Source organism: Oceanobacillus jordanicus (assembly GCF_022095695.1).
Lineage (GTDB): Bacteria > Bacillota > Bacilli > Bacillales > Amphibacillaceae > Oceanobacillus_B > Oceanobacillus_B jordanicus.
This window is the reverse complement of sequence record NZ_JAIFZM010000002.1, coordinates 288,186-345,469: the sequence shown is the minus strand read 5'-3', so window position 1 is coordinate 345,469 and position 57,284 is coordinate 288,186. Positions and strand designations below refer to the sequence as shown.

General features: G+C 36.7%; 63 protein-coding genes, 3 pseudogenes and 1 riboswitch (1 of these 67 only partly in view). Of the genes and pseudogenes, 24 read left to right on the top strand and 42 right to left on the bottom strand.

The window, feature by feature from the left end; translation table 11 throughout:
• The 5 genes from K3T81_RS03765 to K3T81_RS03745 form a co-directional block, all read right to left on the bottom strand.
• Positions 1-576, bottom strand: partial view of a TRAP transporter large permease gene (locus K3T81_RS03765; RefSeq protein ID WP_106897729.1) — the beginning only. The gene continues 699 nt to the left of window position 1, outside the view; only the first 576 of its 1,275 coding nucleotides appear in the window; it begins with the start codon at positions 574-576; the stop codon falls past the left edge of the window.
• Positions 576-1,058, bottom strand: coding sequence for a TRAP transporter small permease (locus K3T81_RS03760; protein WP_238018338.1), 483 nt, complete (start codon positions 1,056-1,058; stop codon positions 576-578). The genes K3T81_RS03765 and K3T81_RS03760 overlap by 1 nt, the downstream gene beginning before the upstream one ends.
• A 144-nt stretch (positions 1,059-1,202) precedes the next feature.
• A complete protein-coding gene (locus K3T81_RS03755; RefSeq protein ID WP_238018337.1) occupies positions 1,203-2,195 on the bottom strand; it encodes a TRAP transporter substrate-binding protein in 993 nt (330 codons plus the stop codon).
• 19 nt (positions 2,196-2,214) lie between these two features.
• Positions 2,215-3,225 (bottom strand): ureidoglycolate dehydrogenase, encoded by a 1,011-nt coding sequence (gene allD / locus K3T81_RS03750; RefSeq protein WP_106897731.1) that lies wholly within the window; start codon positions 3,223-3,225, stop codon positions 2,215-2,217.
• Positions 3,226-3,342: 117 nt separating this feature from the next.
• Positions 3,343-4,356: a substrate-binding domain-containing protein gene (locus K3T81_RS03745; protein WP_238018336.1), complete on the bottom strand. Its 1,014-nt coding sequence runs from the start codon at positions 4,354-4,356 to the stop codon at positions 3,343-3,345.
• A gap of 269 nt (positions 4,357-4,625) precedes the next feature.
• Between K3T81_RS03745 and K3T81_RS03740 the strand changes: the two genes are divergently transcribed.
• The 5 genes from K3T81_RS03740 (at position 4,626) to K3T81_RS03720 (ending at position 9,077) form a co-directional block, all read left to right on the top strand.
• A complete protein-coding gene (locus tag K3T81_RS03740; protein WP_238018406.1) occupies positions 4,626-5,588 on the top strand; it encodes a TRM11 family SAM-dependent methyltransferase in 963 nt (320 codons plus the stop codon).
• A 165-nt stretch (positions 5,589-5,753) separates the two neighbouring features.
• Positions 5,754-6,455: a response regulator transcription factor gene (locus K3T81_RS03735; RefSeq protein ID WP_275949815.1), complete on the top strand. Its 702-nt coding sequence runs from the start codon at positions 5,754-5,756 to the stop codon at positions 6,453-6,455.
• Positions 6,452-7,378 carry a sensor histidine kinase gene (locus tag K3T81_RS03730; RefSeq protein ID WP_238018334.1) on the top strand — a complete coding sequence of 309 codons (927 nt, stop codon included), beginning with the start codon at positions 6,452-6,454 and terminating at the stop codon, positions 7,376-7,378. Before K3T81_RS03735 ends, K3T81_RS03730 begins: the two co-directional genes overlap by 4 nt.
• Positions 7,379-7,462: 84 nt before the next feature.
• The gene (locus tag K3T81_RS03725) at positions 7,463-8,389 is read left to right on the top strand and encodes an ABC transporter ATP-binding protein (RefSeq protein ID WP_238018331.1); all 927 of its coding nucleotides are present in this window, start codon (positions 7,463-7,465) and stop codon (positions 8,387-8,389) included.
• On the top strand, positions 8,382-9,077 hold the full coding sequence (locus K3T81_RS03720) for an ABC transporter permease (protein WP_238018329.1): 696 nt from the start codon (positions 8,382-8,384) through the stop codon (positions 9,075-9,077). Before K3T81_RS03725 ends, K3T81_RS03720 begins: the two co-directional genes overlap by 8 nt.
• Positions 9,078-9,305: 228 nt before the next feature.
• Here K3T81_RS03720 and K3T81_RS03715 read toward each other — a convergent pair whose 3' ends face one another.
• The 10 genes from K3T81_RS03715 to K3T81_RS03670 form a co-directional block, all read right to left on the bottom strand.
• Positions 9,306-10,034 carry an SIS domain-containing protein gene (locus K3T81_RS03715; protein ID WP_238018328.1) on the bottom strand — a complete coding sequence of 243 codons (729 nt, stop codon included), beginning with the start codon at positions 10,032-10,034 and terminating at the stop codon, positions 9,306-9,308.
• Positions 10,034-10,750: a KDGP aldolase gene (locus K3T81_RS03710; protein WP_238018327.1), complete on the bottom strand. Its 717-nt coding sequence runs from the start codon at positions 10,748-10,750 to the stop codon at positions 10,034-10,036. Before K3T81_RS03710 ends, K3T81_RS03715 begins: the two co-directional genes overlap by 1 nt.
• Before the next feature lie 50 nt (positions 10,751-10,800).
• On the bottom strand, positions 10,801-11,520 hold the full coding sequence (locus K3T81_RS03705) for a creatininase family protein (protein WP_238018326.1): 720 nt from the start codon (positions 11,518-11,520) through the stop codon (positions 10,801-10,803).
• 69 nt (positions 11,521-11,589) lie between these two features.
• Entirely contained in the window at positions 11,590-12,582 is a 993-nt protein-coding gene (locus K3T81_RS03700) for a phosphotriesterase family protein (RefSeq protein WP_238018325.1), read from the bottom strand.
• 71 nt (positions 12,583-12,653) lie between these two features.
• Positions 12,654-13,949, bottom strand: a complete 1,296-nt coding sequence (locus K3T81_RS03695) for a PTS ascorbate transporter subunit IIC (RefSeq protein ID WP_036575836.1) — start codon at positions 13,947-13,949, stop codon at positions 12,654-12,656.
• A 22-nt stretch (positions 13,950-13,971) separates the two neighbouring features.
• Entirely contained in the window at positions 13,972-14,241 is a 270-nt protein-coding gene (locus K3T81_RS03690) for a PTS sugar transporter subunit IIB (RefSeq protein WP_036576616.1), read from the bottom strand.
• A gap of 6 nt (positions 14,242-14,247) precedes the next feature.
• The gene (locus K3T81_RS03685) at positions 14,248-14,688 is read right to left on the bottom strand and encodes a PTS sugar transporter subunit IIA (RefSeq protein WP_106897739.1); all 441 of its coding nucleotides are present in this window, start codon (positions 14,686-14,688) and stop codon (positions 14,248-14,250) included.
• A gap of 27 nt (positions 14,689-14,715) precedes the next feature.
• Positions 14,716-16,836 (bottom strand): BglG family transcription antiterminator, encoded by a 2,121-nt coding sequence (locus tag K3T81_RS03680; protein ID WP_238018324.1) that lies wholly within the window; start codon positions 16,834-16,836, stop codon positions 14,716-14,718.
• A gap of 553 nt (positions 16,837-17,389) precedes the next feature.
• A complete protein-coding gene (locus K3T81_RS03675) occupies positions 17,390-18,217 on the bottom strand; it encodes an alpha/beta fold hydrolase (RefSeq protein WP_238018323.1) in 828 nt (275 codons plus the stop codon).
• A gap of 156 nt (positions 18,218-18,373) precedes the next feature.
• Positions 18,374-18,736, bottom strand: a complete 363-nt coding sequence (locus tag K3T81_RS03670; protein WP_238018322.1) for a hypothetical protein — start codon at positions 18,734-18,736, stop codon at positions 18,374-18,376.
• Positions 18,737-18,867: 131 nt separating this feature from the next.
• Between K3T81_RS03670 and K3T81_RS03665 the strand changes: the two genes are divergently transcribed.
• Positions 18,868-19,335, top strand: coding sequence for a VanZ family protein (locus tag K3T81_RS03665; protein ID WP_238018321.1), 468 nt, complete (start codon positions 18,868-18,870; stop codon positions 19,333-19,335).
• A 42-nt stretch (positions 19,336-19,377) separates the two neighbouring features.
• Here the strand turns inward: K3T81_RS03665 and K3T81_RS03660 are convergent, their stop codons facing one another.
• From K3T81_RS03660 to K3T81_RS03650, 3 genes are all read right to left on the bottom strand, one after another.
• Positions 19,378-19,848, bottom strand: a complete 471-nt coding sequence (locus K3T81_RS03660) for an SRPBCC family protein (protein ID WP_238018320.1) — start codon at positions 19,846-19,848, stop codon at positions 19,378-19,380.
• 359 nt (positions 19,849-20,207) lie between these two features.
• Positions 20,208-21,902 (bottom strand): DUF262 domain-containing protein, encoded by a 1,695-nt coding sequence (locus K3T81_RS03655; protein ID WP_238018318.1) that lies wholly within the window; start codon positions 21,900-21,902, stop codon positions 20,208-20,210.
• A 259-nt stretch (positions 21,903-22,161) separates the two neighbouring features.
• A complete protein-coding gene (locus K3T81_RS03650) occupies positions 22,162-23,658 on the bottom strand; it encodes a hypothetical protein (protein ID WP_238018316.1) in 1,497 nt (498 codons plus the stop codon).
• 254 nt (positions 23,659-23,912) lie between these two features.
• On the opposite strand from K3T81_RS03650, the gene K3T81_RS03645 reads away from it, so the two are divergent.
• On the top strand, positions 23,913-24,536 hold the full coding sequence (locus K3T81_RS03645; RefSeq protein WP_238018314.1) for a DUF4352 domain-containing protein: 624 nt from the start codon (positions 23,913-23,915) through the stop codon (positions 24,534-24,536).
• Between the two features lie 217 nt (positions 24,537-24,753).
• Here K3T81_RS03645 and K3T81_RS03640 read toward each other — a convergent pair whose 3' ends face one another.
• A complete protein-coding gene (locus K3T81_RS03640; protein WP_238018312.1) occupies positions 24,754-25,011 on the bottom strand; it encodes a hypothetical protein in 258 nt (85 codons plus the stop codon).
• A 335-nt stretch (positions 25,012-25,346) separates the two neighbouring features.
• Positions 25,347-25,673, bottom strand: a complete 327-nt coding sequence (locus tag K3T81_RS03635; protein WP_238018310.1) for a hypothetical protein — start codon at positions 25,671-25,673, stop codon at positions 25,347-25,349.
• Positions 25,674-26,167: 494 nt separating this feature from the next.
• Here K3T81_RS03635 and K3T81_RS03630 point away from each other — a divergent pair, with 494 nt between their 5' ends.
• Complete coding sequence (locus K3T81_RS03630) at positions 26,168-27,031, top strand: AraC family transcriptional regulator (protein WP_238018309.1); 864 nt, start codon at positions 26,168-26,170, stop codon at positions 27,029-27,031.
• 403 nt (positions 27,032-27,434) lie between these two features.
• Here K3T81_RS03630 and K3T81_RS03625 read toward each other — a convergent pair whose 3' ends face one another.
• Positions 27,435-28,397, bottom strand: coding sequence for a ParB/Srx family N-terminal domain-containing protein (locus tag K3T81_RS03625; protein WP_238018307.1), 963 nt, complete (start codon positions 28,395-28,397; stop codon positions 27,435-27,437).
• A 201-nt stretch (positions 28,398-28,598) separates the two neighbouring features.
• A riboswitch (SAM riboswitch) is annotated at positions 28,599-28,700 on the top strand.
• Positions 28,701-28,819: 119 nt separating this feature from the next.
• On the opposite strand from K3T81_RS03625, the gene K3T81_RS03620 reads away from it, so the two are divergent.
• The 4 genes from K3T81_RS03620 (at position 28,820) to K3T81_RS03605 (ending at position 32,144) form a co-directional block, all read left to right on the top strand.
• Positions 28,820-29,584 carry an SDR family NAD(P)-dependent oxidoreductase gene (locus K3T81_RS03620; RefSeq protein WP_238018304.1) on the top strand — a complete coding sequence of 255 codons (765 nt, stop codon included), beginning with the start codon at positions 28,820-28,822 and terminating at the stop codon, positions 29,582-29,584.
• 57 nt (positions 29,585-29,641) lie between these two features.
• A complete protein-coding gene (locus K3T81_RS03615; protein ID WP_238018302.1) occupies positions 29,642-30,964 on the top strand; it encodes a Na+/H+ antiporter NhaC family protein in 1,323 nt (440 codons plus the stop codon).
• 63 nt (positions 30,965-31,027) lie between these two features.
• A complete protein-coding gene (locus tag K3T81_RS03610; RefSeq protein ID WP_238018300.1) occupies positions 31,028-31,498 on the top strand; it encodes an S-ribosylhomocysteine lyase in 471 nt (156 codons plus the stop codon).
• A gap of 196 nt (positions 31,499-31,694) precedes the next feature.
• Positions 31,695-32,144 (top strand): hypothetical protein, encoded by a 450-nt coding sequence (locus K3T81_RS03605; protein ID WP_238018298.1) that lies wholly within the window; start codon positions 31,695-31,697, stop codon positions 32,142-32,144.
• 314 nt (positions 32,145-32,458) lie between these two features.
• On the opposite strand, the gene K3T81_RS03600 is transcribed toward K3T81_RS03605, so the two are convergent.
• Complete coding sequence (locus K3T81_RS03600) at positions 32,459-33,481, bottom strand: alpha/beta fold hydrolase (RefSeq protein ID WP_238018297.1); 1,023 nt, start codon at positions 33,479-33,481, stop codon at positions 32,459-32,461.
• A gap of 143 nt (positions 33,482-33,624) precedes the next feature.
• Here K3T81_RS03600 and K3T81_RS03595 point away from each other — a divergent pair, with 143 nt between their 5' ends.
• Positions 33,625-34,533 carry a LysR family transcriptional regulator gene (locus tag K3T81_RS03595; protein WP_238018295.1) on the top strand — a complete coding sequence of 303 codons (909 nt, stop codon included), beginning with the start codon at positions 33,625-33,627 and terminating at the stop codon, positions 34,531-34,533.
• Between the two features lie 49 nt (positions 34,534-34,582).
• Here the strand turns inward: K3T81_RS03595 and K3T81_RS03590 are convergent, their stop codons facing one another.
• From K3T81_RS03590 to K3T81_RS03550, 9 genes and pseudogenes are all read right to left on the bottom strand, one after another.
• Positions 34,583-35,224, bottom strand: coding sequence for a chloramphenicol phosphotransferase CPT family protein (locus tag K3T81_RS03590; RefSeq protein ID WP_238018293.1), 642 nt, complete (start codon positions 35,222-35,224; stop codon positions 34,583-34,585).
• A gap of 55 nt (positions 35,225-35,279) precedes the next feature.
• Positions 35,280-35,801 (bottom strand): NUDIX hydrolase, encoded by a 522-nt coding sequence (locus tag K3T81_RS03585; protein ID WP_238018292.1) that lies wholly within the window; start codon positions 35,799-35,801, stop codon positions 35,280-35,282.
• 117 nt (positions 35,802-35,918) lie between these two features.
• Complete coding sequence (locus K3T81_RS03580) at positions 35,919-36,398, bottom strand: hypothetical protein (RefSeq protein WP_238018290.1); 480 nt, start codon at positions 36,396-36,398, stop codon at positions 35,919-35,921.
• 203 nt (positions 36,399-36,601) lie between these two features.
• Positions 36,602-37,396, bottom strand: coding sequence for an SDR family NAD(P)-dependent oxidoreductase (locus tag K3T81_RS03575; protein WP_238018288.1), 795 nt, complete (start codon positions 37,394-37,396; stop codon positions 36,602-36,604).
• Between the two features lie 99 nt (positions 37,397-37,495).
• A complete protein-coding gene (locus K3T81_RS03570) occupies positions 37,496-38,503 on the bottom strand; it encodes an AraC family transcriptional regulator (protein ID WP_238018285.1) in 1,008 nt (335 codons plus the stop codon).
• Positions 38,504-38,888: 385 nt separating this feature from the next.
• Positions 38,889-39,275, bottom strand: a complete 387-nt coding sequence (locus K3T81_RS03565; protein ID WP_238018284.1) for a DUF192 domain-containing protein — start codon at positions 39,273-39,275, stop codon at positions 38,889-38,891.
• A gap of 190 nt (positions 39,276-39,465) precedes the next feature.
• Positions 39,466-39,900, bottom strand: coding sequence for an NUDIX hydrolase (locus K3T81_RS03560; protein ID WP_238018282.1), 435 nt, complete (start codon positions 39,898-39,900; stop codon positions 39,466-39,468).
• 202 nt (positions 39,901-40,102) lie between these two features.
• Positions 40,103-40,770, bottom strand: a pseudogene (locus tag K3T81_RS03555) (DNA alkylation repair protein).
• Positions 40,771-40,940: 170 nt separating this feature from the next.
• Positions 40,941-41,315 (bottom strand): VOC family protein, encoded by a 375-nt coding sequence (locus K3T81_RS03550; protein WP_238018280.1) that lies wholly within the window; start codon positions 41,313-41,315, stop codon positions 40,941-40,943.
• 223 nt (positions 41,316-41,538) lie between these two features.
• Between K3T81_RS03550 and K3T81_RS03545 the strand changes: the two genes are divergently transcribed.
• Complete coding sequence (locus K3T81_RS03545) at positions 41,539-41,856, top strand: PadR family transcriptional regulator (protein ID WP_238018279.1); 318 nt, start codon at positions 41,539-41,541, stop codon at positions 41,854-41,856.
• Positions 41,843-42,409 (top strand): DUF2812 domain-containing protein, encoded by a 567-nt coding sequence (locus tag K3T81_RS03540; RefSeq protein WP_238018278.1) that lies wholly within the window; start codon positions 41,843-41,845, stop codon positions 42,407-42,409. The genes K3T81_RS03545 and K3T81_RS03540 overlap by 14 nt, the downstream gene beginning before the upstream one ends.
• Positions 42,410-42,518: 109 nt before the next feature.
• On the opposite strand, the gene K3T81_RS03535 is transcribed toward K3T81_RS03540, so the two are convergent.
• The 4 genes from K3T81_RS03535 to K3T81_RS03520 all read right to left on the bottom strand — a co-directional run bounded on the left by K3T81_RS03535 (position 42,519) and on the right by K3T81_RS03520 (position 44,316).
• On the bottom strand, positions 42,519-43,061 hold the full coding sequence (locus K3T81_RS03535) for a hypothetical protein (RefSeq protein WP_238018277.1): 543 nt from the start codon (positions 43,059-43,061) through the stop codon (positions 42,519-42,521).
• A 46-nt stretch (positions 43,062-43,107) separates the two neighbouring features.
• Positions 43,108-43,491, bottom strand: a complete 384-nt coding sequence (locus K3T81_RS03530; protein WP_238018276.1) for a VOC family protein — start codon at positions 43,489-43,491, stop codon at positions 43,108-43,110.
• A 39-nt stretch (positions 43,492-43,530) separates the two neighbouring features.
• Positions 43,531-43,809, bottom strand: coding sequence for an ArsR/SmtB family transcription factor (locus K3T81_RS03525; RefSeq protein WP_238018275.1), 279 nt, complete (start codon positions 43,807-43,809; stop codon positions 43,531-43,533).
• 114 nt (positions 43,810-43,923) lie between these two features.
• On the bottom strand, positions 43,924-44,316 hold the full coding sequence (locus K3T81_RS03520) for a YkvA family protein (protein WP_420830777.1): 393 nt from the start codon (positions 44,314-44,316) through the stop codon (positions 43,924-43,926).
• 372 nt (positions 44,317-44,688) lie between these two features.
• Here K3T81_RS03520 and K3T81_RS03515 point away from each other — a divergent pair, with 372 nt between their 5' ends.
• From K3T81_RS03515 to K3T81_RS03490, 6 genes are all read left to right on the top strand, one after another.
• Positions 44,689-45,099 (top strand): RDD family protein, encoded by a 411-nt coding sequence (locus tag K3T81_RS03515; RefSeq protein ID WP_249226049.1) that lies wholly within the window; start codon positions 44,689-44,691, stop codon positions 45,097-45,099.
• A gap of 605 nt (positions 45,100-45,704) precedes the next feature.
• The gene (locus K3T81_RS03510) at positions 45,705-45,890 is read left to right on the top strand and encodes a hypothetical protein (RefSeq protein ID WP_238018273.1); all 186 of its coding nucleotides are present in this window, start codon (positions 45,705-45,707) and stop codon (positions 45,888-45,890) included.
• Between the two features lie 470 nt (positions 45,891-46,360).
• Positions 46,361-46,720 carry a hypothetical protein gene (locus K3T81_RS03505; protein ID WP_238018272.1) on the top strand — a complete coding sequence of 120 codons (360 nt, stop codon included), beginning with the start codon at positions 46,361-46,363 and terminating at the stop codon, positions 46,718-46,720.
• Positions 46,721-46,782: 62 nt separating this feature from the next.
• Positions 46,783-47,082: a DNA-binding protein gene (locus tag K3T81_RS03500; RefSeq protein ID WP_238018270.1), complete on the top strand. Its 300-nt coding sequence runs from the start codon at positions 46,783-46,785 to the stop codon at positions 47,080-47,082.
• A 98-nt stretch (positions 47,083-47,180) separates the two neighbouring features.
• Positions 47,181-48,002, top strand: coding sequence for a hypothetical protein (locus tag K3T81_RS03495; RefSeq protein ID WP_238018268.1), 822 nt, complete (start codon positions 47,181-47,183; stop codon positions 48,000-48,002).
• A gap of 186 nt (positions 48,003-48,188) precedes the next feature.
• Positions 48,189-48,554, top strand: coding sequence for a hypothetical protein (locus K3T81_RS03490; RefSeq protein ID WP_238018267.1), 366 nt, complete (start codon positions 48,189-48,191; stop codon positions 48,552-48,554).
• 116 nt (positions 48,555-48,670) lie between these two features.
• On the opposite strand, the pseudogene K3T81_RS03485 reads toward K3T81_RS03490, so the two are convergent.
• Positions 48,671-49,122, bottom strand: a pseudogene (locus K3T81_RS03485) (GNAT family N-acetyltransferase).
• Between the two features lie 171 nt (positions 49,123-49,293).
• Here K3T81_RS03485 and K3T81_RS03480 point away from each other — a divergent pair.
• On the top strand, positions 49,294-49,956 hold the full coding sequence (locus K3T81_RS03480; protein WP_238018266.1) for an HAD family hydrolase: 663 nt from the start codon (positions 49,294-49,296) through the stop codon (positions 49,954-49,956).
• 1,179 nt (positions 49,957-51,135) lie between these two features.
• On the opposite strand, the pseudogene K3T81_RS03470 reads toward K3T81_RS03480, so the two are convergent.
• Positions 51,136-51,644 (bottom strand): annotated as a pseudogene (locus K3T81_RS03470) (MepB family protein).
• Between the two features lie 440 nt (positions 51,645-52,084).
• Here K3T81_RS03470 and K3T81_RS19620 point away from each other — a divergent pair.
• Both K3T81_RS19620 and erm(A) read left to right on the top strand, forming a co-directional pair.
• Complete coding sequence (locus K3T81_RS19620; RefSeq protein WP_198029988.1) at positions 52,085-52,144, top strand: erythromycin resistance leader peptide; 60 nt, start codon at positions 52,085-52,087, stop codon at positions 52,142-52,144.
• A gap of 58 nt (positions 52,145-52,202) precedes the next feature.
• Positions 52,203-52,937 (top strand): 23S rRNA (adenine(2058)-N(6))-methyltransferase Erm(A), encoded by a 735-nt coding sequence (gene erm(A) / locus K3T81_RS03465; protein ID WP_238018265.1) that lies wholly within the window; start codon positions 52,203-52,205, stop codon positions 52,935-52,937.
• 262 nt (positions 52,938-53,199) lie between these two features.
• Here erm(A) and K3T81_RS03460 read toward each other — a convergent pair whose 3' ends face one another.
• From K3T81_RS03460 to K3T81_RS03440, 5 genes are all read right to left on the bottom strand, one after another.
• Positions 53,200-54,108 carry an Mph(B) family macrolide 2'-phosphotransferase gene (locus K3T81_RS03460; protein WP_238018264.1) on the bottom strand — a complete coding sequence of 303 codons (909 nt, stop codon included), beginning with the start codon at positions 54,106-54,108 and terminating at the stop codon, positions 53,200-53,202.
• A 267-nt stretch (positions 54,109-54,375) separates the two neighbouring features.
• Positions 54,376-55,065 (bottom strand): alpha/beta fold hydrolase, encoded by a 690-nt coding sequence (locus tag K3T81_RS03455; protein WP_238018263.1) that lies wholly within the window; start codon positions 55,063-55,065, stop codon positions 54,376-54,378.
• Positions 55,066-55,231: 166 nt separating this feature from the next.
• Positions 55,232-55,711: a GNAT family N-acetyltransferase gene (locus K3T81_RS03450; RefSeq protein ID WP_238018262.1), complete on the bottom strand. Its 480-nt coding sequence runs from the start codon at positions 55,709-55,711 to the stop codon at positions 55,232-55,234.
• Between the two features lie 52 nt (positions 55,712-55,763).
• Positions 55,764-56,078, bottom strand: coding sequence for a putative quinol monooxygenase (locus tag K3T81_RS03445; protein WP_238018261.1), 315 nt, complete (start codon positions 56,076-56,078; stop codon positions 55,764-55,766).
• Between the two features lie 356 nt (positions 56,079-56,434).
• Positions 56,435-56,929, bottom strand: a complete 495-nt coding sequence (locus K3T81_RS03440) for a DinB family protein (RefSeq protein WP_238018260.1) — start codon at positions 56,927-56,929, stop codon at positions 56,435-56,437.
• Positions 56,930-57,284 lie beyond the last annotated feature (355 nt).

Below are 57,284 nucleotides of genomic sequence, written 5' to 3'. Positions count from 1 at the left end.
GGAGATCAAGTAGGTTGGGATCATCAATCCGAGGCCTAGTAACAGACCTGGTATAATACCTGCTGCAAACAAATCACCAATGGAAAGTGCTGCTAGCGTACCGACCATAATCATCGGTAGAGACGGCGGGATAATGGGACCAACAACGGATGAAGATGCTGTAACCGCCGCAGAGAATCCTGCGCCATACCCTTGCTTTTTCATAGACGGGATCATAACAGAACCAATACTCGCTGTATCAGCTAATGCCGTACCAGAAATCCCGGAAAACCCCATCGATGCCCCAACATTCGCTAGGCCAAGTCCTCCACGAATATGTCCTAATATGCTATTTGCAAAATGTATAATCCTATCCGTAATACCTCCTGCGTTCATTAAATTACCAGCAAGAATAAAGCCTGGTATACAGAGGAGTGTAAAGGAATTTAAACCACCAAACATACGTTGAGGTATAATCGTTAACGGAATATCCCCTATAACTAAATAAAGAAGAGAGGCTAACCCTAAGCTGAAGGCAACAGGGATTCCTAGGAAGATTAAGACTATAAATGATCCAAATAATAATGCTGCCATAATTATTCCTCCTCGTAACCCTGTTCAAAATTATATTGATTCTTTAACAGGCGGATGATTTGAATGGTAGAAAAGTATGCCAAAAACACACCCAAAATGACAAACCCTGCATGTATATACGACATCGGGAAGTTCATCGTGGCAGATAATTGATTTGCACCAATTTCGGTGAATGTGAGGCCTTCCATCACTAAAACCACACTCAAAGCTAAAATAAGTAAATAGATGACAATCTCGTAATATTTACGGATTTTTAGTGGTATTCTTTTTAAAATAACGTCAACGTTTATATATTCCCCTTTTAACAACCCTAGTGGAGCACCAAAGCATATTGTAAAGATGAAGAAATATCGCGTTAATTCTTCTGTCCATACTGCGTTATATGGCAAATATCTAGCCATAATTTGGACAACCACTGCACTAATAACGCCTATAAAACTAACGATTGTTAGAAATCCGAGTAATCGCTCAATAAGCTTGGTCATTTCCTCCTGCACCATCCCTTCATAAAAAAAGCCACCTCTTTTTTATATCCCTTTGTCAATAAAGCAATAAGAGCTGCCCGTCCTACCTTCTCAAGGTAAAGAAGGCCAGCCCTTCATTTTTTGATTGGGTCCGTCTATTAATGTCTACTCAACTTCTAAAATCCGATTATAGAGATCTAGCTGTTCATCTGATAACGATTTTTCTACCGCTGGGATCATAACCTCTCTAAAGGCTTCTTGATCAACGTCAACAAATTCCATGCCATTGTCAGTTAATTCGCCTTCAATCTGTTCGATTTCTTCTTGGTAAAGCTCTTCTCCGATCTTCTGTGCCTCTTCGGCTGCCTCAAGAACTGCATCTCGTTGTTCATCATTCAACGCTTCAAGCTGCTCATTTCCTACTAATACATAAATCCATGAATGAACATGCTCCGTTCTATTTACATATTGCTGTACTTCATAAAGTCCACCGCTTTGGATTAAATCAACAGGGTTCTCTTGACCATCAATAACCCCTTGCTGAATTCCTGTGAAAACTTCATTAAAGTCCATTACTTGAGGGTTCGCTCCTGCAGCTTCCCATGTATCTAAAAATAATGGAACGTTTGGTACACGCATACTAAAGCCACTTAAGTCTGCAGGAGATTTAATTGGTTCTTTAGAAGTTAGGTTTCTCGGTGCACGTGTATGATAGTAAAGTGGAGTCAGCCCTGCTTCTTCTTTAATCTGATCTTCAATTTCCTGCCCAATCTCCCCTTCTACCACGGAAGTAACGTGATCTAAATCTCTAAAAGCATACGGTGCTGCCAATAGCGCGGCTTTTGGTGCCCAGTTTTGTAGAGTTTCCCCTGAGATAACTAAATCTGCTGTGCCCGCCTGAATGGAATTAATCGTATCTGTTTCGCCACCTAATGAATTATTCGGATAAATCTCTATTTCAATCTCACCACTGGTCTTTTCGTTTACTAGACTTGCAAATTCTTCGGCTGTTTTATGCCAAATATGGTTTTCATCAGATAAATGGCCTAATTTCCACTCGATGGTATCCCCATTTCCACCACTAGCCTCATCTGACCCACATGCTGCCAGAAACAATACAATTGCAGATAATATGATCGTTAATTTCATCTTCTTCATGATAACTCTCTCCCCTTTTTTAATTTGCTAGATACTCATAAACAGATGCAGCAATCGTAACCCCTTCTTTTCGATTCTTTTCCTCATTAAGCTGTTCAATTTCTCCTGGGATAAGAACCTTATCAAATCCTTCTGCAGGACTTGCGTTATGCAGTTCATCAATCATTTGGTCCATATTTTCTAGAAAACTATCTTTATCCGTAAAATAGGATGGATTGATCACACAGAAATAATGCCCTAAATGTCGGTACTTATCTAAATCCCCGTACATTTTATTAACGTGTGGACCAAAAGCAGCACCCGCTAATAATCCAGAAAATATATCAACAATTAAGGAAAGGCCATAGCCTTTAGGCCCACCAAATGGGCTTAGTGCTTCTACTTTAGAAGGATCTGTGACAGTATTCCCCTCAGCATCAACACCCCAGCCTGCCGGAATATCTTTGCCTTCTTCTTTAAATTGTAAAATCTTCCCTAGCGCTACTGTAGAAGTTGCCATATCTAGTATGAACGGCTTTTTCTTTTTTGCTGGAACTCCATAGGCTATTGGGTTTGTACCTAAGAAAGGCTTCTTCCCACCAAATGGAACAACAATTTTATCGGTATGTGTCATCGCAATCCCAATCAACTGTTCTTCAGCTGCCCTGTTTACAAAATAGCTTAAGGCCCCGCAATGGCTACTGTTCATTGCTGTAACCATTCCAACCCCATTTTCTTTTGCGGATTCAATCGCTACTTCCATTGCCTTATCTGCAATGACATGTCCAAACCCATTATCACCATCTACGACAGCAGTAACCGGACCCGTTTTGTTGACTGAAATGTTCGGAGCTTTATTCAATCCACCTTCATTTAGTCTATTAATATAGTGTTCTGTTCTTAAGACACCATGAGAACTCACACCTCTTAGATCTGCATGGATTAAAATGCTAGCTACTTTTTCTGCATGGTCATTCTCTAAGCCTGCTTGTTCCAATTTAGCTACTACCAGACGTTTAACTTCTTCTGCTTGTACTGTTACTGTGCTCATCGATGCCTGCTAATCCAGATTACGGTTATAACCTTATATTTTTGTATTTCCTTTCCAAACCTTATTCGAGTGAAAGCCTATTACTATAATTGCAATCGCTTGCAAAAACAAGCAAGCTTACTTCTTTATCTGTTCGCTTTCTATGTGGGTAACTGGGGTGAATCTTCTTAATTCATATTCTTGTTTCCGTTCTTCTTCCTGAATCTCTTTCAGTAAACAACTTGCTGCTTCAACACCTATTTCTACAGTTGGTTGTTTTATTATCGTGATAGGTGGATTCAATAAATCCAAATAAACAGAGAAATCAATCGTGATCACATTTATATCACGTGGTATTTTTAAGCGCTTACTTTTTAGAAATTTTAGTAACTCTATTAAAGAAACATCATTCACTGTAAAGAACCCTTTAGGCAAATCATTATTTCTATATAACGTTTTTAGATGCTCGGAGACTTTTTGGCTATTCCCTTCTACAATCCAATCTTCTTTGAGTTGAATACCTCTCCTGGCTAATGCTTTCCTAAATCCTTCTAGTCGTTCTTCACGTGGTGTCATGTTTTTCTTTAGAGGCGGTAATACAATACCTGCTTCTTGTATCCCATTTTGATAAAAGGACTCTACTGCAATTTCTGCTGCTGCATCATTATCTAACAAGAAGGTTGGATATATATTTCCATCTACCTTTCTATCTATGAAAACGACCGGGAATTGCAATTCCTTTAAATACTGATAGTAATCAAAATTGCCTGTAGTCGGAAAAATGATTAAACCATCTACTTGCTTAGCTAATAAAATATCAATGTACTTTCTTTCTTTTGCTGAATTGTCGTCTGCATTACAAACAATGAGTTGAAAATTGTTTCGCTCACATTCATCTTCTATAGCACGAATAACTTCCGTGGTGAAAGAATGTAAAATATTTGCGACGATAACACCGATCGTCCGAGTCTTCTTTTGTTTCAGACTTTTAGCGGTAAAGTTCGGCACATACTGGAGCTCTTCGATGGCATTCTTAATCCGTTCTTTTGTAGGCTCCGACATATATGTAAAACGATTATTTATATACTGTGATACCGTACTTTTAGAAATTCCTGCTAACTTTGCAACATCAGCCATCGTAGATTTTTTCATAAATGCCCCCTCCATGTATGTAGTAAACCGGTTTAGTAAATCGGTTTAAGTAAATTATATTTGAAACCCCTTACAATTTCAACCCTTTTTATCTGAAACTTCTATTTTATATGCTGGAAGCTGTCGGTAACTTTCATGCATTCGCAAACGAGCGGAGCGACATCTTTACATAACCTATTACTTTTTTCGTTATAATGGTTTATATAAGATATAATAGATTGAATAGTAATGGATTGATTATTGATCGAAGAAGGGCTAATACACAAATTATGACAAAACTTAACTCGCAAACATCAGAATACATATACACCTGCACACATGGTCTCGAAGAAAAATCTCTCAGTGCATTAGAACAAAGGGCTCTCTTCGGAGAAGAAGCTGATAACCTGATAAAAAGCACAAGAAACATCGATCCTAGCAGGAGTCCATTTATAAAGGGAAGACTCTCAATTCTTTTCTCTGGCAAATCTGTTCAGGAAATCGCTAAACAGGTTCATCAAATCGAGCTTAGTGACCAAACCTTTAAGGTACTCTACATAAAAATAAATGACCTATCCAATGAACAAAAAATAGAATATGCAGAACGTCGGATTATTGAAAAAGAGATTGGATGGAATATCATCGGAGAGGCGCAGATGAAAAATCCTGATATCCTTTTCGGTATTGTACCGTTTAAAGGGCGGTGGTACTTTGGGACTTACCAAGAAAGCGAGTCCGTATGGCTCCATCATGTGAAGAAACCTCAAGAATACTCGACTGCAATAAGCACACGTTTGGCCAGAGCTGTTGTAAATATAGCAGTTCCATACCCATCAGGTGTCCGCGTAATCGATCCTTGCTGTGGAATAGGAACGGTACTTGTCGAAGCACTCTCCATGGGGATCCAGATTGTTGGTTCTGACCGCAATCCATTAGTAGTAAAGGGATCCAGGGAAAATATCTCTTATTTTAACTATGACGGACGAGTGAAAGTACAAGATATTGCCGAGGAAGAAGGCCATTATGATGTGGCAATCATTGATATGCCTTACAACATTTACTCCAGTGCTACTCCGGAAGAGCAGTTCGTTATTATCAAGCACGCAAAAAGAATAGCGAAGAGAGTCGTGATTCTTACAATCGAAGACATGGACGAGATGATATTGATGGCTGGTTTTAAGATAGTCGATCGATGTGTTGCTCATAAGGGGGTAAAGAAGCTTTTCTCACGGCAGGTAATTGTGTGTGAATAGCAGGAGGCGATGTGCTCTGATAATAGGAGTACCTAAATCAGTCCTCCTTCTATATATCCCTCAAGAACTTTTGCTTCTACTAGGCAATTGACTACCCTCTAACTCTACCTCCTTCCTGCCTCCGTTAATAGTAAACCATATCTCTATATAGAAAGAAGTGAAGACATGGGTGAATCAATATTGCTCGTTGAAGATGATAAGCAAATCCATGAAATGGTTTCGAACCATTTAAAAAAAGAAGGATTTAGGATCACATCGGCATTTGATGGCGAAGAAGCAATGAAACTCTTTTCAGGAGAAGTATTTGATTTGGTGATACTTGATTTAATGTTACCTTCTTCTAACGGATTAGATATTTTACAGGATATCAGGAAGGACAGCCTGCTCCCTATCTTGATTATGTCTGCTAAAGATAGCGATCTTGATAAAGCCCTTGGACTTGGTTTTGGGGCAGATGATTATATAGGAAAACCGTTTTCGCTTATAGAAATGACAGCCAGGGTCAAGGCTGCATTACGGCGATCAACGCAATATAGTCAATCGAACCCGGATAATCATGATCAGGTAGTGAAGGTGTCTAATCTTGAAATCAATCTGAATAACTTTTCCGTATTAAAAAATGGAGAGGAAATGAATTTGACTGCAAAGGAATTTCAGATATTGCGTTTACTAGCGACGAATCCAAACCAAGTATTTACGAAAGGTCAACTTTTTGAAAGTGTATGGAGGGAAACGTATTACGGAGATGATAATGTTATAAACGTCCATATTCGTAGACTTAGGGGAAAAATTGAAGATGATCCTTCTTCCCCTAAACACATAAAGACAATATGGGGGATTGGTTACAAAATGGAGATAAACCCATGATATATGCTTTATCTGTTCTTCTACTTCTCCTGTTATTAATAGTTTATCGGTTTTATAGAGTAAAGAAGCAAATCAACCAAAATCTCTCGTATATTTCTAAAAAGCTGAACAGTATTATTTCGGATGAGTCAGCTGAACGGTTGTTATTATTTACTGATAAAAAGCAGATAAGAGAGCTGTTAATTGAAATTAATTATTTGCTTGATTACCATCAGGAATACACGGCTGAAGTTGCTCGTGTGAGAACGTCAATGAATCGCATGCTTACAAATGTTTCACATGACTTAAAGACACCACTTACTGTTATTTTAGGATATATTGAGACAATACAGCATAATAAGGAGATCACTCCTGAAGAACGAGCTGCTCTTTTGGCCACGGTGAATGAAAAAGTAATTGAAGTAGCCAGTCTAATGAATAAATTTTTTGATTTAGCAAAGCTTGAATCAGATGACTGGCAGCTGGAAATGAGTAAGATACATATAAATGAGGTATGCAGAAAAACAATACTCGTCTATTATGATACGTTAACCACCAAAGGCTTTGACGTATTAATTGATATACCAAAGGAGTCTATTTTTCTTTATGCAGATGCAGATGCCATTACCCGTGTTTTGGAGAATTTATTATCAAATGCCATTCGATATGGGAAGGACGGAAAAGTAGTCGGCCTAACCTTGCGTCAAGATAGCGAGCATGTGTTTATCGACATTTTGGATAGAGGAAAAGGGATAAAAGAAACAGAAACGAACCAAATCTTTGAACGATTGTACACCTTGGAGGATTCAAGAAGCTCTTCCGTAGAAGGAAGTGGCCTAGGGCTAACCATTGCAAAACGATTAACGGAACGGATGCACGGGCATATTGAATTTTCCAGCGTTCCTTTTAAGCAGACGGTCTTCACAATTAAATTCAAAAAATAACTTAAGAAAATAGTAAGGATTCAGTAATAAAAACGACAGTTTCCTTTGATATAGTGAAGTTACGTTAAGAAAGGAAGTTGTTGTATGACCTATATTCTTAGAACCTACCAGTTAACAAAGGCTTATAAGAAGGAAGAAGTTGTTTCAGATATAAATATGAATGTCCGACGTGGTGAGATTTATGGTTTTCTTGGCCCAAACGGTGCAGGGAAAACAACGATTATGAAAATGATAACCAATCTTGTTAATCCAACAGGAGGAGAAATAGAGGTATTAGGAGAAAAATTACACTCCACCTCTTATGAACTATTAAAAAGAATGGGAAGCATTATTGAATACCCCATTTTTTATGAAAAACTCTCTGCTAAAAAAAACCTAGAGCTGCATTGCGAATACATGGGGTACTATAATAAAAAGGCTATTCCTGAGGCATTGAAGCTAGTAAATTTAGTCAACATTGAAGAAAAACCCGTGAAAGAGTTTTCGCTTGGTATGAAACAAAGGCTCGGTATTGCAAGAGCAATCATAACGAAACCAGATTTACTTATATTAGATGAACCAGTGAATGGATTAGACCCTGTTGGGATGCACGAATTACGCGATTTGTTTTTGAAGCTCAGCAGACAATACGGAATTACCCTGTTGATCTCTAGCCATATTCTTGGGGAAATCGAGCAAATTGCCGATACAATAGGTGTGATCCGTGAAGGCAAACTGATAGAAGAGGCTTCAATGGATAAGATCCGCAGCAAACATACAGATCATACGGAGTTATTTGTAACCAACTATTCAAAAGCTGCTTTTGTTCTGGAAAATGAATTGAAACTGGTTAACTTCCGAGTGATAGAAAAAGAGGGTTTAATAAAAATCTATGATCATCATCTTTCTCAAAATGACATTATCCAGGCTATGGTTCGCAACGAGATAGAAATTGGTGCTATAAAGAAGAAAAATCAATCACTTGAAGAATATTTCTTACAACGAATAGGAGGAGGCAATAACCATGCTTAATCTTATCAAGTTGGAAATAAGAAGAATGAATAGTGGTAGTGTCTTATTAAATTTTATGTTGATAAATGTGGGAATTATCGGGATTCTCTTATTGCTTGGTTTAGATTCAGAGGCTGCTACAGAGTTCCTTGCAAGCCCCGAAGATGTTATGAGGTTGATTGAATTATTAGTTGTAGCGGCATTTGTAATCAATGCATCTGTATTGCTTTCTAACTTGATAATCGAAGAGTTTAAGAATAAAACCATCTTGGTGTTATTCATGTATCCAATCAATAGGAAGAAGCTTCTTTTGGCAAAGGTACTAGTTATAAGTATGTTAACATTTTTATTTGTTATCATGTCAGAGATCATTGTGTTTTCCAGTTTTTCCGCGATTAATAATATGTATGCCCCTATTACGGTACCTTTACCGACAGATCTCTTAGCTGATAAGATAATTCACTTAATTGTTACAGCAGTGGCATGTGCTGGAATGTCTTTAATTCCTTTATTTTTTGGGATGATTAAATATTCTGTTCCAGCAACGATTACTTCTTCTATTCTTATTATCGCAATCTTATCTTCCTCTTTTGAAAGTGGGATCGGAGCTAACCTGTTTTCTTATACCATAATACCAATTATGCTAGGGATCATTGGTTTTGTTGTAGCGAATCTAGTGATAAGTAGAGTAGTAAAAAGGGATTTTTAAGTCTGAGGAGGATATTAAGTTCGGTCGTAACTGATAAGAATAATATAATTATTTCTCAGTTTTCAATTTAGAGGTTTAAGTTAGCAATTTAAAACTACACAGATAAGTTTTTACTTATTAAGTAGAATTAGAGCATATTCGCCATCCATCACTCTAATTCTACTTAATTACTCAATCAAACTTCTTTAGGTGTTTTTTCACACATAAAATGTTGTTACTCTAAGTCATCTAAAGCTTTACCCGATCCTTATATTTATCGATTAATAACTGATTATGTTCATCTGCACCTTCTATGTTGCCACTTAGAAAGACTGGTGGTTCAAAGTTATTGTCTGCCATTTGTTTAATAGATTCTGCAAAAATCGCATTTAATATAGTAGACCCAATTACCGTAGAGCTAGGAGAAAAGTTAACATCTACTTTGTCATGAGATAAGAGTGCATCTCCAACCGGAGCATGATTGTCAATTACTAGATCCACAGCATCGAATAAGTGCAGTTCACTAGTATGCCGCGAAGGTTGGCTAGAAGAATATGAAATCGAAGTTATACCAATAACAAAAGCTCCTTTACTTTTAGCAATTTTTGCTACGTCTACTGGGACCGGATTTCTTCCTGACGTAGAGATAACGATAATGAGATCACTGTTTCGAATATCCTGAGACTCCATAAATGTTTTTGCATAGTCATTCTTTCTTTCAAAAGCAGAAGAACGAACAGCACCTTCATGAAGCATTAAAGGTTCATGTAAAACAGGGTGAATTGGAACTAGACCACCTGCACGATAATAGACTTCTTCTGTTAAAATATGTGAATGGCCGCACCCAAATAAATGGACAACCCCACCATTTTGTATGACTTCCGCAACTTTTTTTGCAGCAAGAGACATTCCTTCCAGTTCTTCTTTTTCTACAATGGCGAGTAAATTCGCGATTTTACTGAAATATTTATCAATCATTATAATCCCTCCACTTCTGCTAGAATCTCCGATACTTTGGCTGGAATTGTAGCTCCAGTACTTTTGTCAATCGTTGATCCAAAGATATGTGGCATAAAGAAATCAATATCGATATCTTTAATTGCTGTAAAAATCGCTTTTATGTTGTTTACATCGATTCCACCTGCAGGTTCAACACCGCGAATCCCTTCTGCAGCAGCCACTCTCGTTAGATATACTAATTCTTCTAAGTGTTGCGTACCCTTAATTGGCATCATTTTTATACTCTCAATCCCATATCCTCTTGCTACTTCAATAAATTCCTCGACTTGCATTACTTGTTGTGAAACAGCTAATTTAATCTTCCCTACTTCTCCTGTTGGTTGAATAAGTGCATTGACTAATTGAGCTGAAGCACCTTTTCTATCAAGATAGCGTCTCGCATAGGATGCCGTTTCAAATGGCTGGTTGATATGGCCTGGGCTTGAGGCAACCGCTATGTCTAAGACCTTTTTCCAATTAGCAGGATTTCCACCACCACCGAGGCCGATACTCACCGTATTCGTAATAGATTTTAATTCCTCTACCTTCTTTACAGCCGCGTCGACAGTATCAAATTTATCTGATACAATGCCTGGTACTACACAACCTGATCCAGCTTCTATTATTGCCTCAGCATTCTCTCGGTCATTCGCTAAAAAATTGAATAGAAATTTATCATAAAGTTTTTCTTTCATGGCGTGTCACACCTTTACTATTTCATACTAATTCCATATGTTATCTAATATTATTTTAGGTCTTTCATGATTTTGACCATATTCTCCAAAGCTGTATTAATAATATGTTCGCCTTTTTGTTTCGTAGCTAGGCTTGCATCTCCTAATACAGCTGTTTCTGTAAAATCCTCCCAAGGTGTAGGAGTGAAATCTGCATGCTGAGGAATAGTTGGTATATCTGTAAGTGCCTTTTCCATGTTTACCAATTCAGGTGCAAGGTAAAGCATGAACGATGTTTCAATTTCACATGCGTGGAAGTAAGTATTGTGAGTGGAGCTTTTTTCTCTCACTTCAGCTGCAGCATTGTTCATACCAGGATAAAAGAAATAAATCACCCGCATTTCTGGGCACGATTCATACAACACACGTGCCGCTTCTTTTAATGCCGTTTGATTCCCTAAATGGCCATTTACCATAACAAATGTTTTGAAGCCTTGTTTATATAGACTTTCTCCAATATCAACGAGAAAAGCAATCATGGAATTATTTTTTATATTAATACTTCCAGGAAAATTGCGTAGGCTCCATACTTGTCCATAAGGTAAAGTTGGTAATACAAGAGCCTTTGTTCGTTCCGCCAATTTGTGGGAGAGCCGCTCCGCAAGAAAATTATCCGTCCCCAGTGGTAAATGCGGGCCATGTGCCTCTACCGCACCAACTGGTAAGATAGCAACTTTTGATTGATTAATTTTTTCTTTTACGTCAAACGAAGTTTCATATTGGAATTCCATTTTATCACCATCCAATTTATTAAAAATTTTTCAAGGTAGAAATGTAAGGCCGTTACAATGCCTTTCAACCTATTTTTTAAATGTGAAGCAACGTGCAGGGTTTTGGATGAAAAACTTATTAATTAACTTTGCACCATCAAAGCCATTTTGATTTGCTTCATCAATGAATCGTGGAACCCATTTGCCAATAATATACTCCAAGCCTAATCCATGGTCATAATGTTTATAGTAAGACTTTCTTGCTGTGTCACCACTTACTAAAATCTGATCCTCATATCCCTTTTTAACAAGTTCTAAGATACATTGAATTCGGGTGCTTTCTGGTGCATATTTAATTTTCGAAATACCATCAAAAGATAATAATGCACCAGTTTGGGCTACTTTCTCATGATAATAAGGATCGGGGTTCCGATCCATATGGCCGAAACTAATATATTCTAAATCTATACCTTCACTCTTTAGTAATTCAATTTGTTCAAGCCCCATTGTTCCTGCTTCTGTATGAGAGTGCAAAGGCGCCTTTGTTTCATGGTGTGCTCTTGCTACCGCGCGTAATGTTTTTTCCTCTAATGGTGTTATCCTGTTATAGCCTGTACCAAATTTCACCTGTCCTCCCCGTATAGTCGTACCTTCAAGTCCCTCTTCCACTTCACGGATTACGAAATCAGCTAGCTCGTTAATTGATTTTGCCTCTATCCATTCAGAATACCTATCATAGTCACCTGTTAGTCTTTTAACATGTTCAGGGATTGGGGCATCCCATAGAAAACTCTTGTTAAATCCTGCAGTCCCAATAATCGTAATGCCAGTTTCTTCTGCAATCTCTTTGACTGCTTGCACGTCACGCCCATAGTCGACTGCCGTGGCATCAACAATCGCCTGTCCGCCGAGATTTTTGAAATCTTGGACGTCCAGTTTGGATTTTTGTTTATCATCTAAAAGCAGGTCGTCTTTCTCTTGTTCAACCCAATACGGTGGACGACATACAATATGTTCGTGTGAATAGGTAAAACCTAATTTTGATGGCTCTATATCGCCGTGAAATGTTCTAATAAAACTCATTGAAATCACCCCTGATATAATTTATTAATTAAACTTAAAAAAGGGGACATACATCCCCTAACCCTCTTAATCTAGAAAAACAATTGTGCTAAAAATCGGATGATTGGACCTAAGATGAACATATCGGAATCTGCTGCCCACATTGCTGTATCTGGTACTGTACCAGGTAAAAGCATCTTCACCATTACAAATTGTCCCCATGCTACGACAGTGGATGTAATGAAACCACCCATGATGGCACCTCTTACCCCACCTGTGGCATTTCCGAATACCCCTGCAGTAGCAGAGTGGAAGAATAGCACAATCATCGTTGGTACAAACACATAGCTAACTGTATTCCCTAATATCACCAACCAAATTATTGCCCCAACGAATGATCCCAAGAATCCTAGGATTACTGCGTTTGGTGCAAAAGGGAAGACAACTGGGCTATCTAGCGCTGGTTTCGCACCAGGTACAATTTTCGTTGCAATTCCCTTAAAGGCAGGAACCATCTCCCCAATGAACATACGCACACCTAGTAACACAACTGCAATACCTGCAGCAAATGTGAATGACTGTATGATAGAATAAACAATAAAGTTTTGATCTCCTGCAGCATCTACTAGCGCCTGAGCTCCTGGTGTGTCCTTAAAGGAAATAATAATTGCTCCGACTAAGAATAATAGTCCCATTGTCAATGCTGTAATAACGTTTGAATCTCTTAAAAATTCTAACCCTTTTGGTAGTTTGATTTTCTCAGAATCATTTTCTTTATTACCTAAATACTTACCAGCCAAAGCAGCTAATAAGGATACAGACGCTGATGTATGTCCAAGTGCGATATTATCATTTCCCATGATCTTCCTCATAAAAGGCTGGGTTATAGCAGGCTGAAGTGTCCAATATAACCCCATAAACACGGCTAAGAATATAACGAGTTTACCGAAGGAGACATCTCCAGCAGTTTGAACAACAATTCCAGCGAAAATGGTGGTTGTCCAGAACATCATATGACCAGTTAAATAAATATATTTAAATCTAGTAAACCTAGCTAGTAAAACATTAATAACAAATCCTAACGTCATTGCTAAAGTAACTGCACTACCATACTTCGCGTTAAATGCTTCTTGGCCCATGAAATCACCAAGCGGCTCTGCCGAAAGATTAAAAACTTCTTTCCACAACGGTTCAAAAACAGTCAAGGCACCTGTGATTACGGTGGAACCAGCACTTATGATTAAAAAACCAATAATGGCTTTAAACGTACCGCTAATTACCTGACTCGCCGTTTTTTTCTGTAGTAGTAATCCTAATAGAACGATGAAACCTAGTAGAATCGCGGCTTGCCCAAAAATATTCGTTGCAACCCAAAAAATAGCATCCATTTACGTTTCCCCCCTGGTTAATTTAACTTTCGATGTTCTCATCTATTGCATTGTTTATTTCTTCCATATCAAAATAGTTATTCACTATGAAGACTTTTGCGCTATGCTCCACAAGGCTTTCTGCTAATTCATTACTTGTAATGATATAATCCGCCTGCATTGTTGAAGCAGTCGAAACATCCATATGCTCCACCTCCGCACTAATTCCTTTATCTGCTAATGCTTGTTCAACATTCATTTTCAAGATTAGGCTTGTTCCCTGACCTAGTCCGCAAACAGTAAGTACTTTCATCATCACTTATCTCTCCATTTCTAAAATGTTTTTTATTTCTTCATAAGTTGTTGCCGAAGTTAATTTTTCAACATTGGCAGAGTCATTGAGTAGCCCAGTTAATTTTCGAAGTAAGGTGATATGTTCCTCACTCGAAGATGCCCCTAACCCAAACACAAGTCGTACCGGATCGTTTGAAGAATGACCAAACACTACAGGTTCCTTTAATTGCACAAATGAAACAGAAGCTTCATTTACCCCATCCTCTGGTCGTGCATGTGGAATGGCAATACTAGGGGCTAGTACAAAGTAAGGTCCGTTTTTTTGATAGGAAAACTTCATCGCTTCAATGTATGATTTTTCTACAAGTCCAGCTTGCCTCAGTAAGTCTCCTGCAATTTCAATAGCATCTTCTGCATCCGCTGCTTCTACACCAACTGATACAATGTCTTTTTCTAAAAATCTCATCTCTTTCACTCACCTATCCCTTGCTGTTTAATTAATCTCCGTTGAATATGTCTGTATGAATTTGTTTACTTCACGTCTATCCGTTGTTTGCAGCATATATTCCATAGTCGCTTTATCAGAAAATAATTTCGTTAGCTGCGCCAATGCCTTTAAATGCTGTTCGTTATCCCGTGAAGCCAAAACAACTATAATTTGTACAGGTTTCCCTAATATGTCAACAGCTTCTTCCAAATGGAGCATGCTCATCCCCGTTTTTATTACCCCATCATCTGGATTCGCATGGGGGAGGGCAAAATGGTGGGATATAACAATATAAGGACCAGACCTCTTAACATTTTTAATCATTTCTATAATATAACTCTCTTGGATATATCCTTGTGTCAACAAAGGTTCAGCGGCAACCTTTATTGCCTTCTCCCAGCCTTCTACTTGCTTCTTCATCAAAATTCTTTCAGGTGGTAAAAGTTCATTTAAGTTCGGTTTCTTACTTTCATTTTCTACATTAAGAGGTGCCTGGAAATACCTTCGAAGCTCCTTAGATAAGGATTCATTATCCTCGATAGTAGCGTATCTTTGAACAATATCCAGGACTGTTTCTACAGAGTAAACTTGTTTTCTTGATGTACGATCAAACAAACTGTTTACTTTTTTCAATAGCTGCTCTTTGTCTTTATTATCCAATACAGGATTCACAACAATGACCGGGATTCCTCTTTCGGTGAGCTGGATGGTCGACACAATAAAGTCGACATTTAGATCCATTTTTTCATACTCTCTTAAGGAGGTTACCCCTACCGTTTCTACATCAGTGAAAAGCCCCTCAAGTTGACTTTCTAATAACCTCGATGTACCCAGCCCATTCGTACAAACGATAAGCATTCTCTTCCTAGTTTGTTCGAGCATCACCCCTTCCTTACGAAGCCATCCTCCAAAGTGAATTGTAATATATGCAATTTCGTTTTCATTAATGGGTTCACCAATCAAATCTTCAAAATGATGGACTACTTTTTTTGTTAGATGAAAGACCTCAAAATAATTTTGGCTAACCGAATCCCGCAAAACATTTTCTACTTCAATTCCGTATTTAATCCGGTAGTACGCAGGCTTTAAGTGTAGTAGCAAATTCTGGATCATCTGCTCTGGTTCTTGGAATTCAATTGCAGCATGTAACTGAAAAGAGGAGACCATCTTTTCTACCACCTGAAGAAGTGCTTTCATTTCCTCACTTTCCATTTGTGGCCTAAAGTTATAGTTAACTTTTGCACTAAGGAGGTACTTGGCAAAATAATAAATTTCATCAGGCGGCATTTCCGTATTTAACGAGTCGGATAAGCGGTTACAAAGGGACTTAACGCCTGCGTATTCATCAGTCGTTTTTATTACTTCCTTCTCTACTAAATCTACCTCAACAAATTTCCCTTGCTCTATTCGCTTTAAGAAAAAGTGAAACCAAACGACAATATTATTAAAAACTTCATCAGTAAACTCCACCCTAAAACGCTGCTCATGCTTCTGTAATAATTGCCTTAGTAGATGCACCAATGAGAGATCAAAGCTTAAATATGGTCTAAAAGCCTGGTCTTCTATGTTGATAGAAGAATTTTGTAAATTATACAAAATGCTGTACCAGCTTTCTTTTGGTGTAACCAAAGATAGATAATAGATCAACAGCCTTCTGATATCGTTTTCATTTCCTTTTATCGAGTACCCAGTCTTACGATCAGAATAAAAATATAACTGGTTCGTTTTCATTTCTTCTTTAAGCTTCTTAATATCATCTAGGACTGTATTTCGACTTACTTCAAAAATTTGTCTGATATCCTCTAAAAAGTAAGCCTTTTTCTCCCCAACAACATGTATATAAATCCAAGCCCTTCTTTCTACAGGAGAGAATTCGTAGTACGTCGCTCTTGATGAAGAATGTTTGGCAGTAATATCTTTTTTAGTTTGTTCATCGATATATATGCCTTGCCCTCTCACTTGCTTGACCTCTTCTAATTGATGGTCTTTAAGCCAATTATTTATTTTGTCAAGGTCACTATAAATCGTGCGCCGTGATACATTTAACAAGGTTGCAAGTTCTTGAATGGTAATGTATGAATCTTGAATCAGTAACTGATTTAATACTGCCATACTACGTTGATCCATCTTTATCCCCCTAATCAATAGTTCATAAGTAGTATGTTCTATACCTATATTTTATTAAAATATAGCCTACATAATAAGACCAAATGAACCACATCGTATTGTGCAAAGTTGTACTGAAGGTCGAGTAACCTAATAAATCTATTGAGTAATATAAAGTGAAACTTAAATCAGTAGGAGTTTTACATACGGTTCCACCGTAAATTGGAACCGTATGGCAAATAGGCTATTCCTCATTCCATAGATTAAGTAATATACAATACTAATTATATTTGATTAATTGAATTCAAAATATGATCTTTTGGTGAAATTCATTATAGGGAGAACTCTGAAATGGATGGTGTTTTGGTACTATTTATAAGTATTGCTGATTTTAAAAGCATTTAATTTTATTAACTTAGTAGTGAAAGGAAGTTATAGCAGATTTAGGAAGTATGTATGATCTTAAGCACATTCTAAATAGATCGTTATTGCGTTTTTCTTCCCACAAAAAAACACCCATTCCGGGTGTTTTTACCTTATCAGATTGAATGGTCCTTTGCAGGCGATCGCATGCTCAAACAGTATCATTTAAAAATTTAATAATATGCCCTAATACAACAGCGGGTGCTTCTTCTTGTACCAAGTGACCCGCATGTGGGATAGGTTTGAATTGGGAGCCTATTATCTTTTCGTGCAAGGTATATCCCTTTTCAATTGGGACCCACTCATCCTCTTCTCCCCATAATAATAAAGTTGGGGTGCTAATTTCGCTATACAGATGTTCAACTTCATCTGTGTAGGTTTGATTTGCTTGGGCAATCTGTCTATAAAACGCGGGTTGCCCCCTCTCGTCTAACCAGTATTGAATGATCCCCTCTTTTGTTTCCTCACTCATTTTACTATATTGTGCCCCTTCAATATAAGCTGATATGATGGACTTATGTATAAAAGAAGGTACTCCTTTAAATGCCTCTTCGTGTACATTCACATGGGAAAAGAAGGAAGAACCCCATGGTCCAATAGCAACTGGATCCATTAATATCATTTTATTGAAGGGAACTTTATTTAATAAATGTGCCCTCAAAACGGTTGTCCCACCAAAGTCATGCCCAATAATAGTTGGAGCGTCAAACTCCCAATATTGAAGCAGCTCCGTTAGAATTTCATTTTGAACACCTAATGAAACATCCTGCCCCTCTTTTTTTTCAGATTGGCCATACCCTAAAAGATCGTAATAATAAACCGTGTACCACTCACTCAAGGCAGGAACAATATGTCTCCAGTTGAATGATGACCACGGTGTTCCATGTACTAATACGAGTGGGGGTCCTTGCCCAACCACGTCAAAACGAACCGTACCATATGATGAATCAAATCGTTTTGTTAGTTCCCATTTAGTCATGTTGTTACCTCCTAAGCTGGATAATAATCCTTAAATTATGTAGAATGTGCTAACCCTTTATTCAAGGTTTCTCCCACAAACTTTACCACATTCCAATATTTCAGGACAAAATAGTGGTCTAACAGGAGCGTCAGGCCTCTAGTCTGCAAAACAGAATTATTTAAGACGATTCTCTAAAGAATCAATTGCAAGTTTAAGCGCCGTTATGCGCCGTTCATTTATTGTTTTTTGTGAACTTCCTTCTTTTGCATTTGCTATTTGTTTCTCGATTGATGGCATGACACGTTCTAGTATCTCTTTAGAAGTAATGATGACTTCTTTGTCATAAATAAACACTTCCCCATACCAGGTGCCTTTAAGGCTTTCTAAACCGACTTTTACTGCGTCGCGTCTTTTTTTGACAACCGTCGTATTTGAACCTTTTTCGGTCATGCTTTTATAAGCATTGGAAAGTTTTTTAAAAGTTGACTCCAAGGATGTAATAGACATATCTTGAATATCTTGGCTAACATTCGCCATATACAACGCACCTTTCTTTTCTAGTAATTTATTTAGGGATTACTTGTAGAAGTCTGACCCACTCGTCTCCAGACGTTTAAACCCGCCCCATTTAGTAGAGAATAGATACCTATAATCAAGGGGGAAAATCGATGAGAAAGTTATGGTTAATTGTTTGGATAATAGTACTATGCATAGGGTTATTTACAGAGAGTGTAGGAGCATTACTAGAAAAAGGACAAATATCCTTTTCAATTCAACCTAGGCCTTCTGCCGAAATGTATTTTCCTGTTTCCTCTTTGATGCAGGTGAGTGCTTTTGAGGTGATTGGCCATTCGTTAATGTTTGCTGTGTTAACTTATTTGTTTGGCAAAAATGTTCATCGATTACATATAGCCTTTCTTTTATCCGTGTCTTTTGCCATTGTCACAGAAATAGTCCAGCCTTTTTTTGGACGGGGAGCTGAATTCTTTGATCTGTTTGCTAATGTCATCGGCATCACAGCTGTTGTGCTCTTCTATGTAATTGAAAAAATATTAACAAGAGTCTCTGCTGCTTCGGTAAAACCACTTATTAGTCTACATGAAATTCCCACAATAAAAAACGACCAACATAGTTGATCGTCATATTATTGTTGCATTCATTAACAAAACTACCATAATTCATTCAAACTTTTCTTTGTAGTATTCACGTAATTCAGGTCCATTTTCTTCCCATTCTAAAGGCTGACCATGGATTAATTGACCAAGGGCATCCAAGCATCTATGCCACCCTGCTGCTGTATATTTCGCCATTGCTCGATCGTCAAACGTATGACTGAACGTCATGGTACAGCCTTGATCTGCTACCTGTATGCTTATCTCTAAAAGGTCCTCCATTTCCTTAAAACAAAACGAATACGGAGGGTTGATCTCGGTAATCTCCGCTTCATAGGTTGATCCTTCCCCATCATCAAACTTTATCTTTCCACCAACTTTAAGATCCATATCGCCAGTTGCAAATGGATACCACTGCCTGAAGTATTGAGGATCCGTTATAAATAGAAATACCTTTTCAGGAGCAATTGGATAGTGACGTTCAAAAACTAAAACAGATCTTCCTTCTTTTTCATGGAGACTGCCATCGTTATGCATGTATGCCCTCCTCTTTTCTACTGTCCCTTATCATTTTCAACGACATGTTTAAGAATCGACAACTTATTATTCTTTTCTGTACAAGCTTAGTTCTTATAAAATGATTGGACATTCTCTCCTGTTTGCTATTTTATCTTATATTATCATTATAAATCTAATACGATTATATATAGCCATTATTATATCCGTGTCTTTTGCCATTATTACAGAAGTACTACACCTTTTTTCGGGCGGGGAGCTGAGACTATAATCTTTATGCTAAATCGGCATCTCAGCTGTTGTATTTTTCTATTTAATTGAAAAAGTTTTACCAAGGGGCTTGATGTCTTCCGCTAAGTGTAACGAAATATAAAAGTATATCATTCTAACAACTCACGTATCTTCTCCGTAAGTATTACCTTTCTTGCTTCATAAAACTTTTCAAAATCCTCTATCTCCAGTGAAGTCTCCGGTGAAATCATAGCTTGTTCATAAAATGTTGTCTTTTGATCATCGTTCATATCGTTATAATAATCAACTAGTCGCATATCATTTTTGCTACCGTTACTTCTTCCTTCAAGTAAATGTAGATTCGGAAGCCTATTACGCATACTGCGCCATCTTTTCCAATCTTCTACAGAAACGGATACTGGCTTACTTTCGCTAAACCTACTATCTGGATGAAGGTGATCTTGTTCGTATTTAAAGTTCTTATTTGTCCACTCAATATTTAAATAGTAAAGAACCTCGCCACCAACTCTGCTACCTTTTTCCGAATTTAGTACATCTTCAATTTTCCCATCAGTTACCCTCAAATCATTTATTTGGTCGAGCATTTCAATTGTAATTTCATAATCAAAATTGTTTATGTTGCTCTTCATCTGTTGCAATTTACCTGTAGTGCCGGATTGGAAATAAGTAAAGAATATGGCTCTAAGTAAATATGCACGCACATCTTTGAAATTCTTGCTGTAACTGTCAGGATTAAAATAAACATAATAAATAATCGGTAACAGTACGTTCCAGCTTCTCGAAAAACGATTTACATCTATACTCATCTCTTTCAACAGGTTCTCCAAATTTATTAAAGCCTTCTTGAAGCCATTCCAATCATTCTTCAAGTCTTCTGCAATCTTTTTGTTAATATTAGATTTTACAACATCACCATACAGCATTAGTGCCGAACGGATAATAAAGTCCGTATCAAATCCCGCGTAGGAGTCAACGAGTATTTTTCCAAATTCCTTTTTGGCACTAGGCCAGTATGCTTCAAGGATGGACATTGTTATTTCTGATTTACGTAGTGCCTTCCCACCACTATTAAACCTCACAAACATTTCAAGAGCATCATCTTGTTTCATGTTTGTAATTTCAGTATATCTAACCAGTTTTTCTACAAATATCTTAATATATAACTTTTGCAAAATGTTTCGTGCGTATTCCTTGCTATCTGCCGGAACATTTACGATGGCTTCTTCTATTGCACTTTCTCTTGTCGTTTTATCTTGAAATTTCTCATCAAGAATGCTTTTTAATTCAAACTGGGTTGGACTCAATCTCCCAACTTTCTCACTAAATTTGATATCAAATTTCTTGCTATTGTATTCTTCTTCATCAACAGATATCTTGTTCTTGTTGAGTTCTATCAGAAGTTTGGTCACAATCTTATCTCCAGATTTCCTTCTAGAGTAGTTCGGACGTATATATGCTTGTCCTAACAAGGATAAAAACAAGGATGTTAACCTTTGTTGCCCATCCAATACCGCCATATTTGTTTTTTTAACATCTATGCTAGTCAACTCATAATTAACAGAATCAGCCTGTTTTCTGCTATTAAATGTAACATCTGATAAGAAATTACAAAAATAGGTGTCCCAAGAAACATTAGAGTCATCTACGTGCCAAAATAGAAATGTAGCAATAGGGTAATCCAATAAAATAGAATCCCATAGCTTTTCAATTTGCTCCGTTCCCCATACAAATTGCCTTTGAAAAGCAGGCATTACATACTTTCCTTCTTTGATGTTTTGTAAAGCCTCATATATTGAAATACCATTATCTTTTAATCTACTCATCATTGCCCCCCTTTTTATTTTTAGTACATCTTTCCTATTACCCAATTATTCTAATAGTATTTTAACATAATTATACAGTTAAAAAGCCTTACTCCTTTCAAACTAATAACCTATTATTCACTAAGAAATTTGATGTAATTTATATATCTATTGATTGAACAGATACCTTTAGACTAACTTCGACTTCGCGATCAGCGAGCAAACAGAATAACTCATAATATCGAGTAGAATATGTACGGCCCAGCTGTTTTTTCCTCTTTTAAGTTCTAGGCCATATAAATTCCTTCTTATAATATCTGGATTTCAACTTATCTAGGTCATACTCCCATTCTGAAATGGAATAGCTAAATTTTTGAAGGCCATTCTTTTGCCCTTTTCTTAATTTCACATTACTCGCGATAATATAGGCAACTTTTTTTAAGCCTAACTTTGGTACTGCATGCTGTAAGATTTCCCATCGCTTCTGTCTAGTCATGTTAGTGATCTGATATCCCATTTTTCTTAATGCACTCTTTTCGTTCAGCCCAGTGGAGTTGTTTTCTTCCTCATAACCCACTCCGCTTATTTCAGTAGAGGGCCATTTAAATAGCTTTTCTTCCTCTATTTTTTCTCTTTTCTTTTCTTTTGAATAATCAACTACATATATATATGCGGACCCTACTTTTCCTTTTATTGCTTTCAAGGTAGCTTTATTTACATAGAATTCCTTCTCATTAACATCCGTTAATACTTCTACTTGTATTGTTTTACTAATTCGCTTCATTTCTTTACTTTCAAAGACTGCTAGATGGATTATTTTTTTATGGTGTATGTCTTGTAGCTTAACATCTGGTGGTAGGTTATATGATGATAACCTTGTAATACTTCTCGTGATTTGCTTATGGGGTAATTCTTGAACCATATTTAATTTACTTTCCTTTTCATGTATCTTGGCATAAATCTTATTCAAGAATGCTTCTTTCTCAATCGATGTATATGAAGACCTATTTAATAATTGATTTAGAACAGGTGAGGTCCTTAATTTTTCCAATTGGTCACTTCTACTAAGATTTTGTCTAACAAATCGATAACATTTAATTCCCCATCTATCAGCTTTTATGAAGCTATCATATTTGGTAACTTGTTCCTTTAAGATCCTTTTGTTATCAGATATAAATGCATACCATAATAACTTCTCAAACATAATTGGATCAATTTGATCATCATACAAATTCCAATCCATGAGAATATCTGATAATAAAGAGCTGAATGCATGTCGATCAATAACTAAGTATGTATGAAGCAGTTCTAATGATAATGGTAAATGAAAGCACTCATAAATGTTTGCATCAAACTTGTGCAATAAAGGTCCCAAAACGGTTTTAATATTCTCTATCCCGCGTTCATTCGTACTAGTTGTCATTAATCTTAAGACATTATAGTAAATTTCAACTTTATGTTGGCTATATTGTATGGAGAACACACATCCTAATTGTCTCGTTACGGCAGCATTTTCAGTGATTTTGATTCTTGTATGTAGTTGCATGGCCAATAATGTTTCTGTTAGCGTTAAGGTAAGTCTAGAGTGCTCCTTGCGAAGTGCATATTCAAGCAATAAGTTAACGTTAATAAAAAGGTCATTCGTCTCCTCCCCTCGAATTGCAATATGACTCACCTTTACTAATTCAAGGAAGAAGTCTTCATCATTATTTAGCGGACCTAACCTAATGCCATAATTTTCAATTAATTCACTCAACAACTTCCCTGAATTATTCACACGTACTCCCCCATAGACAATAATATTTAGGTTAATTTTACCATAATAAAACATACCGTAGTACTTAATGAATAAAAAACACCGAGGGCTTAAATAAAATGCTCTCGTCTCTTTTTAAAACTATTACTTACTGACTAAATTTCTTAAGGTTTAATATAACTATATTTTATTTATAAATAGGCTAATAGTATTTACTTTTTATTACAAACATGTTACAAATAGATAGTATGCACTAAATTTAAGGAGGAAATACTTTGGCAAAAGAGAAAATAAAGAAACCATTCTATAAGAAAATATGGGTATGGGTTTTAGCAATTATAGTTGTTATAGCTATTGCAGGTGGCGGAGAAGAAGAAGCTGACACTGCAAACAAGTCTTCCAAGGAAAGCACCGACCAAGCTAGTGAGGTAAAAGCAGAGGAAGAATCTTCGGAACCTGCCGAGGAGGAAGTAAAAACTGCTAAAATTGGAGAGCCTTCAACCGTCGGAGACGTTACATTTACAGTAAATGGCGTAGAGGAAACCTCTGAAATCAACTCTGGTAACGAGTATGTAGATAATGCAACAACATCGGGTAAATACATTATTTTAGATTTAAACGTACAGAACGGTAAAAGTGAGGCTATTACGGTAGACTCTAGTTTCTTTAAGCTAATCGCAGACGGAACGGAGTACGAGCCTACAACCGATGGAACCGTTATGATGGCTATGGGTGATGCTATGAGCGACTTTTTCCTAACACAAATTAACCCTAACCTTGAGAAGAGCGGTAAAATAGTAATTGAAGTTGGTGCGGACGAAGAACTATCAAACATGGTACTACAAGCACAAACTGGAGTATTCGGAACTGAAATGACAGAAATCTCTTTAAGCAATTAATAAATATGGGCGAACCTTACTAGGTTTGCTCTTTTTTTGTTCACTTTTTCCCAGTATAGCTTAGACTCTTATCTTAATCCAAAAGAGATGCTGCTTAAATATTTCGTTTTTTAATCCGCTCACGCTTACAACACCGAGGACGTATCTAGACAAGCCCAAGTCCTCATAGAGTAAATACTACGAGGATAACCGGGAGAGAGACATTCTATATTATATATCATTCTATTCCTTCAAGATTCATTTCCGATTTATACTTATATAAAAACCTATGAGCTTCATCGTCACTGGCAACCCACTCCTTGTCATATCGACTGTCAGCCCAAGATGTTTTCCCTACGGCACGTATATGAAGTACTCCACCTGAAATGGTGTAAATTCTTTCTTCTTCAGAATTTCTCTCCTCAGAATAAGTCTTCCTAGTAAACCCTTCGTTTTGCTCTAAGATTTTTTGCCGTGCAGAACTTGTTAATCGCACTATATATTCCTCCTTGTAGTGTTGTTTGTATCAAATCAATTATAACTAAGTTATTGTTTACTCTATGTCTATTCTCTAGAACATTAGAAAATGACTTATAATATCAATGAGGATAGTTTGTCTATATCTGTTTGCTTAGCAAATGGATTATTAGGAAATATTCACCTGAGTAACCGAATACATCAATACTTTCAAGGTACTATGAAAAGCAAGATTGTACTCCGAATCTATGTTGGTTTCTATTTGATTGGAAAGTACAGTTTAGCATTTTTCTCCATGGTTCAGAGACCTTATCTTTCTAATAAAGTCTAGTAAATCACCTATATACTAACAGCCTATATCAAAACCTTAGGTTGAATATACAATTCCTTTTCATAACCGGATACTTTTAAATAAATGTCCCATATAAATAACTTCCAATGCTCTCCCTCGTGAGGGTTTTTTAGCATGATATCTGGCGTCATTACCTTTCTTAGTTTCTTAAAGTCAATATAATAGATTTTGTTTCCCTCCAGACGAACTGCAAGAAGTGATATGTCAGCACCATCTAATAAATCTACTTGTTTGGTGTTTAAGTCGAACCATCCTCTACCGTTTACATGTAGCTTTGATTTCGGAGTGCAAAGAACTAATTTTTTTCCATTGCTTACCCCTTCATACATGAGTTTGCTTTCTTTTGATAATGGACAATGTGCAATGATAATTTTCGCTGACTGCTTTGATTACAATGGACTTTTCAGGAATTGACATCATAAATACCCCCAAATATTGCTACTTTCTTAATATTACCATAATGGCGCGGAGACTGTACTTATCAATGTTTATGGCTTAGATCCGTCTTTAAGAATGTTAGTTAAATGGTCAGGAATGGTAAATAATCTCCATGTACTAGGTAAGGCTTTAAAACTACCATCCCTGTTAAGTGTCCCATAAAAAATTTTATTAGGTGAATGCTATGACCTACGAAGGCATAATCGTTCAGTATGATCCATAGAGGTCATATTTAACTTTTTATTATTTTTCCCCTATGACCTACTGCGTACCATGTTTCCACTTATCCTTCTGCAAACATTAACGAATCGATATTTTTTCCATTAAACATGTCGAGTATTTGAAATATTACTTTGCTATCATATAGACAGAAAGGAGGGATAACGTGTTAAAGGAACTAAACCAAGTCATTGAGTATATTGAAGAACGGTTAACGGATGATCTGTCGCTTGAAACTATTTCTGAATATGCCGGGGTTTCCGATTATCACTTTCGCAAAATATTTTTTTACCTATCCGGAATGACATTAAATGAGTATATAAAAAACAGAAGACTATCAGAGGCAAATAAGGATTTGTTGCGAGGCGAAAAAGTAACAGATGTTGCTTTCAAATATGGATATCAGTCAGTGGACGGCTTTACGAGAGCATTTAAAAAGTGGAATGGTTTTCTCCCCTCAGAAGTAATGAAAAGAGGAGTAAGCAAAACGTTTCCGAAGTTCACATTTGTCATAACAGTACGAGGAGGTACAACAATGGAATCTAGAATAGAAGATAAGCCAACATTTAATTTAGTTGGTGTAAGTAAACGTGTGCCGATGCAATTCGAAGGGGTTAATAACGCGATTGTGGAGCTTGCGAAGAGCATTACAGACGAACAAAAAGAGGAAATGCATTCCCTGCAAAATATCGAACCCTATGAAATCGTGAATGCTTCCTATGATGCGGATGCTCAATTTCTAAAAGAGGAGGGTGATTTAACGCACTTGATCGGTGTATTAACAACGGAAGATAACGTCAGTGATCACTTAGATAAAGTTACCGTTGATGCCTGTACGTGGGCGATATTTCCTAATGAAGGGCCGTTTCCATCAACACTACAAGAGACCATGGCAAAGACCTATTCAGAATGGCTCCCCTCTTCCGATTATGAAGTGATCCCAGCTCCTACCTTTTCGTTTACTAAAATGGATGAAAAGAAAGCGGATTACGCGTATAGTGAAGTCTGGATTCCTGTGAGGAAAAGATAAACGTAAGGACTTACAAGGGATGTAGAGCAACGCTGATATGGTGGCGTTGCTCTTTTTAAAATGCTTGAAGAAATGATTATAAAAATCTTACCCCTTTGCAGTCCAGTTACATTTAGATTTTACGAATAGTTAAACTGTAGTATCATAATATACAATTAATAGCGGTGTATAGCTTCGGGTCACTCTTAAGGGGACTGGATGCGTCTGGTCCTCTTTTAATTTTGTCTGAGTATGTTGCGTAGGCGGAAAAATTATTCTAAATACTGGGTCTAAAAGCATTATGGTTATCTTATTACTATCCAGCTAATATCCCCAGCTCTATTCAATAATTGGGTGATTTACGTAAATAAAATGTATAAAAAAATACTTTCTATACAGTAACAAGATCTTTTAGCCGCTATCTTCAATGTTCCAAATTACCATTATCCTCCTTTTCAGGCTTTTTATATATTTTTTCTTCAATCGGAAACTCTGCCCAAGTTAAAGGTGGATCCAAAATCATTAGTAAACTCCGAACTTTTTTAGTTAATTCACTCTTCTGCTTCTTGGATAATTTTTGTACATAGTAATTATTTTTAAAGATCCTCTCCACTCTTGTTAACAAACTTAAAATTAAATTATGTACGAAAGTATGACTACCTTTAGTATAGCCTGCTTGCAAAGCTTTTTCATTGACAACATCTTTCACATTTTCATAGTTTCTTGATTTCTGTACTATTATCTCTTCAAAACATTCTATTACATCCTCTTCTGGTATGTCTTGGAACGCTTTTTCTTCAGTAGCTTTTTTAATGATATCAACTGTAGTTTTGGGAATCTCTCTACCTAAGTATTTATCAGCAATATATTTTTTATTTTCGTCATTTACGTTCAAGTTATGAATTACAGGTAGTGCATGAAATCCAGCCCCAGTTTGCTTTCTTCTTCTAAGCCATTCAGGGTTAACTTCAGATCCATTTACATATTTGGTTATGGTCGCTAATGTAACATTACAAAGGTTAGCAATAGTACTAACATCATACTTTTTACTCTCCAATAAACTAGCTATCATCTCTTCCAAATTATACCCTGTTCTTTTCTTGGTGTGTAATTCTAATCCTAATCTCTTAACTATTCTTCCCTCTTCTGATGAGTGCTCCACTACATCGCAATAAGCATCTTCTAACCCTATAAACTCGAGAGCATAAAAACGACGATAGCCATCTACTAACACAAATTGATTTTCACTTTCCTCCTCTACAATTAATGGTACCTTTAATCCTTGTCTACTTATATCCATTTCCAAACTCAAATCTTTTTCAGACTTTCTAAAACTTGTTTCTAACCTGATTTGGGAAAGTTTAATTTTCTTTAGCTGTTTGGTCATGTAGATTCACCCATTTCTACTTTTATTAATGGGTATTCTGTATGAAATTTGTCCTATTACAAAAATTAGGGTCTTTTACATCCTCCTCCTTAACTTCAGAATGCAAAACACCAACTCCCTATTTCATAATTATAAAAAAAATAACTTGACGCTCATTTCATTTTGCTGTATCTTTAATCTACAAATTACATATCGCGAATTTTCTTATCCAGAGAGGTGGAGGGACTGGCCCTACGATACCTCGGCAGCAGCTCTTTTAGAGTAATGTGCCAATTCCAGAAGCGTAATGCTTGAAGATAAGAAGAGTATTTTAACGTTGACGTTTAAGGTCTCTTCTTACTATAGAAGAGGCCTTTTTTGTTTGCATTTTACTTTCGCAAACTAAATGTACAGAAGGGCAACAAGAAAGGAGTACGTTTTTTATGTATACGATGGATTTGACCGATAAAGTGGCCATTGTCACTGGTGGTGCACATGGCATTGGGAAAGGGATTGTGGATGCATTTTTAGATTGCGGGGCAAAAGTTGCGGTGGTGGATATGGCTGAGACACATGATGAAACAACAGTTAATACGTTTCACGTTCAGGCAGATGTGTCCAATCCAGAACAAGTAACCGAGGTGGTTGATTCGGTTATTGAGCATTTTGGCAGAGTTGACATTTTAGTCAATAATGCCGGGATTTCCACGATGGACTATTTTGTTGATATAAAAGAACAGGACTGGGATAAAACAATCGATGTGAATGCAAAAGGGGTCTACCTTTGCATGCAAGCCGTTGCGAAACAACTACAAGCTCAAGGCCAAGGTGGAAAAATCATTAACATTGCCTCACAAGCTGGGAAAAACGGCTACCAACTAATGGGAAGCTATGTTGCTTCGAAACACGCGGTACTTGGGATGACAAAAGTGGCTGCACTAGAACTAGCCAAAGACAAAATTAATGTGAATGCCGTTTGCCCAGGAATCGTGGAAACAACGATGAAACAATCAGAAAGAGTGATTGGCGGCAACCTACGCGGTCTTCAAGCTGAAGATATTAAACATGAAGATAATTCACAAGTTCCCTTGGGAAGAACTGCTGTACCAGCTGACATTGCGAATGTCGTTGTTTTTCTGGCATCAACGTACTCTGATTATATGACTGGCCAAGGAATTAATGTTACGGGTGGAATGACCATGAACTAATCTCGTTTCTTGTTACATGCTCACCCACTAAAAACTAAATTGAAGGAGGATATTTTGATGGCTAATGCGAAAAAAGGAAATGCACTTGCACTACTTCCGTTACTTATCTTTGTATTACTATTTATTGGCACTGGCGTTATTTCTGGAGACTTCTCCAATATGCCATTAAACGTTGCAATTATTATTGCGGCGGCTTTTGCTCTCGCCATGAACCGAAAAGAAAAGCTTTCTAGTAAGATTGATATCTTTACGAAAGGCGCAGGACATCCGAATATTATCTTAATGGCGGTTATTTTTATAATGGCCGGGGCATTCGCTCAAACAGCTAGAGACATGGGTGCTGTAGATTCTACCGTAAACTTAGGATTATCCGTTATTCCTCCTAATCTATTAATGGTTGGACTGTTTATTGTAGGTTGCTTCATCTCTGTATCAATGGGAACGTCCATGGGTACTGTGGCCGCTCTAGCACCAATTGGCATTGGAATCGCAGAACAAACAGGGATACCAATGGCGCTTGCGATGGGTACTGTTATAGGTGGCGCGATGTTTGGTGATAATCTATCAATGATTTCCGATACCACCATCGCTGCTGTCCGAACCCAGAAAACAAAAATGAGTGATAAATTTAAAACCAACTTTTTCATTGTTCTACCTGGAGCAATTGTAACCGCGATTCTTTTATGGATCGTGACCGCAGGAGCCGAAATTGATACCATTGGCGATTACGCATTTGATTTCGTGAAGGTTTTACCTTATATAGCGGTACTCATTGCAGCCTTAGCTGGTGTTAATGTCTTAGTCGTATTAATTGGTGGCATCGTGTTTGCTGGGATCATTGGCTTAATAGATGGTTCCTATACGTTATCCAGTTTCATTCAAGCTATTTCACAGGGAATCATGAACATGGAAGATATTGCAATTGTTGCCCTATTAATTGGTGGGATGATTGGAATTATCCAGCATAACGGCGGGATTCAGTGGTTATTAAACTTTGTAACGCGTAGAATTAAAACGAAAAAAGGTGCGGAGCTTGGGATTGCAGGTTTAGTAAGTGCAACAGACATTGCAACGGCCAACAATACCATTTCCATTATCGTTACAGGTCCTTTAGCAAAAAACATTTCCGATGAATACGATATCGACCCTAGAAAATCAGCAAGTATTCTCGATATTTTTGCTGGTGGATGGCAAGGTATCGTTCCATACGGTGGGCAAATGCTTGCAGCTGCCGGGTTAGCAGCTATCTCACCAATTAGCATCTTGCCATATTCTTTCTACCCGATTGCCATCATCCTGTGTGGAATTATTGCCATTCTCATTGGCTTCCCTAAACACCAGAAAAACAAAGCCGCTAAGGGAAGTAAAAAAACAGCTTAACGAGGTAGCTAATCTAGTAAAAAGCATATGAATCTAAAAAATATACTATTAGGAGTGGAATACATGGTTAAAAAAATGAACGTTGAAAGCTTTAATCTTGATCATACAAAAGTGAAAGCACCTTATATTCGTCTAGCGGGGACTACTACTGGGGCAAACGGCGACGTTGTTCACAAGTATGACCTTCGTCTCAAACAACCAAATCAGGAGTATATGGAAATGCCTGCACTCCATTCACTCGAACACTTAATGGCTGAGAATATCCGCAACCATCATAGTAGTGTCATTGATTTAGGTCCAATGGGTTGTCAAACAGGCTTTTACTTATCAGTTATAAATCATGATAACTATGATGAAGTATTAGATGCTGTGGAGGCAACGTTAAAAGATATCTTAGAAGCAACAGAAGTTCCAGCATGTAATGAAGTGCAATGTGGTTGGGCAGCAAGCCATAGCCTAGAAGGTGCAAAAGAATTAGCGGAAGAGTTTCTCGCTAAACGGTCAGAATGGGCATTCGTATTTGGCGAAGAATAAGGATGGAAAAGGTGAACAGTTGATTAGGCTGTTCACCTTTTTATTTTTGTATCTGTCGATGTATCATAACCGCAATAAACTTAACACGCTTATTAGACGGAAAATTCATTCTATGAGGATGGCTTTTATGTTATGATTTATGTAGAGTTTATTTAATTTACGGAGCAATTTGTTAAACTGAGAGAGGTGAGAATAAATGGAGGAAACACAATGGGATATAAAAACAATAAAGCGATTAAAAAAGAAGCAATTAGTCCAAATTAACCTCGTAATGCTTTTGTTATTCCTACTATTTGGTTATTTTTCCCAGAACGGAAAATCATCCCTCATTATTTGGGGTTTTTGTGTGATTATGTGGTTAACAGTAGTCATCACTTTTTTCACACTAAAGAGAAGACCTATTGGTACGAAGACAAGTAGAATACTGCAGAAATTTGATAAAGACCGATTGGGACAGAAGCGTTGGAAGCGAAGAAAAATAATCGAGTTTGGCATCATCAGTGTTATAAGTGTTTTTGTTACAGTTTTAGTGTTTAGTATGGATTTTAATTCTGCAAAATTTGACTTTCCTCTCGATGCTTTCCCATTTATTGGGGCTTGGGTAGGCACTAATATTGGAGAGATTGTCAGAATAAGCAATTTGTAAGGATACTTAAGAGAAACATAACTAAAAGATATGGCTTAGAGTAGCTATACCTTTTAGCTTACTTCTACCTAACAAATTAACACATGAACTAACAAAGCTCTTCTCATTTTTTTCAAATGTACATTAATAAAAATTAACACCCTGCTGTTGGAGATGCTAACAGCAGGGTCATTTACCTTGTTAAAATAGTTTAAAATGGCTTAAAATCAACCAAAGTGGAGGCAAAAACAATTGCTAAAATGAAGGAAAATACAATTTAAAATTCCACCCATTGCAAATACCAAGAGCAAAGCATCCCTATTGAGAATTTTAATCTACCTCTTTGTTTGAAATGCCAATAAGCGCCTTAACTTGTCATCAATAAATTTATTATCCGTACTGTTAATCCCACGACCGGCAAAATGGCCCCATACTGATTTAATAGGATGATATTCACTATTAGGTACTAGATTAGCCTCATATTCATTATTATCTGCAGTGCAAAATAGATCTGTACTTCCTGGCATAATATAAGTAGTCGCTTCTATACTTTTTAGTGCTTCCTCAAAATCTCCGTTATACAAGGAATTTTCACTAATGTCTGCATGTTGGCCTGTCCATAACATGGCTAGTACATTGTGCGGATCCATATTCATAAAACTATTTTCCCAAACTCCTATCGCAAAATCTTCTAGGGAGTCAAATCCCATTTCCCGAAAAAGTTTTTCTTTATAGAAGGTCTGCGATAATCCCCATCCTGCATAGACACGCCCGACAGCACGCATGGATTCAGAAGTTAATTGGTTAAACTTGGTTGAATCTGAGCCAATTGATCCCATAAGCGCAGCTTTTAGTCCATCTAGAACTACATACGTTTGCGGCCAAGTCTTTGCATTTCCACAGAATGAGGCTATTCGTTCCACCATGTCCGGATAAATTGCCCCCCATTGGAAGGACTGAAGCCCCCCCAGTGACCACCCAACTACAAGAGAAATCTTTTTAATATCGAATTTTTCTGTCACTAGTCTATACTGTAATTGAATGTTGTCATAGATGGTTACCTGAGGGAAATTACCCTTATCAAATGGTTCAGGTGTATTACTTGGAGATGAAGATAATCCATTTCCTAGCAAATTAGGAACAATAATGAAATATTTCTGTGGATCTAGTGCCATCTCCTCCCCAATTAACCATTCATTATTAACATGCTGGTCACCAAATGCCGTTGGATAAAGGATGACATTATCTTTCTTTTCATTCAAAGTTCCATAAGTCTTGTAAGCAAGAAAAGCATTTGGTAATATCACTCCGGACTGCAAGGTTACATCACCTAAATTATAAATCTCAAAATCCTCCATTGAGTAATCACTCCTTTCAAATGAAACACAAACAGCTAGAATGTATTTCTTGTTATTAAGTATAATGCCGTGCTACATTCAATAAAAGTGAACAAAATTAATAGTAGCATTCAATAATATTGAAAGTTTAAGGAGGAATCATGATGGAATTGCGCCAACTTAACACATTCCAAACGGTTGCAACAACTTTAAATTTCAGTCGAGCTGCTGAAGCACTAAACTATGTCCCCTCCAACGTCACCATGCAAATAAAAGCATTAGAGGAAGAACTTGATGTTCGTCTCTTTGATCGCTTAGGAAAGCAGCTCGTTCTCACAACTGCGGGTCAACGTTTTTTAACTCATGTCCAGGGAATTCTTAACAAATTAGACGAAGCCCGCAGTTCCGTTCATGACAATGAAATTTTAAGCGGTACGTTAACAATCAGTGCCAATGAGGTTGTTTGCGCCTATCGGCTTCCAGAGGTCTTTAAACTTTTCCGTTTGCGTTATCCGGGAGTTCGACTTATCTTTCGCTCCGTTCCAAACCAACAACTCAAACAAACACTATTTGATGGAACTTCAGATATTGTGTTTATATTGGACGAATCCATCAAATCAACAGGACTTGCAGTGGAAGCATTAACGAAGGAAACGTTTAGCTTTTTTGCCGCTCCAGATCATGCACTTGTGAAACGCACTACATTACAGCTTGAAGATTTTCAGGGAGAAGCTTTCCTTATTAATGAAAAGGGTTGTCCCTATCGAACGATGTTTGACCGAACATTTAAGAATGGAGACATTGATAGTATTTCTCCTTTAGAGTTTCAAAGTGCAGAAGCCATTAAACAATGTGCAATCTCGGGAATTGGTATTGCGTTTCTTCCTGAAATAGTAACGGAAGTCGAGGTTAAACGTGGTGAACTAGTAGCTCTTCCTTGGCGAATGTCAGACTTGGATGTATATACACAGATGTCATGGCACAAAGACAAGTGGCTATCACCGATCATATTAGCTTTCTTAGAAACAGCAAGGGAAGTTATAGGTATAAAAGAAGACAATATATCTACATAGTTTAAACTGTGTGGACATATTGTCTTTAAATCCTTTTCATTTAAATGTACTATCTATCAGGAAACTCCCCTCTACTCATATCTGCACTTTCTTTAAATGCCGTACCATATGGGTCTGTTTCTAATCGCATTCGGATTGCATCTGCACATTCTTTAGAGCTTAAAACCGATGTATCAAGTTCCAGATCATAAATACCAGGCACATGAACGGAATTTTGCCAAAGAATCACGGGTTGCGGTACTTCCCCATCTTCTGTGTAACCAGTGTTCCACGTTTCAATTCGCCGCTCCATGACAACATCTAAGGGACATCGGATACCTACATATAACACAGGAAAGTCCTTTAAAAGGGTAGCACAATTAGAAAGAATATCCCTCGGAGCTGAATAGAAATCATGATGTCCAACATCAACCACAACGTTTAAGCCCAAACGGCTATGTGCTGCAATTGACTCGTACATAGCTTGATATAATGTAACAATTAAAGGCTCTAAATCAGGCCGTTCTCCCCCAGGTCTTAGACCAATTCCTGGTTGATACTTTTTTGGAGTCATTTTCATAAACGTATCAACTCCCAAATTCATCCACACCCCATCAAAAGTATTCTGGACAACCGTTGCAATACTTGATTTCCCAGACCGAGGAGTTCCGTTTAGAATCACAATATTACCGAGTTTATGTTCAGTTGGCATTCGACATCCTCCCCTTATCTAAATAGTACTCTAATAATAGTAAAACTCTTTAGATTTACAGACGAATAGAGCCATAATGATGTCGCCCCTCAAAAAGAAACGCGATGATACTTTCATAATATGGAATGAATTTCTTTAGTTCGATAAGCTTTAAAATCTCCTCTTTAGAAGCCCATTTGACTGCTTGCACCTCTTCAGCCTGTAACGTCAATCCATTTAAATCAACATCATATTTTTCAATTAAATAATAGTCATCAAAGCCGCGTTCAAAGTTAATAGTAAAGTGGGGACGAATCTTTTCAAAGTTATAATGAATCCCTAACTCCTCGAATAACTCTCTTGAAGCAGCCTGTTGACTTGTATCGCCTGTAACCGCACTACCTCCACAAGTGATATCCCAAAGGTTCGACCATCCTTGCTTAAAGGGCTGACGCTGCTGAATGAGCATTTCCCCTTTTGAATTAAATATACATACGTGTACTACTAAATGAAACTCCTCTGATGTCATTTCATCTCCACGAGTTATTTGTTTCTCTATTTTATTACGATTTTTATCGTATAAATCCCACTTTTCCATTGCTAAACTCCTTATGTATACGATAATTAGGAACATTTTTTTACTTAGAGTTGAAAGGCAGCAAAAAAACTGACGATATCCTTGTTGAGCAAAAGCACCGGTTATTTCAAGAAGAATTTATAATAATGGAAGAATATCAGACAAATCGATAAATTCTAGTTCATTTTCTGCTTCTGCTTTCGAACGATAAACGGTAATTTTATCATAGGGTTTCATGCTGTCTTGCCATGATTCAACTTTGCTCAGAAAATCTTTTCCGTTTTCAGAGATTTTGAAGCTCTCCAACTCCTTATTGATATAACAAATTGGTGCATTACTTTCTAAGTCACATTGGTGGTCGACAGTTCCGATAAATCCTCCTTTACTATCTTTTGCCATAATATCAACATGTGGAACCGTAAAAAACTCTAAATGCGGAATAGCATCGTCAAAGATAAATTGAATATCATAATCGTTAGCGTATCTTTGATACTCCTCATTTCTATCATGAACACCCATTGGATAAATGGTTGTTCCTGCTGATATAATCTCAGTATCTTCTAAACTAACACCTACGGCTCCAGTGAATGCTGTTCTATCTAGATAAACTTTTCGCATATAACCCCCCCGATTAATCTTATTTTATAGTAATGCTCATTACTTTTGTGATTTCTTATTCAACTAAACTGCGCTTTAATATAATAACTTCTACGTAAAACAGCGTTAATCCTTCTAGAATTAACGCATCCGTTAGTTGAACAAGGGCTAACACCTTAAGGATAATACTATTTCAGATCTTTAACCGTAATATATGAAGAGTGCTAAAAAATAGTCGGTACCATTCCGCCATCCATTCGGATAGGAGAACCTTTAAATGCGGATGCATAAGGACTACACAGAAATGTAATTAGCCTGCCTATTTCAATGGGCCTGATAAATCTCTGTATTTCCGATTGAGGCAGGTTTGTAGTCATAAATTCTTTCTCTTTTTCTGAAAAGGCCATATCTTCATTAGGGTATATCCCCTCAATTATTTGATGCACATTTTCAGAGAGTGTTGGCCCAGGCATGATCGTATTAACTGTGACTTCTTTTCCTGTTGTTAATTTAGATAAGCTTTTTGACAACGATAATAGCATTGATTTTGTCATACAATATTGAGGCATCTGTCCTGAAGGCATAACTGCTTCCTCACTCGCAATAAAAATAATTCTTCCAAAATCATTGTTCAACATTTTAGGTGAATAAAATTTAGTTAATCCATTTGCGGCAAGAACATTGGTGCGAAAGTATTTTTCCCATACTTCATCATCAACGTCATCATATTGCATGATTTCATAAATACCCATATTGTTAACTAAAATATCAATATTAGGGTGTTTTTTAAATAAAGATTCTCTCTGTTGAATATCCACAATATCGACCGTTGCATTTTGAGGACAGGTAGTCGGGAAATCTGATTTAATTTCATTTACAATTCGTTCTACTTCTTCGTCATTTCGTCCATTGATTAGTACATTAACACCTTCTTTAGCAAGTTCAACGGCAATTGCTTTACCAATACCTTTCGTTGATCCTGTAACTAAAGCTGTTTTATTGTTTAATCTCATATCCATCATACAATTCTCCTTTTAATTTGCTTGAAGATAAAAAGTTAATAAATAGCAGTTTTTGTTAGGTTACTCTTTTTAAAATACAGTTTTAAACAAGTCAATTTAGTGAGTTTTTCCTAAGTGTTCAGTACGCCAGTTTGAAGGAGTATCATCTTCCCAATGGCGAAAAGCCCGGTAGAACGAGTTTTGGTCTTCATATCCAATTAGGAAGGCTACTTCGCTTATATCGAGCGAGGGGTCTGCTAAGTACGCCCGTGCTCTCTCATGTCGGATTTGTGTTAAAAGAAGCTTGAAGCTTGTTCCTTCATCAGTAAGACGTCGCTGCAATGTACGATTGCTCATCCCCAACTCGCCAGCGACAGTCTGAATGTCGGGACGCCCTCCTGTCAGGCTACGTTCCAAGACCCACTTAACCATCTCAGTGATTGAGTTGCTGCACTCTTGCTCATCCAAAGATTGATCCAATACGGGAGCCAAAATCTCCAGCAATTCTTTGTTGTACGAAACAAAGGGACTGTCCAAGTCACTTCTATGGAGCGTTAATTTGTTACAATTTCCATTGGTCTTGATACGACAGCCGAAGTAATTCTCAAGTAGGTCTACGTCGCCCATTGAATGTGAAAATTCTACGGATTTTGCCGTCAAAAGTTTACCTGTTCCCCTGCGCCCTAGCTCTAGAAGAAACGCCAGCGTGATACCAATCAGCATTGAAGGACCAGGTTGATCAGTATATAACCATTTCAGTTCAATTGTACAATGATCATCTTCCTCGGTGATAAGTAAATTTTCAGGGGGACACATTTGCTTGTACCTAGCCATTCGCGTTAATGCATCACGGTAGTCACGAGCGTGATAAGCTGCTAATACGGTCGGGGGATAATGAACAGTTTCAAAGCCGTTCACAAGCTTGATAATCCCCTTGGCAATGTCATCCATCAGATCGGAATAAGCCTGCCAAATTGGAAAATATTGGCTGGCATTGACAACTGTTTCATTAATAATAGTGATTGGAAGCCCTGCTTTTCGAACTACTTCATGGGGGGCGACCCCTAATTGGCGTAATCCTGTCCAAAATCCTGTCGGGAATTTAATACGAGTATAAGGCGTCATTAATAAATCCCTCCTTAAGCCTTTCTATACATTCAATGGTTTTGATTGTGTCCAGCCTTGCTGGCGGAACAGTTATTAGCTTACCAACATAATGTCGCTGTGTAACTAGCAAAGAACGACATTTCACTTGCTATTTACGTCAAATAAATCAATTTTGTTAATATGATTGAAAATGTATAAGCTATTTCAACAGGAAGCACATTTTATAAAAGATCCTATTTTTCTTCTTAACAAGCTGGTCTATATTGGTAAGTGTAAGCAGCTTTGTATTCACCTTGTTTCAGTCAGCAAGTTAATTTAAATACATTTCTTCACAATCTTTTCAGTAAAATATAAAAATCCAATAAAAAATCACCTTACCTTAGTTCTTAGAGGTAAGATGAATTCAATTAAACTTTACATAATCTCCTTCTTTGATTCGATTCTTTTCAAACCATCCTATATTCACTTCAATTGCATAACGATAAGAAAGTTTCGGATCATAGATAGGACATTTATTCCCTTTACATGGCTCCATATTTAATATGTTTAGAATTTCCCCATTTGAATCAACAAAAGCAATAGATAAAGGAATTAATGTGTCTTTCATCCAAAAGCCACCATATATTTTTCTTGGAAATACAAATAACATCCCCTCATTTTCGGGTAATTTTTCAACAAACATTAAGCCCTTTTCAATTTTTCCTTGTGTATCTGCAACTTGAACGGTTAATTTAGTTTTCCTGTTTCCACTGATTATATATATTAATTTTGTTTTTATTCTATTTTTCATCTTCACTCACCTTCGAGTATTAGTAAAAGCGTGAAAGGAATTTGGTTATAAAACATGAAGAAAAAATAACGAGGTACGCTCCTTATCACTTTTAATACTTATTCTATGGCTTTACATTTATTTAGTACTTTGTTTTCAATAATCACATCAAAAATAAAAAAAGGACAATCCTTCTTGTTGAAAAAGCAACCTAAATTACCTCTTTCAATAATTCTTTTAACCCATTTGGGTAAAGTACCTTTTCCCCAGAAAAAAACTCTTCTTTCGAAATCCACTTTGCACATGTGATTTTATTTCCTTCAGATACTGTAAAATATTCTTGCTGATATAAATTCCTATCTTTAAAATCCACTAAGTATATCTGTGTTATTTCGTGTCCTATGTTTTCGTCTATTTTAAATATATTTTCTATGCAGGAAATATATCCTCTGACAACAACTTCAACGCCTAATTCCTCACTAAACTCTCTCACCAATGTCTCATTTGACCTTTCTCCGAATTCGATTGTACCGCCTATGGGACGGTAATAAGAACCTATTCCTTTTGAGTGCTTTCCTTCCTGCTCTTCCAAAAGAATATAGTTGTCCTTTACAATTATTCCTAGTGTATTTGCTCTTGGATACAATAATTAACCTCCCCTGAAAATAACGCTATCTAGTAATTTCTATTAAGAGTATAAAAATTTTTTCTTTCACCAAACCTGCCTCGTTACTTTAAGTACATTCTTTCACAAAATCATATGAAATTAATAATTTAGTGCACAGTAATAGTCTACTCAGAAAAACGACCACCCAAATGATCGTCTTCTAGATGTTTATATGAGGTAACTAAATATTATGTCGTTTGTTAACTTCAATCCTAATGAACTCCGGCAAATAGCTGGGAGTACATCCTTTTGATACTTTTTCATCTTTGTAAAGACCCGTTTTCTCACCAATTTGAATACAACGTGCACGATTCTGTTCATCATAGACGCCTATCCAGCCTGCGGTGAAATTCATCGCCCATTGAACTTCCGGTTCTTCCTGCGTAATATTAGCTTCTAATGCAGATAGCAAGTCAGCAGTGTTATCAGGCGGTGTTTGTCCAGTCCATCTCAAACGCCCTTGATAATACCAGTAAGTTCGTCTTTGAAGAGCAGAAGGACTATTTTTCCAAGACTCCATCAATGCAATTTTTTTCTTGTCTTTGGTGAGCTGATTGGCCATTAACCAATCATTAAGTTATTTCGCTCATCAAGAGCGTGCGACTGCATATCCTTATCAAGCTGATTTAGCACATCTTCTGAAAGAAGTTTTTTGTCCATAATTAAGATGGCTAATAGTCTGGGCATAAATGCTTCGGTTGACCAAATTTCCATGGCTAGTTCGTGATCTTTTTTAATTTCCTTCTCGATTTTTCGTAAGTCGCCTAGCTTCGTTTTACTATTGATCTGAGATAGAATGTTTTCTGCTTTTGAAGAGCGTTTTATTTCGGTATCTTTTTTTACATCCATTTTATACAACTCCTTTTATGATGCACTGTTTCATAATATGAATGTCTATATCCATGCCCCTTCAACTCCACTGCTTCGTTAGTACTAATAACTCAACAAAGAGAGCAATAACCCTTTATTGACTAACGACCTTTTCCCTATCAACCTATTTAAAACAACATAACCTCATCTCACCAGTGTACTTGAAGTTTATTGCCATTTGGATCAAAAAAGTGGAAATAAGCATGTTCGTTATCTTCTATTATATCCTCAACTTTCACCCCATTATCAATCAGGTGTTGATGAAAACCAGATAAATCTGGGCTTGTAAAGCCAATGCTAAATGCTGATTCATTATTAATCGTAAAATGCGCAAAAGTTTCATCTTCAGTAGGAACTAAGATAAGTAAAAAAGGTCCTTCATTTACTTTTATAATCGCATATGGATCCTCCGTTATGGATAACAACTGAAGCCCTAATACATCTCTATACCAGTTTGCGGACTGATTTAAATCTCTAACAGGGATTCGAATATAATGGACTTGTTCTATAAATGATTTGCTCATCACTTTCTCTCCTTTATTTAATTGGATATAAAAACACACGTTTGTTAAGTAAGTATTTCTATTTATTGCCCATGATTTCCTGCAATCCTTCTGATATTCTCAAAAACTCTACTGGCAGGAAACGATAGGTTTTTAATTTAATTAACTATTGACTATTCAGTTAAACTGTATTACATTATTACTAAGTTGAAATGTATAGTTAAACTGAATAGTAGGTGAGAATATGAAACATAAGTTATTGCCGTTGTCTGAAACCATGCATTATATTTTATTAGCTCTACGTGAGCCACTTCACGGCTATGCTGTAATGCAGAAGATAGAAAAAATGAGTAATGGCACCGTTATTTTAGCGGCTGGTACATTATACGGAGCGATTGAAAACTTGAATAAACATGGTTGGATTGAACCTGTGGAAAATTCAGGACGAAAAAAAACGTATAGGATCACGACAGAAGGCAGCGCCGTTTTGAAAATGGAACAAGAAAGGCTTTTGCATATTTTATCTTTGTATGAAGGAAGGGAAGCAAATGAAGAGGTTTAAAGTATTCTTTAACATTGAAAAGGAAGAGCAATGGTTAGAAGAACAATTACAAAAAGGCTATCGCTGTACCAGTATTAGTGGATTAGGCATCTACACTTTCGAACAAACGGATAAGCAATATGTTATACGCCTTGATTATCAAGATTATTTGTCTAAACAGAAGTTCGCGGAATACAAAGGAATATATGAAGATTTCGGTTGGACCCATATAAGGGGCTCACGGCTTAGTGGAATACAACGTTGGCAAAAAGAAGACAACGGCCAGAATGAAATCTTTTCGGATCGCCAATCGAGGGCTAGTTATTACAAGAGATTAATGAATTATTCATTATGGTTGGGTATGATCTGTTTGGCCTATTCATTTATGCTCTACAGCGATTCGCCTTTATACCATGAAGGTCTTTGGAGTATGGAAGGTTCATTATTTTGGAAAGCACTTTTATTTGAAACACCCTTTGTCCTTTTGAAATTGCTTCCTGCTCTAATGGCTATCGTTTTGGGTAGCAGTTGCTACAAAGCGTATCAAAAGTATTCCATGTTAAAAAATTTATAAAAAGAATGCAATCAGGCGCTCTTCCTTAACGAAGGCGCCTTTTTGTATAACTTTTTTAAACAAAAAAGCTGAAGACACTTATCTCCAGCAAACTCTTGCTATGGTTTTACTACTTCCATATCCCCATATACTTCTTCTTGTACTTTTTGTCGTCCACCGTTTCAATTAAATCTAAAGCTGTCTGTTTAATAGACTCCTCATTATAATGGTCATATAAATTACGCATGTTTTGCAGGATGTCGTTTCGAATTAACGTATAATTTTTTTCATCTGTTCCTTTAAAACGTTCCACCATATATTCCATTACCATTTCCTTTTGTGGCGTACCAGCTATTCCGACCTTCCAGATGGATTGGAGGCTATGTCTAGCTGTCACGAACTTTTCATCCTTCGTTACCTCCCATAACATAGGGAAATCATTCATCATTCTCATCTCGGGATCGCTTTTAGCTAGGTTGGCTAGATATTGTGCTGCACGAGAGCGTTGATGATTATCTTTATGGGTTAAGTCCTCTAAAAGTTGGTCCCATACTTCATATGCCCAATCAACCTTTTGGTCTGTTGCCTCTAAAATGGTTTGATAGGCTTCATAACGTTCCTCTTTATCGCCTGATTTCGATTTTTCGAATTCCAATTCCATTTGACCATCCATATTATCTCACCTCATTTTCTACGTAGTTTTCATCAATTAGTGTATCTTACTGCTGGATGATCTGGATCAAGTTCCCGCACGTATCATCGAAAACAGCGATCGTGACATTGCCCATTTCTGTCGGTTCCATTGTGAACTGCACGCCTTTTTCCACTAGTTGTTTATACTCCTCATGAATATCTGCAACCCCAAACATGGTTACAGGAATACCTTCAGCAAATAACCGTTGTTGATAATCCTTTGCGGCCGGGTGTTCATTCGGCTCAAGTAAAAGCTCTGTTCTGTCTTGGTCATCTTGAGATACAAGCGTAATCCATCTATGTTCTCCTGTTGGAACGTCGTGTTTTTTTACAAATCCTAACGTCTCAGAATAAAATGCTAATGCCTTGTCTTGGTCTTCTACAAATATACTATTCACAATAATTTTCATAATGGGTTCCTCCCTTTTTTTGTTGGTTCCTAAAACGTACTACTCTACCCAGCCTTTCAGCAGGTCTTTAAGTGGTGCGTTGTTGAAAATAAGTACTCGATATTTCCCCTTTCTTTTCGATTCAACGAGCGCAGCATCCTCGAGTACTGCAAGGTGCTTGGCTATCGCTTGTCGTGAGATGGAAAGGTCATGCTTCATAATTAGTCGTGTTGTCAGTTCATACAACGTTAACTCATTGCGCTCGGCTAACTCGTCTAATATAAGTCTCCGTGTAGCGTCACTAAGTGCTTTGAATACCAGATCTTTGTCCCAATTCATGTCACTAGTATAAGCAACCTTATAGTTGCATGTCAAGAATAGGCAACTATAAGGTTGCATAAATTTCATAAAAAAAAGCCCACTCCCCAAACTTTCAGGAAACAGACTTACTTATTATGCTCTACCTAATTTACTATCAATCTCTGATGTATCCACATTCTCGCCAAATAAATCTTTTAATTTATCTTTGGCTTTCCTTTTCGTTGCATCATCCACATATATAGCAACCTGAATTAAGGCGAATAGTACCACACTTAAGTCATCAGCATATCCTGCACCAATGGCAAAGTCTGGGATAACATCTAGTGGTAAGATAAAGTAACCTAACGCCCCTACAATAGTTGCTTTCACTTTTACTGGAACATCTGGCTTTTGAAGTGTGTAGTAAAGTAATAGCACAGCATAAACTACGGAAGTACCGGCTTTCTTAGAAAACTTCTGTACCTTCTTCCAAAATTTTTCCTCTGAAAAATGCTCTTCGTGTTGAGTTATATCTTCAGCATCCAGCTTTTCAGCTTCGTCCTTTAAATCATCCACTAGTTCTTCTTCTAATTCAATTTCGTTGGTTTCCTCAATATTAGAAAACGATAGTTCGTCTAGCTCTTTTTTCTTCTTAAATGGATTCTTAAACATGAAATCCCTCCAAGTGGATTAGTACATTACTAGTCCATTTTACACCATAATTATCATTTAAAACACCATTGCAAACTAACTGTGTACATTTCTTCTTACTCTATTTTCCAGAAAAAGGGTTCAGCTAGAAAATTCTCCTTGCTAATTTATTGTAAAAGTTTGCTTATATTTACTTTTCTGTTCACAATGTTTTTTCAAGTTAGAAAATGTTACCATTAATAGTATCTTTAGAGTTTTAAGGAGGCCCTGACAAATGGTAAAACAGCTGGTTTTCAAGTTAGATTTATAGCATTATTTATTGACTTTATTATCTGTACCATTGGTATTGGCTTATTAAGCTTACTACTTTATGGACAGTTTTTTGCGTCTGATCAACACTTTATCACAGATTATCTAGGCGTTTTATACTCCATCCTCTTACCCGTAATATGGCAGGGACGTACAGTAGGGAAACGTTTCTATCATATCCGCATTATGAAAACCAATGGAGAGAATGTGACACTAATAACGATGCTCATTAGAACGATTGTCGGAAATTTAATTTATTTATTATCTTTTGGAATCTGTTTTATTATAAGTGCTTTTATGGTCGGAATGCGCGAGGATAATCGTTCTATTCATGATCTTATTGCCGGTACATATGTTACATATAAATAAAATCTTTTCTCAAGGGAAGGAAGTTGTTTTTATGAACAGAAAGTTTAAAGTAGGTTTATTGTGCACCCTTTTTGTTTTGCTGTTGTTTTTCTTAGTGCACTGGTTGAGATTTGAATCATATATTATAGGTTTGGAAGGTCCGTTTGCAAAACAGGATATTATGATTTCCCCTTTGTATTTGGGTTACTTCATTACCCTGATATCTTTATCCCTTACTTTTTTTCTCAGTATGGGCAGATCAAAGAAAAGCAAATTCAAGATATGGGGAATTTTTATTATGGTACCAATTTCTTTACCGTTAGCCTATTCGATTGGTCTAACCTACTCTTTAATCGTGAGAAATCCTTGGGCAACAATGCTGATGTTCTATATATTCCCTTTGATATTTATCGCAGGACTTATTCTGTTATGTTTTGGGGTTTTTAAGAACAATGAAGTAAGGCAATTTTAACCGGCGTGATTGTAAAATAAGCGATTACGCACGTATCAAAGTATTATTACTATTACGTAAAGTGAACTCTCAACTAATCGGGCGCCGTTCTCCGAAAAAAGAGAGATCTCCAGGATCGTTCCATTTTGCTTAATAGAGATGGGAGGGATAAATAATGGAAGGTTCATTTGTTGGTACTATCGTGCTTTGGATTATGGGTTTAGTTATTCTATATTTTGTGATTTATACAGCAGTAAAAGATGGAATTAACAAGTCTCTAGTTGGTCAATTTATCGAGAAGAATTACGATGTTAAAGAGGAAAAGAAATCATTCCTCGATAATGATTTGGATAGTGACTGAAAAACGGACTAAACAATCGGGCATGTTAATAGAAAACCTATCATTAAAAATCGGAAAGGAGAAAAGAACGTGGAATTCTCACTATTTTTTGTTACTTTGTTTTTCTATATCGGAATACCAATCGCTGTCATCTTCTTTTTAGTATGGATATATCAAATTAAAAAGAACAGCGAGTTAAGCACTAGACAAAACCAAAGAATCATTCGTTTACTAGAGGATATTAGCAAAAAGCCTTGATTGCTTCTATTTATGATCATGCTAGACATGCTACAAACAGGCGTTTAACCGAAAAATAGAGAGATTAATGAAAGGAGTGATGGTTTATATTTTTCTCACGTTGGACGTTATTTCAAGGTATTATAATTGCGCTACTGGTCGTTCTAGGTTTTATAGCAGATATATTTAAGAAAGATATAGGCGTACCCGCTTCTTCAACAGCTGTACTAAATATACAGCCGATGATGACAGCTTTGTTTTTAGTTATCACAATTGGTCTACTAAGTCTTTTCATGTACTTTCAAGTGAAAAAAAGTGACACTTTCCTAAAGCACCGATTATGGGATAAAATGTATGTAGTTATGCCGGTAATCTTTTTTATCTCTTTGGTTATTGTTATGATTTTGTTTTTGACAGGTCCACTAAGTGAAGTAACACAGAGCAATCGATGGCTTATTTATGCAGTAATGTATTACATGTTATTTGTTATAAATATGACTGTTTTAGCAGTTATACATAAAGTAAAAAAGAATACTATATCCAATGAACATAAAATCAGTTACTCATTTGTTATCACATCATTAGGTCTCTTACTCGTTATTTTTATACTGTAACTGTCTTATAAAAACACGCCAGTTCATTGAATAAAATAAGTTTCAATATGGGGGATATCAATATGGAATTTGATTTCATTTGGATTGCATTAGGTATTGCAGCTGCAGGATATTTTATAGGGAATGGGCTCAAGAACTTTAACAACCCGGATGCTACAGATAGTCTCAGTGATATCTTTAGCGATGACGATGAACACGAATTGATCAAGGAGAATGAAGTCCATTACTTTATAGGGATTTCCAAAGAGGATGCGAAGAGCTTGATACAAGAATATCCAGACATACCACACGTCACGATAAATAATAAAATATATTATCCTAAAGCGAAACTTCGTAAATGGTTATCTGATTTAGGGGCATAAGTTGTAAAACTCGGCGCTATTCCGGATTAAGGATTGGCGCCTCCTCCTTTTCTTACATATCAAGCAGAACGCTAATTAATTTTTTTAGGGGTGATAAATTGTACAGAACAAAAGAAACACCGAAATGGAATGGATCTACTGTCCAACCAAAAAGAAAAGTAATCATCAGCTTATTTATTATTCTATGTGGAGTGCTGCTTATGCAAGGTTGTAACATGGAAGATGCAGATAAGAAGGACATCGCAAGCGAAAAGGTAAGAGATTTGTTTCAAGATGGAGATTTTAAAAAAGTGAAAGAAGATGGATCGGGTAGGATAAAAGATTCAACAGACCAAGAACAAATTAATGAAGCATCAGAAGCAATAGAAGAGATTGATATAAGCGATGAGGAGAGAGAGACCATTGCATTTGTATTCGGCCTTCGGTCCGCTGTCCTTGTTGCGCAAAATCAATTAAATGAACGGGATGTTGTACCGAAATCATCTAAAAACACCGATTCACAAGACGAACAAATAGAAGAAGATTTACCTGACTATCAGCCAGATGAAAATGATGTTGTTTTGAAAAATAGTGAACTAAAGAATAAAGATATCCTTGAAGAATTTATCAAAGTCGCTGGAGAAAACGGCAAAAATAGTACCAGTGAAATTAGAGTAGTGAAAGTTGAAGGCTCACAAGGTGTGCTGATTTATGATTTAAAATCCATGTACGATAAAAATGCGGACCAAAGTTGGATTCGGGTTAGGCCAGATGTGAGTCACTATCGGGCATTAGAAAATGAAGTACAAGATGTTTTTAATAATGCGCCTCAGCAATGTGGATATATGTCAAAAGATGAAACAGAAGGGTTTTATAAATTATTTGAATGTCGAACACATTGGGAATACCGGTTACTTCCTACTGTTGTTGGTATGGAATAGTAAAACTCGTTAAGCCCAACTTCACATGATAACTCTTGAACACTATGCAACTTTTCCTCCTTAAATTATTATCAGAAGCACGCTATCGCAAACCCATTTTTTTCTAATTAATTCTAATCTTCCTCCCATGGGTATTTAACTTGACGTGTTTAAGATAGGGGTAAATTAAACAAAGGAGGAAAAGACATGAAAACATTCGTACTTACAACTGCAAGTGCACTACTTCTAACAAGCGTAGGTGTTGGTTACGCTTGGCACGCGAATCCAGACAAAACGCAGGTATCAGAGAATGACACTGAAATGATTCAACAAAAAGCTCAAGTGGACACAGAAAACATGGATGATTTCCTTGAATACGACACACTCGATGATGTAGCTGATGTTGATCATTTTAATTCCGAAGTTGTAGAGGACAACCCTCACAAACGGATTATTCTATTAAAAGACGACAACGCTCAGCCACAGTTCAAGAGCATTTTTGTTAAGGATACAAACAGGCTGAAAATCATTAATCTTCATGAAGGACTTGAATATAACGAAATCATCAAGTAAAAACCCTCCCTTTCCTTACCATAGTTAAGATAAAAGCCAAATTCCTCACTACTTCTAGTAAGGGATTTGGCTTTTATCGACTATTGGTATTGTTCGGATATCAATCTCTTAGCCATTTAAAAATTTACTAATGTAATACCTTTACGCTCTACAGTTTGGGGTTCAATTACCTGATACTCGTTGCGTTCCAAGAATGGTTTTGCTGTGATGCTTGCCTCAGTTCCATTTTCGTAAGTCCGATTTTTCTTGCTTCCGTCTCAAGTTTATTTATTAATGCCGTTGCAATTCCTTGACCCTGAAAATTTTCATGTGTGAAAAGTCTATCTAGGTATCCATTACGGGTCACGTCACCGAATCCAACAATTTCATCATTTATTTCTCCGATAAATGTGATGTTACGAGCTAATGAATCCTTCCAATTTATTACCTTAGCATCCATTTCATCTTTTAGCGCCCAGGCATTAAGTTGTTCAATTGCGTAATCTCTTGCGTTTACTGAATGTACTGTTTCATAAAATAAAGAAACCATCTGATTAATATCAGAACTTTGAAAGGTTCTATTCCTCATAAACGTTTATCTCTTTGCTATGCTGTATTGTTCCTTAAAATGAGCCTTATGTGCAATCACGGACGTCAAGTCTTATTACAAATTGGCGCGATTTAGCTGCATAAAATGTAATGTGCCTTTTAGAAAAAGGTGATAAAATGAAAGGGATTTTAAAATTCAGGGGGGGATCACATGACTCTAAAATATAAATGTTTAATACTTGACCACGATGACACAGCAGTAAAAAGTACACCTGATATACATTATCCATCCTTTGTTCAAGCATTAAAAGAGGTAAGACCTAATGACAAACCCATTACATTTGAAGAATTCGTTGGATACTGTTTTAATCCAGGATTCTCTTCTTTATGTAAGGACATTATACAATTTACAGACACGGAACAACAACATCAGCAGAAAGTATGGAAAAAGTATACCGAATCAACGGTACCGGATTTTTATGAGTTGTTTCCTGAAACCATTCAAGAATTTAAGGCACAAGGTGGTATCGTGACTGTTGTTTCCCATTCAGAAAGAAGTAGAATTGAAAGAGACTACTCAGTACATTGTGGGTTTTTACCAGATGCCATCTTTGGCTGGGAACTTGAAGACCATCAGAGAAAGCCACATCCCTACCCGATCAAACAAATTTTAACTCGTTTTGATCTTCAAGAATCAGATGCGCTTGTGCTAGATGATCTTAAGCCAGGAATGGAGATGGCCAAAAGCTGCAACATAGATTTTGCAGCTGCCGGATGGTCTCACAGTATCCCTGAAATAAAGCAATGGATGAAAGCTGAGTCTAATTATTACTTTGAAACAATAAAGGATTTTAGGGATTTTGTTTTCTTATAATTAATATTGGGTAGGATGTCTTGTGTAAAATTTTCTAATCTACTGATAGCTAACGGATAGTCTTTTACATAAAGTAAAGTTGTTTGTACAGAATTAAGCCTATCATACATTACGAAGATTGAATGAAATCTTCTAAAATCTGTGGATCTACAACTTGTTTAAAATCGCATGGTTGTCCTAATGTAATTCCTCTTTGGCTTGCAACTGAAATGATTAGACTTAATTCATAATACATATTTTTTGATAATATCCCTTTATCAATGTTTTTAATTATTTCATGGTAAAAGGTAATTAACAAACCCGTAGGTAACCTTCGATAAGAATCGATTATATCTACCTCCCTCTATAAATTATTTGTTTAATTATAAACATATCCATTCTAAAATAGGTGTCGATTTATGAAGGGTGACAAATAATTCCCCAAATTCACTTAAGATTATTGATGTTTTATAGCTGACATACCAAGAGAAAACAATGATTATGCGGTTGTTGAATACTTTATCGGATTTACAACGTTAAAGAAATTCCCAAAATAAAAAGCCCAATTTCTCAGCATTAAAATTGAGAAATTGAGCTTTTTCGTTATTCAAGAATACGAAGCGCCCCATTGCAGAAGATTGTTCTATCCATCGATATATCCGGAGCTAACAGTAAAATAAAAATAGATACTCAATAATGGAACTGCCATCCCCTCTATATGTAACAAACCTTTATTTAAATAATCCACCCTATTCACCTTCATATATTCTTAAAGGCTATGGACCCTATCTACGCTAATCTATCTAACAAACCCGAAAGAAGACCCTGAGCAAGTCATTGTTTTGTTCAAGGAATACCTAGAAAAACATCGACCGGCAGGCAGCCTCACCGGTGTGACTTATTTGGCGTTCCCAGAGCAACTGATTGAAATCTCAGCCATTGCACATTCTGACGAGGTAAATTAAAATTCAAAACGAAGTAATTATTCTAATATCACTTCTTTCTGTAGGTGATCTCTACACAAAAAAGTCTATAATGATATTGAAAAAGCAATATCATTATAGACTACCAAACCTTAACATTAAATTCCTTCGTACTGTTTTTCACTAACCTAATCCGTTAATTCAATAAGCTTTCCTCAATTATCTGGCCCGATTGTGGAACAATGCTTCCTCGACAACTGCGCCTGTTTACATAGGATTAAAGCGAATACAGTTCTATTATTTTGTCTATGGGTAATTTACTCGGATCACTCATATCAACAAAATAAGGCAACTGCCAATTTTGGGTTTTCATCGCTTGCTTACTAGTCGGTTTATCCCAGCTAGCATATACTCTTATTGCCATTTTCCCCTTTGTTGAACTGGACCCAAGTATATTCTGTTTGAAAAGAATTTCTTTTGGGAAAATAAATTGTCCAAACTCATTATCATCTTTAAAAGTAGTTAAAACTAACAAATCAGGTGCTTTCTCATATGTAAAGGGTTGATTTTTGTTATTTTCATCTTTTTCCCAAAATGCAACAAACTTCCCTGCTTTGGTGGGGGTTATATTGCAACCCTGAAACGTATTGTTCTCGAAGATAATCGAAATATACCAGCACCATACTTAGAATTTTGCTTTTCTTCTAGAACCGACTTGACAGTGAAGTCATTTGGCTCGTAAATCCTTTTATTTACATAATTTAATGCTGTATAAAAATCATTCATTATTCCACCCTCAAATTTCCAAAATTCACCTTTTATCATAAAGTTCCTTTCTTATTCTATAACCATAAACAGTATTATTATTATGAATCAACTTTATTTGACTGTGTAATTTTTGGTGAAGTGGGCTCTTAAAGAAATAGCATCCATATTAAAACGGCTGCAATCCATCCTTGTTTCACAATAGCCCTTTTCATGCAAAAAGGCGCGTTTTCTTCATTCCAGAATTGCGCCCGTTTGCGGAACAGAGTTTACCGTTTTAAGAGGCATGCAAACGAGGACCTTCCTATATTTGAACATTTGATTTACGAAAATGGTATAATCAGGTATAATCAGTTTCATAAAAAGCAACTCATGGAGGGTTCAAATATGTGTTCTAGCATAGCAGTAGTCGATTTTACTTTATCTCATTCATATTGAAAAAATGGAAAGGAGATAAAAGTATGGGAATTTGTTCTATATGTGTCGTTAATAGAGTTCATTATCAACCAGATCAAAAATAAATTGGTTATAATGAACTTTTAATGTCAGTTCATTATAACCAGCAAGGAGAAGGTTATAATGAACCATAAAAACCCAAAGGACACTCAAAATTTTATTACTTCTAAAAAGCATGTAAAAGAAATATTGGATCATGCGAGTATCAATAAACAAGATAACGTAATAGAAATCGGATCAGGAAAAGGGCATTTTACCAAAGAGCTTGTCAAAATGAGTCGGTGGGTGCATTCTATAGAAATTGATGAGGACTTGTGTCAAGTCACCCAAAAAGTGGTGAAGCCTTTTCAGAATATAAATGTTATCCATACGGATATTCTGAAATTTAACTTCCACAAAAACAAAGACTATAAAATATTTGGTAATATTCCCTTTAACATCAGTACTGATATTGTCAAAAAAATCGCTTTTGAAAGCCAGTCGAAATTTAGTTACCTTATCGTGGAGAAAGGTTTTGCAAAACGATTACAAAATACTAAACGAGCTTTAGGTTTGCTGTTGATGGTTGAAATGGATATCAAAATCCTCACAAAAATGCCTCGAACTTATTTCCACCCGAGGCCATGCGTGGATTCTATATTAATCGTCCTTGAACGCCACGAGCCATTGATTTTAAAGAAAGACTACAAAAAATATCAATCGTTTGTCTATAGATGGGTAAACAAAGAATATCACGTCCTTTTTACTAAAAATCAGTTCAGACAAGCCTTGAAGCATGCAAAAATAGATGACTTAAATAACGTTAACTTTAAACAATTTTTATCTCTTTTCAATAGTTATAAATTGTTTAATAAGTAGTGTTAAGGGGATTGCTTTATTGAGAGCAACCCCTTAAACTTATTTCCCTTAGATACTTTGTTAGACTCAATCTATTCACGCATTATATTCCGCAATCTGGCCCGATTGTGGAAGATCATAAGATCCTGTCTTGTTAAACTAACGCTCCCCGTTCAAGTAAAATCCTTCACAATATCGCTTTACTGCTTGTGTATGAAAACCAATTTTACACTTTGTCAAAACAGAGATACGAAGAATAATACCAACGACAGTATCACACCACTTACGAACTTATCAATCCCAACGCTTCCTTTGCCATCTGTTCATATTCCTTTACGCCAGACACTAATGCATACTCAGCAATTGAAACTGGATATGCTGCCCCAAGTTCAATAATATGCTCTTTCATCTTAGGCCAGTAATATCCACCAGCTTCTTTATAAGCAAAAATTAGAGCCTCTAACCCTTCTTCTCCAAAAGCTTTATAGTTGAACACGAAGTCATTCGAAATATCTGTAACTTTAGCTTCAGTCCAGTCGATTAATCCAGTCACATTAGCATCTATATCAATCATAGTATGTCCGGCATGTACATCCCCATGAATCAGTCCTGTTTTCTTGGGCCACATCTCATCTTCATTTATCCATGCTTGCCATCTGTTCCATAGAATCTCCCCTACACCAAACTTTGCTCTTACAGCCTCCATACGTTTTTTCATTGACGTTCTTGCTTCTTCTGGTGTGTGTACTACTATATCAAGTTCTGCGGCTTTGTCACTCGATATGCTATGAAGCTCCGCTAACACTCTACCAAGAGATTTGTGAAACGATTCTGGAACATTATTAATATCGATTTCCCAAACATAGTTGCCTATATTATGATCGATAGTTCCTGCTGGCACACCATCTAACTTCCTGTAAGCGATTAGCTCATCTGTGTAAATAATCCAGTTTGGCGCTTGAAAATGTTCAACATACTGATTCACCAAATCTAATGCTTGTTTTTCTACCTTTGTTCTAGGCATCACATCTTTACGCCTAGGCAATCTTAGTGCCCACTCAGTTTCACTTTCATCTTGTGCAAAAACAACTTGAAAATCTAGCCCGGATTCATTAAACTGCATGGTTTCTTCATTAAGAATAAGATTATGTTTTTTTGTTATTTCAATAACGTGTTTAGTATTTCTAGTCATTAAAATCACTCCTGTCCCAATTTGTATCTATCGCTTAGGTACTTGCTGTATGCTTAGATGCAGCATTGGGTATAATTTTAGCAAAATGAACTCCATGCTCGATTGATACAATTATTCGAGGCTGTTGCTGATCGAATTACTCGGTCCAAATTTAGTCTCGGAAATGTGAGATGAAAGTTATTATCTTAGTATGTTAGATTGTTTCAATTCAGCAATCGCGCCAGATTGTTTAATATGAATTAGGATGCTGTGAGAGCGTTCGGAAATTCATGAATTAAGAAAACTTTTAACGGCATCCAAGTAGGCTGGTAAATTATCATCATGCACAAAGTGTCCAGCATCCTCTATCGTTACAAATTCACATGTCGGAATAAGCTCAGAAACCTCTTGCAATTTGTTTTGAGGAATATGACTGGATCTACCACCTATAATAAGAGTCGGCATGATAATGTCAGTAAGACGCGCCCACCATTCGGGATTGGGTTCATTAAGTTGCTGTAGAATCGAAGGCACAACCAGCCAATCAAACGGCAGGGCATCAGAAGGTTTGGTAGGAATTTCAATTGGCTTATCCGGAAAAGGAGGAGGTGTGTCTTCAACAATTAACCGTTCTACCCTTGATGGAAATGCTTCCGAGAAAAGATAGGATACTGTTCCTCCCATGGAATGACCAATTAGAGTAAACTGATCTAATTTCATAGCATTTGCAAAGTGAAGCAAGTCATTACACATCAGTTCAAAAGAGTATGAATCAGTTCTCGCACTCCCACCGTGCCCCCGCTGATCTAAAGCTAAAACGCGGTACTTTCCTTTTAATTCAGCGGCCACTTGATCCCATGATTCTGCACTTTTCCCCAAGGCGTGAAGTGCAACGAGCGGTGGTGCAGAAGGGTCCCCACTCTCACGATATTGAAAAGTTAGTCCATTCAATTCAATTTGATTCACCAGTGTTTCCATCTCCGATCATCTCCTATGATAGGTTTTGACATTTGAAACCTGATTTATTTACTGTTCATAACTATTCAGAGAATGTGTGAATATTACCTTCTTAAAAGTAGCTTTGAAAGAAAAGTTTGATCATTTTCTATCTGTATCTCCACAATCTCATCCGTAGTTATATAAATTATTCGGATATCAACCTCTTAGACATTTTAAAATTTATTAATGTAATACCTTTACGCTCTATAGTTTGGGGTTCAATTACCTGATACCCACGGCGTTCAAAGAATGGTTTTGCTGTGATACTCGCCTCAGTTTCTATTTTCGTAAGTCCAATTTTCCTTGCTTCAGATTCAAGCTTATTCATTAACGCCGTTGCAATTCCTTGTCCCTGAAAATTCTTATGAACGAAAAGGCGATCTAGGTATCCATTACGAGTCATGTCACCGAATCCAACAATTTCATCATTTGTTTCCGCGATATATGTGATGTTACGAACGAAAGAATCCTTCCATTTTATTAACTTCGCATCCATCTCATCTTGTGGTGCCCAGGCATTAAGTTGTTCCTCTGTGTAATCTCGTGCGTTGACTGCATGTATTGTTTCGTAAAATAAAGAAACCATCTGATTGATATCAGAACTTTGAAAAGCCCTCATTCGCATACGTTGTATCTCCTTGCCGCTTTGTTCCGAATTTCGTGTCTCACTCAAATTTTTAGGCTCTTGCAATTCCCTTTCCGCCTATAGGTGACGATGTATTCACTTTTTCTACTCCCGCAATTATCGGTTTGGCTTTTTGGATTAATGTTTGAGATGCTTCCAATGATAAGGAAGCGCGATGGGCATTCTCGTTACTCCAAACCTCGTAAACATAGATGGAGTCCTTATTATCATCATCTAAACTAACGACATACAACTCACAATCATCTATCTCCTCCATCGACTTTGCTGCCTCCAACAACATTTCTGCCAAAGCATCCCTTTTCCCTTCAACAGCAGTAAACTTGTTATACAACGCGAATTTATTCAATGTCATCCCTCCATTTAAAAAAGTGTGTAATATAAGGTAATTCCATTTAGCCTCCATAAAGTGAAACTTCAATCAGTGGGAATTTCTTTCTTCACCCACTGATTGTTAGTTGAACGAATCGGGGTGTTAGCGTCCGTTTACTCCTACTATAGACATCACTATTTCACTTCATGTTTTGAAGTGGGAATCTTACGGACGGTTGCACCGGGATAAATCCTTCTTTTACTCCCAATAAATTAATATGTTATTCCACGTACGAGCCCTCTGGTGGAAGCTCACTCTTAGAATGATATTCTTCAGCATTATTATAGAAAAGCCCCATATAAGGGGCTCACTGTAAAGCTAAGAAAACTTTGTTAAAAGCTGCGTTTCTCTGGCCAAGCCCCTTGCATTTTACTGAGGAGTACAATTTGACCAATATGATATGCGTCATGCATTGCTAAACTCTTCAGTTCAAGCACTAATGAATTATCTTCTCCAGGGACCTCTCTATACAAATCTTCATGTTCTGATACTGCTAATATTTTTCCGAGTTCACGATGAACATAAAAGTATTCCTGCTTTGTTTTCTTCCAATTTTCTAACGTCTCAGTTGGTAATCGAAATGTGGCATCATTATTTTCTGCCTGTGGTTCATTCGCTGTTTCACCAAGAAACCGCACCAAAAATCTCTTTTCAAAGAAAAGTAAATGACAAACTAATCCCCAAATAGAATTCATTGCCCCGTCAGCTGGTTTCCAAATGGCCTGTTCAAAAGTAATGTCCTCTAGCACTTTTTCAAGTGGTGGAAACCAATCTTCTTCATCCAAGCAGCTTGCCCATTGTTGTAACAAAAGTGTCTTTACATCCATTTTCTATTCCTCCTTTAACAGTTAATCCCTTTGGTTAAAATTCATTTCCAGCGTGTTATTCTGGCATTACTTATATTTTCAACATGAACCATCTAATTACCTTCCTTAATCCACAATCTGTCCCGTAGTAAATTACTCTACCCAAAATCCCTTGTTCTTTTATAACCTCTAATCCCCGCCATCATCACCTTTTATGTACAAGGACGCAGTTCCCGTCCTCTAAAAATGCGCGCTCGTTAACGGAAGAGCGTTAGTGATAGATTAACCCTCCCCCAGATTAGCGCTATCCTGCACTATAGAATAAATATGAAAAGCCTAATTCCTTCTATATTGAAAGAGAATTAGGCTTTTGATT

What these genes read in the sequence shown, in the direction of transcription:
- K3T81_RS03760 (WP_238018338.1), bottom strand. Translation starts at nt 1,058, where the DNA reads ATGACCAAGCTTATTGAGCGATTACTCGGATTTCTAACAATCGTTAGT.
- K3T81_RS03755 (WP_238018337.1), bottom strand. Translation starts at nt 2,195, where the DNA reads ATGAAGAAGATGAAATTAACGATCATATTATCTGCAATTGTATTGTTT.
- allD (WP_106897731.1), bottom strand. Translation starts at nt 3,225, where the DNA reads ATGAGCACAGTAACAGTACAAGCAGAAGAAGTTAAACGTCTGGTAGTA.
- K3T81_RS03745 (WP_238018336.1), bottom strand. Translation starts at nt 4,356, where the DNA reads ATGAAAAAATCTACGATGGCTGATGTTGCAAAGTTAGCAGGAATTTCT.
- K3T81_RS03740 (WP_238018406.1), top strand. Translation starts at nt 4,626, where the DNA reads ATGACAAAACTTAACTCGCAAACATCAGAATACATATACACCTGCACA.
- K3T81_RS03735 (WP_275949815.1), top strand. Translation starts at nt 5,754, where the DNA reads ATGGGTGAATCAATATTGCTCGTTGAAGATGATAAGCAAATCCATGAA.
- K3T81_RS03730 (WP_238018334.1), top strand. Translation starts at nt 6,452, where the DNA reads ATGATATATGCTTTATCTGTTCTTCTACTTCTCCTGTTATTAATAGTT.
- K3T81_RS03725 (WP_238018331.1), top strand. Translation starts at nt 7,463, where the DNA reads ATGACCTATATTCTTAGAACCTACCAGTTAACAAAGGCTTATAAGAAG.
- K3T81_RS03720 (WP_238018329.1), top strand. Translation starts at nt 8,382, where the DNA reads ATGCTTAATCTTATCAAGTTGGAAATAAGAAGAATGAATAGTGGTAGT.
- K3T81_RS03715 (WP_238018328.1), bottom strand. Translation starts at nt 10,034, where the DNA reads ATGATTGATAAATATTTCAGTAAAATCGCGAATTTACTCGCCATTGTA.
- K3T81_RS03710 (WP_238018327.1), bottom strand. Translation starts at nt 10,750, where the DNA reads ATGAAAGAAAAACTTTATGATAAATTTCTATTCAATTTTTTAGCGAAT.
- K3T81_RS03705 (WP_238018326.1), bottom strand. Translation starts at nt 11,520, where the DNA reads ATGGAATTCCAATATGAAACTTCGTTTGACGTAAAAGAAAAAATTAAT.
- K3T81_RS03700 (WP_238018325.1), bottom strand. Translation starts at nt 12,582, where the DNA reads ATGAGTTTTATTAGAACATTTCACGGCGATATAGAGCCATCAAAATTA.
- K3T81_RS03695 (WP_036575836.1), bottom strand. Translation starts at nt 13,949, where the DNA reads ATGGATGCTATTTTTTGGGTTGCAACGAATATTTTTGGGCAAGCCGCG.
- K3T81_RS03690 (WP_036576616.1), bottom strand. Translation starts at nt 14,241, where the DNA reads ATGAAAGTACTTACTGTTTGCGGACTAGGTCAGGGAACAAGCCTAATC.
- K3T81_RS03685 (WP_106897739.1), bottom strand. Translation starts at nt 14,688, where the DNA reads ATGAGATTTTTAGAAAAAGACATTGTATCAGTTGGTGTAGAAGCAGCG.
- K3T81_RS03680 (WP_238018324.1), bottom strand. Translation starts at nt 16,836, where the DNA reads ATGGATCAACGTAGTATGGCAGTATTAAATCAGTTACTGATTCAAGAT.
- K3T81_RS03675 (WP_238018323.1), bottom strand. Translation starts at nt 18,217, where the DNA reads ATGACTAAATGGGAACTAACAAAACGATTTGATTCATCATATGGTACG.
- K3T81_RS03670 (WP_238018322.1), bottom strand. Translation starts at nt 18,736, where the DNA reads ATGGCGAATGTTAGCCAAGATATTCAAGATATGTCTATTACATCCTTG.
- K3T81_RS03665 (WP_238018321.1), top strand. Translation starts at nt 18,868, where the DNA reads ATGAGAAAGTTATGGTTAATTGTTTGGATAATAGTACTATGCATAGGG.
- K3T81_RS03660 (WP_238018320.1), bottom strand. Translation starts at nt 19,848, where the DNA reads ATGCATAACGATGGCAGTCTCCATGAAAAAGAAGGAAGATCTGTTTTA.
- K3T81_RS03655 (WP_238018318.1), bottom strand. Translation starts at nt 21,902, where the DNA reads ATGAGTAGATTAAAAGATAATGGTATTTCAATATATGAGGCTTTACAA.
- K3T81_RS03635 (WP_238018310.1), bottom strand. Translation starts at nt 25,673, where the DNA reads ATGTATGAAGGGGTAAGCAATGGAAAAAAATTAGTTCTTTGCACTCCG.
- K3T81_RS03625 (WP_238018307.1), bottom strand. Translation starts at nt 28,397, where the DNA reads ATGACCAAACAGCTAAAGAAAATTAAACTTTCCCAAATCAGGTTAGAA.
- K3T81_RS03620 (WP_238018304.1), top strand. Translation starts at nt 28,820, where the DNA reads ATGTATACGATGGATTTGACCGATAAAGTGGCCATTGTCACTGGTGGT.
- K3T81_RS03615 (WP_238018302.1), top strand. Translation starts at nt 29,642, where the DNA reads ATGGCTAATGCGAAAAAAGGAAATGCACTTGCACTACTTCCGTTACTT.
- K3T81_RS03610 (WP_238018300.1), top strand. Translation starts at nt 31,028, where the DNA reads ATGGTTAAAAAAATGAACGTTGAAAGCTTTAATCTTGATCATACAAAA.
- K3T81_RS03605 (WP_238018298.1), top strand. Translation starts at nt 31,695, where the DNA reads ATGGAGGAAACACAATGGGATATAAAAACAATAAAGCGATTAAAAAAG.
- K3T81_RS03600 (WP_238018297.1), bottom strand. Translation starts at nt 33,481, where the DNA reads ATGGAGGATTTTGAGATTTATAATTTAGGTGATGTAACCTTGCAGTCC.
- K3T81_RS03595 (WP_238018295.1), top strand. Translation starts at nt 33,625, where the DNA reads ATGGAATTGCGCCAACTTAACACATTCCAAACGGTTGCAACAACTTTA.
- K3T81_RS03590 (WP_238018293.1), bottom strand. Translation starts at nt 35,224, where the DNA reads ATGCCAACTGAACATAAACTCGGTAATATTGTGATTCTAAACGGAACT.
- K3T81_RS03585 (WP_238018292.1), bottom strand. Translation starts at nt 35,801, where the DNA reads ATGGAAAAGTGGGATTTATACGATAAAAATCGTAATAAAATAGAGAAA.
- K3T81_RS03580 (WP_238018290.1), bottom strand. Translation starts at nt 36,398, where the DNA reads ATGCGAAAAGTTTATCTAGATAGAACAGCATTCACTGGAGCCGTAGGT.
- K3T81_RS03575 (WP_238018288.1), bottom strand. Translation starts at nt 37,396, where the DNA reads ATGGATATGAGATTAAACAATAAAACAGCTTTAGTTACAGGATCAACG.
- K3T81_RS03570 (WP_238018285.1), bottom strand. Translation starts at nt 38,503, where the DNA reads ATGACGCCTTATACTCGTATTAAATTCCCGACAGGATTTTGGACAGGA.
- K3T81_RS03565 (WP_238018284.1), bottom strand. Translation starts at nt 39,275, where the DNA reads ATGAAAAATAGAATAAAAACAAAATTAATATATATAATCAGTGGAAAC.
- K3T81_RS03550 (WP_238018280.1), bottom strand. Translation starts at nt 41,315, where the DNA reads ATGAGCAAATCATTTATAGAACAAGTCCATTATATTCGAATCCCTGTT.
- K3T81_RS03545 (WP_238018279.1), top strand. Translation starts at nt 41,539, where the DNA reads ATGAAACATAAGTTATTGCCGTTGTCTGAAACCATGCATTATATTTTA.
- K3T81_RS03540 (WP_238018278.1), top strand. Translation starts at nt 41,843, where the DNA reads ATGAAGAGGTTTAAAGTATTCTTTAACATTGAAAAGGAAGAGCAATGG.
- K3T81_RS03535 (WP_238018277.1), bottom strand. Translation starts at nt 43,061, where the DNA reads ATGGATGGTCAAATGGAATTGGAATTCGAAAAATCGAAATCAGGCGAT.
- K3T81_RS03530 (WP_238018276.1), bottom strand. Translation starts at nt 43,491, where the DNA reads ATGAAAATTATTGTGAATAGTATATTTGTAGAAGACCAAGACAAGGCA.
- K3T81_RS03525 (WP_238018275.1), bottom strand. Translation starts at nt 43,809, where the DNA reads ATGAATTGGGACAAAGATCTGGTATTCAAAGCACTTAGTGACGCTACA.
- K3T81_RS03510 (WP_238018273.1), top strand. Translation starts at nt 45,705, where the DNA reads ATGGAAGGTTCATTTGTTGGTACTATCGTGCTTTGGATTATGGGTTTA.
- K3T81_RS03500 (WP_238018270.1), top strand. Translation starts at nt 46,783, where the DNA reads ATGGAATTTGATTTCATTTGGATTGCATTAGGTATTGCAGCTGCAGGA.
- K3T81_RS03490 (WP_238018267.1), top strand. Translation starts at nt 48,189, where the DNA reads ATGAAAACATTCGTACTTACAACTGCAAGTGCACTACTTCTAACAAGC.
- K3T81_RS03480 (WP_238018266.1), top strand. Translation starts at nt 49,294, where the DNA reads ATGACTCTAAAATATAAATGTTTAATACTTGACCACGATGACACAGCA.
- K3T81_RS03460 (WP_238018264.1), bottom strand. Translation starts at nt 54,108, where the DNA reads ATGACTAGAAATACTAAACACGTTATTGAAATAACAAAAAAACATAAT.
- K3T81_RS03455 (WP_238018263.1), bottom strand. Translation starts at nt 55,065, where the DNA reads ATGGAAACACTGGTGAATCAAATTGAATTGAATGGACTAACTTTTCAA.
- K3T81_RS03450 (WP_238018262.1), bottom strand. Translation starts at nt 55,711, where the DNA reads ATGCGAATGAGGGCTTTTCAAAGTTCTGATATCAATCAGATGGTTTCT.
- K3T81_RS03440 (WP_238018260.1), bottom strand. Translation starts at nt 56,929, where the DNA reads ATGGATGTAAAGACACTTTTGTTACAACAATGGGCAAGCTGCTTGGAT.